General features: G+C 34.2%; 50 protein-coding genes, 1 tRNA gene and 1 riboswitch (2 of these 52 running past the window's edge). Of the genes, 18 read left to right on the forward strand and 33 right to left on the reverse strand.

What is annotated here, in order from left to right; translation table 11 throughout:
- The 6 genes from tpiA to B8977_RS09340 form a co-directional block, all read right to left on the reverse strand.
- Window positions 1–668 carry the 5' portion of a triose-phosphate isomerase gene (gene tpiA, locus B8977_RS09315; protein ID WP_084017436.1) on the reverse strand. The gene continues 91 nt to the left of window position 1, outside the view, so only the first 668 of its 759 coding nucleotides appear in the window; the start codon lies at window positions 666–668; its stop codon lies beyond the left edge, outside the window.
- Between the two features lie 136 nt (window positions 669–804).
- A complete protein-coding gene (locus B8977_RS09320) occupies window positions 805–2,247 on the reverse strand; it encodes a serine hydrolase (protein ID WP_084017437.1) in 1,443 nt (480 codons plus the stop codon).
- 107 nt (window positions 2,248–2,354) lie between these two features.
- Window positions 2,355–3,431, reverse strand: a complete 1,077-nt coding sequence (locus B8977_RS09325; RefSeq protein ID WP_084017438.1) for an ABC transporter permease — start codon at window positions 3,429–3,431, stop codon at window positions 2,355–2,357.
- A gap of 28 nt (window positions 3,432–3,459) precedes the next feature.
- Window positions 3,460–4,581: a BT_3928 family protein gene (locus tag B8977_RS09330; RefSeq protein ID WP_084017439.1), complete on the reverse strand. Its 1,122-nt coding sequence runs from the start codon at window positions 4,579–4,581 to the stop codon at window positions 3,460–3,462.
- A 5-nt stretch (window positions 4,582–4,586) separates the two neighbouring features.
- A complete protein-coding gene (locus B8977_RS09335; RefSeq protein ID WP_084017440.1) occupies window positions 4,587–5,189 on the reverse strand; it encodes a hypothetical protein in 603 nt (200 codons plus the stop codon).
- Window positions 5,186–5,731, reverse strand: a complete 546-nt coding sequence (locus tag B8977_RS09340) for a DUF1599 domain-containing protein (protein ID WP_084017441.1) — start codon at window positions 5,729–5,731, stop codon at window positions 5,186–5,188. Before B8977_RS09340 ends, B8977_RS09335 begins: the two co-directional genes overlap by 4 nt.
- Window positions 5,732–5,784: 53 nt before the next feature.
- Between B8977_RS09340 and folP the strand changes: the two genes are divergently transcribed.
- From folP to B8977_RS09365, 5 genes are all read left to right on the forward strand, one after another.
- Window positions 5,785–6,606, forward strand: a complete 822-nt coding sequence (folP, locus tag B8977_RS09345) for a dihydropteroate synthase (protein WP_084017442.1) — start codon at window positions 5,785–5,787, stop codon at window positions 6,604–6,606.
- Window positions 6,607–6,678: 72 nt separating this feature from the next.
- Window positions 6,679–6,790, forward strand: a riboswitch (SAM riboswitch).
- Window positions 6,791–6,913: 123 nt separating this feature from the next.
- Entirely contained in the window at window positions 6,914–7,921 is a 1,008-nt protein-coding gene (locus B8977_RS09350; protein WP_084017443.1) for a homocysteine S-methyltransferase family protein, read from the forward strand.
- A gap of 1 nt (window position 7,922) precedes the next feature.
- Window positions 7,923–10,613, forward strand: coding sequence for a methionine synthase (metH, locus tag B8977_RS09355; protein ID WP_084017444.1), 2,691 nt, complete (start codon window positions 7,923–7,925; stop codon window positions 10,611–10,613).
- 26 nt (window positions 10,614–10,639) lie between these two features.
- Window positions 10,640–11,596: a methylenetetrahydrofolate reductase [NAD(P)H] gene (gene metF, locus B8977_RS09360; RefSeq protein WP_084017445.1), complete on the forward strand. Its 957-nt coding sequence runs from the start codon at window positions 10,640–10,642 to the stop codon at window positions 11,594–11,596.
- Between the two features lie 201 nt (window positions 11,597–11,797).
- Window positions 11,798–13,045: a hypothetical protein gene (locus tag B8977_RS09365; RefSeq protein WP_084017446.1), complete on the forward strand. Its 1,248-nt coding sequence runs from the start codon at window positions 11,798–11,800 to the stop codon at window positions 13,043–13,045.
- A gap of 39 nt (window positions 13,046–13,084) precedes the next feature.
- On the opposite strand, the gene B8977_RS09370 is transcribed toward B8977_RS09365, so the two are convergent.
- Window positions 13,085–14,257 carry an MFS transporter gene (locus tag B8977_RS09370; RefSeq protein WP_084017447.1) on the reverse strand — a complete coding sequence of 391 codons (1,173 nt, stop codon included), beginning with the start codon at window positions 14,255–14,257 and terminating at the stop codon, window positions 13,085–13,087.
- A 109-nt stretch (window positions 14,258–14,366) separates the two neighbouring features.
- Between B8977_RS09370 and B8977_RS09375 the strand changes: the two genes are divergently transcribed.
- Entirely contained in the window at window positions 14,367–16,646 is a 2,280-nt protein-coding gene (locus B8977_RS09375; protein WP_084017448.1) for a GH92 family glycosyl hydrolase, read from the forward strand.
- A gap of 91 nt (window positions 16,647–16,737) precedes the next feature.
- Here B8977_RS09375 and B8977_RS09380 read toward each other — a convergent pair whose 3' ends face one another.
- The 14 genes from B8977_RS09380 to B8977_RS09445 form a co-directional block, all read right to left on the reverse strand.
- Entirely contained in the window at window positions 16,738–17,106 is a 369-nt protein-coding gene (locus tag B8977_RS09380; RefSeq protein WP_084017449.1) for a VOC family protein, read from the reverse strand.
- Window positions 17,107–17,192: 86 nt separating this feature from the next.
- Complete coding sequence (locus tag B8977_RS09385; RefSeq protein ID WP_084017450.1) at window positions 17,193–17,924, reverse strand: hypothetical protein; 732 nt, start codon at window positions 17,922–17,924, stop codon at window positions 17,193–17,195.
- Window positions 17,925–18,031: 107 nt separating this feature from the next.
- Window positions 18,032–19,093: an NAD(P)-dependent alcohol dehydrogenase gene (locus B8977_RS09390; RefSeq protein WP_084017451.1), complete on the reverse strand. Its 1,062-nt coding sequence runs from the start codon at window positions 19,091–19,093 to the stop codon at window positions 18,032–18,034.
- 75 nt (window positions 19,094–19,168) lie between these two features.
- Complete coding sequence (locus B8977_RS09395; protein ID WP_084017452.1) at window positions 19,169–19,597, reverse strand: nuclear transport factor 2 family protein; 429 nt, start codon at window positions 19,595–19,597, stop codon at window positions 19,169–19,171.
- A 3-nt stretch (window positions 19,598–19,600) separates the two neighbouring features.
- The gene (gene prmC / locus B8977_RS09400; protein ID WP_084017453.1) at window positions 19,601–20,464 is read right to left on the reverse strand and encodes a peptide chain release factor N(5)-glutamine methyltransferase; all 864 of its coding nucleotides are present in this window, start codon (window positions 20,462–20,464) and stop codon (window positions 19,601–19,603) included.
- 73 nt (window positions 20,465–20,537) lie between these two features.
- Entirely contained in the window at window positions 20,538–21,734 is a 1,197-nt protein-coding gene (locus tag B8977_RS09405) for a C1 family peptidase (protein WP_084017454.1), read from the reverse strand.
- Window positions 21,735–21,809: 75 nt separating this feature from the next.
- On the reverse strand, window positions 21,810–22,157 hold the full coding sequence (locus B8977_RS09410) for a protease inhibitor I42 family protein (RefSeq protein WP_084017455.1): 348 nt from the start codon (window positions 22,155–22,157) through the stop codon (window positions 21,810–21,812).
- Window positions 22,154–23,071, reverse strand: a complete 918-nt coding sequence (locus B8977_RS09415; RefSeq protein ID WP_084017456.1) for a hypothetical protein — start codon at window positions 23,069–23,071, stop codon at window positions 22,154–22,156. The genes B8977_RS09410 and B8977_RS09415 overlap by 4 nt, the downstream gene beginning before the upstream one ends.
- 93 nt (window positions 23,072–23,164) lie before the next feature.
- On the reverse strand, window positions 23,165–23,713 hold the full coding sequence (locus tag B8977_RS09420; RefSeq protein WP_084017457.1) for an FHA domain-containing protein: 549 nt from the start codon (window positions 23,711–23,713) through the stop codon (window positions 23,165–23,167).
- Between the two features lie 26 nt (window positions 23,714–23,739).
- Entirely contained in the window at window positions 23,740–24,399 is a 660-nt protein-coding gene (locus B8977_RS09425; protein ID WP_084017458.1) for an FHA domain-containing protein, read from the reverse strand.
- A 12-nt stretch (window positions 24,400–24,411) separates the two neighbouring features.
- Entirely contained in the window at window positions 24,412–25,065 is a 654-nt protein-coding gene (locus B8977_RS09430) for a LytTR family DNA-binding domain-containing protein (RefSeq protein ID WP_084017459.1), read from the reverse strand.
- 3 nt (window positions 25,066–25,068) lie between these two features.
- On the reverse strand, window positions 25,069–26,091 hold the full coding sequence (locus tag B8977_RS09435) for an SEL1-like repeat protein (protein ID WP_084017460.1): 1,023 nt from the start codon (window positions 26,089–26,091) through the stop codon (window positions 25,069–25,071).
- A 28-nt stretch (window positions 26,092–26,119) separates the two neighbouring features.
- On the reverse strand, window positions 26,120–28,402 hold the full coding sequence (locus B8977_RS09440) for a serine/threonine protein kinase (protein WP_084017461.1): 2,283 nt from the start codon (window positions 28,400–28,402) through the stop codon (window positions 26,120–26,122).
- Between the two features lie 29 nt (window positions 28,403–28,431).
- Window positions 28,432–29,148: a PP2C family protein-serine/threonine phosphatase gene (locus B8977_RS09445; protein ID WP_084017462.1), complete on the reverse strand. Its 717-nt coding sequence runs from the start codon at window positions 29,146–29,148 to the stop codon at window positions 28,432–28,434.
- 284 nt (window positions 29,149–29,432) lie between these two features.
- Between B8977_RS09445 and B8977_RS09450 the strand changes: the two genes are divergently transcribed.
- The gene (locus B8977_RS09450; RefSeq protein ID WP_084017463.1) at window positions 29,433–29,669 is read left to right on the forward strand and encodes a hypothetical protein; all 237 of its coding nucleotides are present in this window, start codon (window positions 29,433–29,435) and stop codon (window positions 29,667–29,669) included.
- A gap of 1,611 nt (window positions 29,670–31,280) precedes the next feature.
- Entirely contained in the window at window positions 31,281–32,876 is a 1,596-nt protein-coding gene (locus B8977_RS09460) for a T9SS type A sorting domain-containing protein (RefSeq protein ID WP_084017465.1), read from the forward strand.
- Here the strand turns inward: B8977_RS09460 and B8977_RS15005 are convergent.
- The 4 genes from B8977_RS15005 to B8977_RS09475 form a co-directional block, all read right to left on the reverse strand.
- Complete coding sequence (locus tag B8977_RS15005) at window positions 32,832–33,074, reverse strand: hypothetical protein (protein ID WP_143736424.1); 243 nt, start codon at window positions 33,072–33,074, stop codon at window positions 32,832–32,834. The genes B8977_RS09460 and B8977_RS15005 overlap by 45 nt on opposite strands.
- Window positions 33,075–33,083: 9 nt before the next feature.
- A complete protein-coding gene (locus tag B8977_RS09465; RefSeq protein ID WP_084017466.1) occupies window positions 33,084–33,551 on the reverse strand; it encodes an OsmC family protein in 468 nt (155 codons plus the stop codon).
- Window positions 33,552–34,036: 485 nt separating this feature from the next.
- Window positions 34,037–34,735, reverse strand: coding sequence for a hypothetical protein (locus B8977_RS09470; RefSeq protein ID WP_084017467.1), 699 nt, complete (start codon window positions 34,733–34,735; stop codon window positions 34,037–34,039).
- 241 nt (window positions 34,736–34,976) lie between these two features.
- Window positions 34,977–35,216 carry a hypothetical protein gene (locus tag B8977_RS09475; RefSeq protein WP_143736426.1) on the reverse strand — a complete coding sequence of 80 codons (240 nt, stop codon included), beginning with the start codon at window positions 35,214–35,216 and terminating at the stop codon, window positions 34,977–34,979.
- 264 nt (window positions 35,217–35,480) lie between these two features.
- Here B8977_RS09475 and B8977_RS09480 point away from each other — a divergent pair, with 264 nt between their 5' ends.
- Window positions 35,481–37,226, forward strand: a complete 1,746-nt coding sequence (locus tag B8977_RS09480; protein WP_084017469.1) for a helix-turn-helix domain-containing protein — start codon at window positions 35,481–35,483, stop codon at window positions 37,224–37,226.
- Window positions 37,227–37,724: 498 nt separating this feature from the next.
- Here B8977_RS09480 and B8977_RS09485 read toward each other — a convergent pair.
- The 5 genes from B8977_RS09485 to B8977_RS09505 form a co-directional block, all read right to left on the reverse strand.
- Window positions 37,725–37,798: transfer RNA gene (locus tag B8977_RS09485), tRNA-Arg, on the reverse strand.
- 144 nt (window positions 37,799–37,942) lie between these two features.
- Window positions 37,943–40,228, reverse strand: a complete 2,286-nt coding sequence (locus B8977_RS09490) for a hypothetical protein (protein ID WP_084017470.1) — start codon at window positions 40,226–40,228, stop codon at window positions 37,943–37,945.
- 26 nt (window positions 40,229–40,254) lie between these two features.
- On the reverse strand, window positions 40,255–41,283 hold the full coding sequence (locus B8977_RS09495; RefSeq protein WP_084017471.1) for a WD40/YVTN/BNR-like repeat-containing protein: 1,029 nt from the start codon (window positions 41,281–41,283) through the stop codon (window positions 40,255–40,257).
- A 195-nt stretch (window positions 41,284–41,478) separates the two neighbouring features.
- Window positions 41,479–42,021 carry a hypothetical protein gene (locus B8977_RS09500; RefSeq protein WP_084017472.1) on the reverse strand — a complete coding sequence of 181 codons (543 nt, stop codon included), beginning with the start codon at window positions 42,019–42,021 and terminating at the stop codon, window positions 41,479–41,481.
- An 89-nt stretch (window positions 42,022–42,110) separates the two neighbouring features.
- The gene (locus B8977_RS09505; RefSeq protein WP_084017473.1) at window positions 42,111–43,523 is read right to left on the reverse strand and encodes an alkaline phosphatase; all 1,413 of its coding nucleotides are present in this window, start codon (window positions 43,521–43,523) and stop codon (window positions 42,111–42,113) included.
- Between the two features lie 120 nt (window positions 43,524–43,643).
- On the opposite strand from B8977_RS09505, the gene B8977_RS09510 reads away from it, so the two are divergent.
- Both B8977_RS09510 and B8977_RS09515 read left to right on the forward strand, forming a co-directional pair.
- Window positions 43,644–44,873 carry a metallophosphoesterase gene (locus tag B8977_RS09510; protein ID WP_084017474.1) on the forward strand — a complete coding sequence of 410 codons (1,230 nt, stop codon included), beginning with the start codon at window positions 43,644–43,646 and terminating at the stop codon, window positions 44,871–44,873.
- A gap of 9 nt (window positions 44,874–44,882) precedes the next feature.
- Window positions 44,883–45,536, forward strand: coding sequence for a metal-dependent transcriptional regulator (locus tag B8977_RS09515; RefSeq protein ID WP_084017475.1), 654 nt, complete (start codon window positions 44,883–44,885; stop codon window positions 45,534–45,536).
- Between the two features lie 4 nt (window positions 45,537–45,540).
- Here B8977_RS09515 and ccoG read toward each other — a convergent pair whose 3' ends face one another.
- Complete coding sequence (gene ccoG / locus B8977_RS09520; protein ID WP_084017495.1) at window positions 45,541–46,986, reverse strand: cytochrome c oxidase accessory protein CcoG; 1,446 nt, start codon at window positions 46,984–46,986, stop codon at window positions 45,541–45,543.
- A gap of 117 nt (window positions 46,987–47,103) precedes the next feature.
- Window positions 47,104–47,991 (reverse strand): AraC family transcriptional regulator, encoded by an 888-nt coding sequence (locus B8977_RS09525; RefSeq protein ID WP_084017476.1) that lies wholly within the window; start codon window positions 47,989–47,991, stop codon window positions 47,104–47,106.
- A 72-nt stretch (window positions 47,992–48,063) separates the two neighbouring features.
- On the opposite strand from B8977_RS09525, the gene mnmE reads away from it, so the two are divergent.
- The 7 genes from mnmE (at window position 48,064) to B8977_RS09560 (ending at window position 55,365) form a co-directional block, all read left to right on the forward strand.
- A complete protein-coding gene (gene mnmE / locus B8977_RS09530; RefSeq protein WP_084017477.1) occupies window positions 48,064–49,452 on the forward strand; it encodes a tRNA uridine-5-carboxymethylaminomethyl(34) synthesis GTPase MnmE in 1,389 nt (462 codons plus the stop codon).
- Window positions 49,453–49,821: 369 nt separating this feature from the next.
- Window positions 49,822–50,079, forward strand: a complete 258-nt coding sequence (locus tag B8977_RS09535) for a MerR family transcriptional regulator (RefSeq protein ID WP_143736430.1) — start codon at window positions 49,822–49,824, stop codon at window positions 50,077–50,079.
- Entirely contained in the window at window positions 50,076–51,152 is a 1,077-nt protein-coding gene (locus tag B8977_RS09540; protein WP_084017479.1) for a tyrosine-type recombinase/integrase, read from the forward strand. Before B8977_RS09535 ends, B8977_RS09540 begins: the two co-directional genes overlap by 4 nt.
- Before the next feature lie 87 nt (window positions 51,153–51,239).
- Window positions 51,240–51,638: an energy transducer TonB gene (locus B8977_RS09545; protein ID WP_143736431.1), complete on the forward strand. Its 399-nt coding sequence runs from the start codon at window positions 51,240–51,242 to the stop codon at window positions 51,636–51,638.
- Between the two features lie 127 nt (window positions 51,639–51,765).
- The gene (locus tag B8977_RS09550) at window positions 51,766–52,959 is read left to right on the forward strand and encodes an ImmA/IrrE family metallo-endopeptidase (protein ID WP_084017481.1); all 1,194 of its coding nucleotides are present in this window, start codon (window positions 51,766–51,768) and stop codon (window positions 52,957–52,959) included.
- Window positions 52,960–52,970: 11 nt separating this feature from the next.
- A complete protein-coding gene (locus B8977_RS09555) occupies window positions 52,971–53,519 on the forward strand; it encodes a hypothetical protein (protein WP_084017482.1) in 549 nt (182 codons plus the stop codon).
- A gap of 22 nt (window positions 53,520–53,541) precedes the next feature.
- The gene (locus tag B8977_RS09560) at window positions 53,542–55,365 is read left to right on the forward strand and encodes a P-loop NTPase fold protein (RefSeq protein WP_084017483.1); all 1,824 of its coding nucleotides are present in this window, start codon (window positions 53,542–53,544) and stop codon (window positions 55,363–55,365) included.
- Between the two features lie 436 nt (window positions 55,366–55,801).
- Here the strand turns inward: B8977_RS09560 and B8977_RS09565 are convergent, their stop codons facing one another.
- Window positions 55,802–57,671, reverse strand: partial view of a T9SS type A sorting domain-containing protein gene (locus B8977_RS09565; protein ID WP_084017484.1) — the 3' portion only. 788 nt of this gene lie beyond the right edge of the window; the window shows 1,870 of its 2,658 coding nt (coding positions 789–2,658); its start codon lies off the right edge, out of view; its stop codon occupies window positions 55,802–55,804.

The raw sequence follows: 57,671 nt of genomic DNA on the forward strand, positions 1-57,671 counted from the left end.
AGATCGCGAGCATTTCCTGCATTCACACTCCCTCCATAAAGGATGCTCGTGGTGTTAGCAATAGAAATTCCATGTTCTGCACCGATGGTTTTACGGATGAAATCATGCATTTCCTGCGCTTGGTCAGGCGTGGCAGTTTTTCCCGTTCCGATTGCCCAAACAGGTTCGTAAGCAACAATCAAATCTTTCAGTTTATCAGGATCCTGGCGTTCCAAAGCCACTGTAACTTGCTCTTTTACTACGTCAAAATGTTTTCCAGCCTCTCTGTCTTCCAATTTTTCCCCGATACAAAGAATCGGAGTCATCCCATGCTCGTAAAGATGCGTGATTTTTTTACCGATGTATTTGTCCTGTTCGTTGTGGTATTGTCTGCGTTCAGAATGACCCACAATGCTGCAATTAATACCTATTGATTGAAGCTGTTCAGTTGAAACATCTCCGGTATAAGCTCCGTTTTCCATCGCAGAAACATTTTGTGAAGCTACACGGATTTTACTGTTTTTCAAATCTTTTCCGATTTGATCCAAGTACAAATGCGTAGGTGCAATGATGATTTCGACAGATGGTTTATTGGCGTGAACCCACGTATTTAAACGAAGTGCCAACTCTTTTGCTTGTGGAAATGTAAGGTTCATTTTCCAGTTTCCGGCAACGATTTTTCTTCTCATAAAATTGTATAATTTTTAGGTTTAACTATCTAATTTGAACAGTCTAAATTTAGATGAATTTTATATGTTAAAAAAATCTAAATTGTAAATTTTTCAAAAGAAATGATAAAAATCTCTTTGTTAGTTACGGGCATCATTATTCTATTTTTAATGTCAAATTATTATCCGGTGTTTGGTCGTTGTTCAATGCGTGTTTTGGTGATGTTATCCATCTAGAATTGTTGATTACAAATTTGAACTGGTATTCTTTATTTTTTTCAAATTGTGATTTTGGCAATTCAAGTTCAAATAAATTATTGCCTTTCACTACCATTTGAAATTTACTGTTTTCAGGATTCCAATCATTGAATGAACCTGCAACTGAAATATGATTTATCAAATCTGCATTTGCTTTTTGGTTATGTTGATATGTGAAAATTACTTTGTCATTTGTTAATCTATAACCATAAACATTTTTTCTACTATTATTATTAGTTAGTAAATCATTAGCGATATGAAAAGTTGAATTGCTAAGAATTCTGTGTGTTTCCGGTCCGCTGATGTTCACCACTATACAAACTCCCAGATTTTGCTCCGGAAATACAGAAAACATAACCTGATTGCCATAAGCTCCTCCGTGTTTGTAAGCATATTTACCTAACTCGGAAATATAAATATTGTCCCAAAAATAACCAAACCAATTTTGTTTGCTGTTTTTAACGTTTCGTTGTGTTTCTTGTACCGTTTTATTTTGACTTTCCAATTCAAATTGCAGAAATTGCATCAAATCACCCAAAGTTGATTTTGTTTGTAAACCTGATGAACCCCACAAATTACTAACAAAATGAGGCATTAAAATGTGATTGCTGTTATAACCATTAGCTAACTGCTCATTGGCATTTAAAGCAAATTTTGTATGGTTCATTTTTAGTTTTGACCAAAGATTTTCCCTTAGTAATTCTTCAAAAGGTTTTTCGTAAATATTTTCCAATATCAATCCCGTCAACTCAAGACTAGGATTACTATAAAGATACTTTGTTCCGGGAAGTGAGTCTAATTTTATTTTTTTAAGGTCTCTCAAAAAGTCAGGCTTAGTATAGTTTTTAGTTAATTCCACAAGTTTGAATGTTGTGCTATCATCAAAAGTTTTCATAATTTCTCTGTCATCCGGTAAAACGCTTGGAATTGCAGATTCATAAGAAATTAAATCATTGATGTGTATTGATTTTTCGTTAAATTCTAAATTCCTATAATCTCCTTTCAAATATTTCCTAATATCATCATTCAGATTGACCTTCTTTTCCAGAACAGCTTTTGCCAGTAAATACCCTGTCATAACTTTTGTGACTGAGGCTATTTCAAAGTAAGTATCATTATTGGCTTTGTTGGCTTTTCCTTTGTCAATTTCGCCATAATGTTTGGTGTAAATTTTCCCATTTTTTACGATACCAATAGAAACCGAATATGCTTTTGATTCTAGAAGCAATGTTTCTGCATTTCCATCAATGATCGAATATATATCCTTATCTAGGTGTTTATTATTTTGACTAAAAGTTGCTGTACTTATTAAAACCAAAAAGAAAAGGATTGTTTTACTCATTTTGTTCTGGTTTAATTTTTAGGTTGTTTTTCTATGCTTACTGTTAGTGCAAAGATAACCGCAAAATGCAAAATTGACAGTACAAAGTTTGTGTTCGTAGTATAAAATCAGTTCAACCTTACTTTCGGATCCAGAATCCCATACAATATATCCACCAATATATTAATGAATATAAAAACAGTAGCAATCACCAAAACCGCACCCATCACAACAGGTAGATCCAAAGTATTCAATGCGTTGACGATTTCTTTGCCCAATCCGTTCCAACCAAAAATAAACTCAATGAAAACCGCTCCGGCAAGCATTGACGCAAACCATCCTGAAGTCGCAGTAATCACAGGATTCAAGGAATTTTTCAAAGCATGTTTCCAAATTACTTTCCTCGAACTCAAACCTTTTGCATAAGCCGTTCTGATGTAATCCTGATTCAAGACTTCCAATAAAGAATTTCGCGTCAACTGCGTAATTACCGCCAGTGGACGAATCCCTAAAGTAAAAGCGGGCAGCACCAGATTTTTCAAAGTCAAATGTTTTCCTGCGCCTAAATCATCGATTTCATATAGACTTCCCGTCATCGAAAACCCGGTTATATCATGCAGCAAATACGCAAAGATATAAGCCACTATGATTGCCGAAAAAAACGAAGGAATACTCATCCCAAAACTCGTGATTACCAAAAGACTTCTGTCAATCCAACTGTCCTTCACCAACGCAGACCAAATCCCTAAAAGGATTCCGATGATAATCGCAAACGTAATCGCCGAAACTGCCAAAAGAATCGTATTGGGCAAAGTTTCTTTGATTATATCTGTAACCGTTTTTCCTTGTTTCTGAAATGAAGTCCGCATGTATGGATATTTCAACAAAACGGTTGCTTTTCCAACACTGAATAAATTTGCACCTTCATATTTTTCCGATTCAATCGATGTATAAGAATTTTCCGATTTGGAATGAATCGAAACAGGCGAGAGGTCATTTAGATAAAATAAATATTGTTTCCAAAGAGGTTGGTCGAGTCCCAGACTTTTTCGGATTTGTGCCAATTGTTCAGGGTCTTCTTTCTGGTCGAGCATCATACGTGCAGGATCGCCGGGAAGCACTGTGAACAGGAAAAAGATAATCGTTATCACACCAAAAAGTGTAATCAATCCATAAAAAATTTTATTGGTGAGGTAACGTAACACTTATTTATTTTGAATTAAGAATGATAAATTAAAACGAACTCAAAATCTCTTCCGAGCTTGGAATCGGATTGTCATGGAATTTTTTTACAACCGTTCCTTTTTTCACAGTCATAATTCCCGGATTGTTTCTGATAATTGTTTTCAACTGCGTTTGATCTACATAACAATAAGCAAATCCTGCATTTTCAATGTCTGAATTGGTTAAAACCGCAACATTTGCTTTTCCTTCCAATTCCTTATATAATTTATTCAAAATATTGATTTCTTCAGCAGTCAATTTTTCTGCAAATGGAATCAGGAAAAACACAACTTTCTGCTCATTTAAGTAAAATTCCGTTTTGTCTTCGCCGTCACAATCCAAAATAAAATCGTGAATTGGCGGCTCATAACCGGCAGAAATTTGTTTACTTTCGGTTTTTTCTGAGTCCATTTCCCAAGGCGTTCCTTCCTCGTACCATTTCACGTTGTCGGTATATTCAGTATCCGTAATTTGAACTACTTCTCCTGTTTTTTTATTTTTCATCGTATAAAGCACTTGGTATTTGGGTGGATCCAATCCCAATTCCTCCGCAGATTTCATCCCTTCCGTGATATTTTTTCCTTCTGCATAAGCTCTGAAATCGATGATAGGCAAATATTTAATTCCCGTAAATGCAAGCCATCCACACAAAAACAAAACCACCGCACTGATGGCAAAACTGACTTTAGATTTTTCAATCAGAGGTTTGATGTGTTTCTGTCCGATGAAAATAATGATAATTAAAATTAACAAGAAAATGTCTTTCCAGAAGGATTGCCAAGGTGTCAATTTCATTGCATCTCCGAAACATCCGCAATCGGTAACTTTGTTGAAATAAGCCGAGTAAAACGTTAGGAAGGTGAAGAATACAATTAAAATCAACAAACTCCAATTCGTGAATTTCTTGAAAATTCCCAACAATAAAAATACCCCCAAAATGATTTCAAAAATGCTGAAAAACGTAGCCTGAGGCAAAGCTAGATCATGTAAAAACTGAATGTTGAAAACGTCTGGCGCGAAATATTCTTCCAGTTTATAACTAAATCCAATCGGATCAATTGCCTTTACAAATCCGGAAAGGATGAATATAATTCCGACAATTACTCTGCAAATCTGTACGATGTATTTCATTTTTATTATTTAATGTGAAGTGTATCCTTTCTAATTGTTTCTGGATTAACTTTTACGTTAGGATAGATTTTTTTTAATTCTTCAATATCTCTTTCAAAATTGTTTCTATAAGCAACCCCATATTCATCTTTACCTGAATATTCATCAATTATTAAATTTCCAATATAGGTGATTTTTCCTTCTTCAGCTTCAAAAGGAATAGAAAAACCACTGTAAACAGAGGAGAAGGAAGTGTAAGCACCTTGACCAAATAAATTAATATGGTAAATCTCATAAGATCCTTTTGGTCTTTTAAAAACTACCAAATATGTTAAACCGTTATCCAGTTCACCTTTGTGTTTTGGTTTCCAAAGTAAATTGGGAACTAATGTGATTGTAGTACTATTACGTTCAACAATATCAGCATTAGTACTCATATTCGTAATTTCTACTTTATAATTTCCAAATCTTGCTCTTTCATTGAGAAATGTAATTGTTCCCACAATCAATCCAGATTGATTATTTTCAGAGAATGTCATGGGATTAGGTTGTACAATAATAGGTTGATTAGATGATGCACAGCTTTGAATCAAGAAAACAAGAATTAATAATGTGCTGATGATTTTCATTTTCTTATTTTTTTAAGTAATATCAACGCAAAAACCCCATAATTAACCATGTCTAAATAATTGGCATCCAGTCCTTCAGAAACGATTGTTTTACCTTTGTTATCTTCAATTTGTTTGATGCGCAAAACTTTCTGCAAAATCAAATCCGTAATGGAACTCACACGCATTTCGCGCCAGGCTTCGCCGTAATCGTGGTTCTTGTTTTGCATTAATTGAATCGCTATATTTACTTGTTTATCAAATTCTTGCAATGATTTTTCTACATTGAAATCAATCTGATTGGCAATGCCACATTCTAATTGAATCAATGCAATCAAGGAATAATTGATGATGCCGATGAATTCACTTTCTTCGCCTTCATCTATTTTTCGTTCAGAATTTTCTTGTAAACTTCTTATTCTGTTGGCTTTTATGTAAATTTGGTCGGTCAGAGAACTCATCCTCAAAATCCGCCATGCAGCACCATAATCCTGTAATTTCTTCTCAAACAATGTTCTGCATTCAGAAATAACAGATTGATATTGCTCTAATGTTTTTTCCATAACTTCGTTTCCGAACCAAAAATAGGGCTTACGTTTTAAATTACCATAAGATTATGCAAATTAACTGCAAAGGAAAACTCGTAGATTTATCACAACCCAAAGTGATGGGAATTCTCAATATAACTCCTGATTCTTTCTATGATGGCGGAAAAAATATTGAAATCCAAAATGCTTTGAACCAAGTTGAAACTATGTTAAATCAAAGTGCAGATTTTGTAGATATTGGAGGAATTTCTACACGTCCCGGTTCAACTGAAGTTTCTGAAAATGAAGAATTGAACAGAGTCATTCCCATCGTTGAATCAATTTTAAAAGAATTTCCGGAAATTTTGATTTCCGTTGATACATATCGCTCCAAAGTTGCCAAAGAATCCATTCAAGCCGGAGCTGCAATTATTAATGATATTTCAGCCGGAAATCTGGATGAACATTTATTACAAACCGTTGTAGAATTGAAAGTTCCATACGTTTTGATGCACATGCAGGGAAAGCCGAAAACGATGCAGCAGAATCCGATATATGAAAATGTTGCGATTGAAGTCAATCAATTTTTTTCTGAGAAAATCAATGAATTGAAACAATTGGGAATCAACGACATCATTCTAGATCCCGGATTTGGATTTGGAAAAACGGTGGAACACAATTATGAATTGATGAAAAATTTAGATTTAATTGGATTCGATGAATTTCCTTTACTGGTTGGTGTTTCAAGAAAATCTATGGTCACCAGATTACTGGATTTAAAACCCTCAGAAGCACTCAACGGAACGAGTTTGTTGAATTTTTACGCCCTTCAAAAAGGTGCAAAAATCCTGCGTGTTCATGATGTGAAAGAAGCAAAAGAAGCTATCAAAATTTGGGAAATGTTGCAGTAATTCAAAAAAAACTTGCATTTTCTATTATTCTTAACCGATATTTGCAACTGAAAAGTTCAATGACTTACTGATATGTTATCAAGAAAGGTGGAGGGAATAGACCCTGTGAAACCTTAGCAACCCTTTGCCAGTCAGAGAAGGTGCTAAATTCTACTCTTAATTTTTAAGTTGAGATAGATAGCGAAAAATAATTTTCCATGCGGAGAATTTCCAATTTTCTTTTTAATATTTTGATTAAACCTCTGTGCACTTTGTATAAAACTTCGTGTCCATTGTGGTGAAGTTTTATTGATTTAATTAATTGAAAATGAAGAAACCAAATATTGAATCCGAATTAGAAAAAAGGATTTTGATTCTCGACGGTGCGATGGGAACCATGTTACAACGTTATAATTTTTCCGAAGAAGATTTCCGTGGAGAACGCTTTGCAGATTATCATTTATTCCTAAAAGGAAATAACGATTTGCTGTCCCTGACGCAGCCACAAGCGATAGCGGAAGTTCATCGAGCTTACCTCGAAGCCGGAGCAGACATTCTCGAAACCAATACTTTTTCCGGAACGACAATCGCTATGGCGGATTATGATATGCAGGATTTGGTATATGAATTGAATTTTGAATCGGCAAAAATTGCTAAAAAAGTAGCAGACGAATTTACTCAGTTAAATCCATCCAAACCCAGATTCATAGCTGGAAGCATTGGACCGACCAATAAAACTGCAAGTTTATCGCCCGATGTAAATCGTCCAGAATTCCGAGGGGTTACTTTTGATGAATTGAGAATTGCTTACAAACAACAAACGGAAGCTTTGATTGACGGTGGAATAGACATCATTTTGGTGGAAACGATTTTCGATACACTCAATGCCAAAGCAGCTTTGTTTGCGATTGATGAAGTTTTTGAAGAAAGAAATATCCAACTTCCAATCATGGTTTCAGGAACAATTACAGATGCCTCCGGACGTACACTTTCCGGACAAACGGTAGAAGCATTTTTGATTTCAATTTCGCACATTCCATTATTGAGCGTCGGTTTCAACTGCGCTTTAGGTGCGGATCAGTTAAAACCTTATTTGAAAAGATTATCTGAAAATACAGAGTTTTTTGTTTCCGCTTATCCAAATGCAGGTTTGCCCAACGCTTTTGGAGAATATGACCAGACTGCAAAAGAAATGCAGGAATTGGTAAAAGAATATTTGGAAGAAGGATTAATCAACATTATCGGAGGTTGTTGTGGGACAACTCCGGAACACATAAAATTCATGGCTGAAGTCGCTGAACAATTTCAACCACGAATTAAAAATCTCACCATTTAAAATGCAAAATAAACCCAATAGATATTTAAAACTTTCCGGTTTAGAACCTTTGGTTTTTACGCCCGATAAAAATTTCATCAATGTCGGTGAACGAACCAACGTTACCGGTTCACGCAAGTTTTTGAGATTAATTCGTGAAGAACAATACGAAGAAGCGCTAGAGATTGCGCGTGGACAAGTAGAGGGTGGTGCGCAAATCATCGACATCAATATGGATGAAGGGATGCTCGACGGTGTTCACTCCATGGTTACTTTTCTGAATTTAATTGTTTCAGAACCCGACATTTCCCGCGTTCCGATCATGATTGACAGTTCCAAATGGGAAATTATCGAGGCAGGATTACAAGTTGTTCAGGGGAAATGCGTTGTGAATTCCATCAGTTTAAAAGGTGGCGAAAAAGAATTTATTCACCAGGCAAAATTGGTCAGACGATATGGTGCAGCAGTGATTGTCATGGCATTTGATGAAGACGGACAGGCCGATACTTACCAAAGAAGAATTGAAATTTGTAAACGTTCCTATGACATCTTGGTCGATGTGGTAAAATTTCCACCTGAAGACATTATTTTCGATCCGAATATATTTCCCGTTGCGACCGGAATGGAGGAGCACCGCCGAAATGCGCTTGATTTTTTCGAAGCAACCAAATGGATTAGGGAAAATTTACCTTATGCAAATATTTCGGGAGGTGTGAGCAACGTATCTTTTTCTTTTCGGGGAAATGATGTAGTGCGCGAATCCATTAATTCTGCATTTCTTTATCATGCGATTCAGCATGGAATGACAATGGGGATTGTAAATCCTGAAATGCTGGAAGTTTATGATGACATTCCCAAAGACCTTTTGGGTTACATCGAAGATGTTTTATTCGACAGAAATGACGATGCTACTGAAAAATTATTGGAACATGCCGAAAGCATCAAAGACCAGAAAAAAGAAGGTGCTTCAGAAAATGAACTGTTGGCTTGGCGCCAATTGCCGCTTCAGGAAAGAATTACACATGCTTTGGTAAAAGGAGTTGACAGTTTTATCATAGAAGATACAGAAGAAGCACGTTTAGAAGCAACGAAACCGATAGAAGTCATCGAAGGAAATTTAATGACAGGAATGGGAGTAGTCGGAGATTTATTCGGAAGCGGAAAAATGTTTCTTCCGCAAGTCGTAAAATCTGCACGTGTTATGAAAAAAGCCGTTGCTTATCTGCAGCCTTTCATTGAAGCGGAAAAGAGTGGAAAGAAAGAATTTGCTGGGAAAGTCTTGATGGCAACCGTAAAAGGTGACGTACATGACATCGGTAAAAACATTGTCAGCGTAGTTTTGGGTTGTAATAATTATGAGATTGTGGATTTAGGTGTGATGGTTCCACCGGAAAAGATCATCGCAGCAGCAAAAGAGCACAATGTCGATATCATCGGTTTGAGCGGATTGATTACACCTTCATTAGATGAAATGGTAACGCTTTCCAAAGAATTAGAAAAAAACAACATCCATGTTCCTTTGTTGATTGGTGGTGCGACTACTTCCAAAGCACATACTGCAGTGAAAATTGCTCCGAATTACCATTCTGTTGTTCATATTAATGATGCCTCCAAAGCGGTAACCGTTGTAGGAGATTTATTGAATGGAAATAACCAAACCTTCAAAGCACAAATCCGTGAGGAATATGAAAAACTTCGCGAACAGTTCCTCAAACGTGGTAAACAAAAAGATTATGTATCCATCGAAGATGCCAGGACTAACAAAACTCAAATTGATTGGAACAATTCAAAAATTACCAAACCCAATCATTTAGGAATTCAAATCATTGAAGATTTTGACATTACTCAATTGGAAGAATACATCGACTGGTCGCCATTTTTCAGAAGCTGGGACTTGCATGGAAGGTATCCTGATATTTTAAATGATGAATTGGTAGGTGAGAATGCAAGAGAATTATTCAAAGATGCACAGACCTTATTAAAGAAAATTTTCGATGAAAAATTATTGCAAGCCAAAGCCATTTACGGTTTATTTCCTGCGAATTCAATCAATGATGATGACATTGAAATTTATGACGAATCCGGAAAAATTTTAACCAAATTTCTGACATTGCGCCAGCAATCTAAAAAAGCAAAAGAAGGAATTCCCAACATTGCGCTTGCAGATTTCATTGCACCCAAAGCCACCGGAATCTCTGATTATATAGGCTGTTTCTGTGTTTGTACAGGATTCGGAACTGAAGAACTTGCCAAAGCTTACGAAGCCGCACACGACGATTACAATTCTATTATGATCAAAGCACTTTCAGATCGTTTGGCGGAAGCATTTGCAGAATATTTACATAAAAAAATCCGTAAAGAAGATTGGGGTTACGATTCAGATGAAAATTTATCGAACGAAGATTTGATTTCCGAAAGCTACAAAGGAATTCGTCCTGCGCCCGGTTATCCGGCTTGTCCTGATCATTTGGAAAAGAAAACCATTTGGAAATTATTAAAAGTTGAAGAAAACATAGGGGTTCAGCTTACAGAAAGTCTTGCCATGTGGCCTGCATCCAGCGTCAGCGGATATTATTTCGGAAATGAAGAAGCCAAATATTTCGGACTCGGAAAAATTACTTTTGACCAATTAAAAGATTACGCAAAACGAAGAAATATAAGCGAACAGGAAGCCGAAAAATGGCTAGCACCCAACTTAGCAGATAACTTATAACACAAAGTGTATAACGCTCAACGCAAATGAAAGTAACAGAACATATAAAAAACGCAAACGGTAAAACTCAATTTTCATTTGAAATTTTACCTCCATTGAAAGGACAAAACATCCAGTCAATTTTCGATCATATTGATCCTTTGATGGAATTCAATCCGCCGTTCATTGACGTTACTTATCACCGTGAAGAATACATTTACAAAGAACAGGAAAATGGATTACTTAAAAAACACATCGTTAAAAAACGCCCGGGTACAGTTGGGATTTGTGCTGCAATTCAAAATAAATACAAGGTAGATGCCATTCCGCACATACTTTGTGGCGGATTTACAAAAGAAGATACTGAGAATTTTCTGATTGATTTAGACTTTTTAGGGATTGAAAACGTTATGGCACTCCGTGGAGATGCCGTCAAAAATGAAACTTATTTCCGTCCCGAAAAAGAAGGAAATGCTTACGCAGGTGATTTGGTGGCACAAATTCAAAGTATGAATCAAGGAATTTACCTCGATGACGAAATGCAAAATCCATGTCCAACCAATTTTTGCATCGGTGTGGCAGGTTATCCCGAAAAACATATGGAAGCACCCAATCTTGACAATGATTTACATTTCCTCAAAAAGAAAATCCAAAACGGAGCAACTTACATCGTTACACAAATGTTTTTTGATAATCAGAAATTCTTTGATTTTGTTGAAAAATGCCGCAAAGAAGGCATCGAAGTACCTATCATTCCGGGGCTTAAACCCATTACAACCAAATCACAAATCAATATGATTCCACATCGTTTTCACATCGATTTGCCCGATGAATTACTCATAGAAGTTATCAAATGCAAAGACAACAAAGCGGTTCAAGAAGTAGGAGTTGAGTGGGCTATTCAGCAATCTAAAGAATTACAACAAGCAGGAATTCCCGTTTTGCATTATTATTCCATGGGTAAAAGCGAAGCTGTTAAAGCTATTGCAAAAGAGATTTTTTAGATAAAAGATTTCTTCTTACAAAGAAGCATTTGAACTTTCAGTTTCGGATATGAATGAAAATCTTTATTTTAAATTTATCTAATTCTTTTGAATAAAGATGATTTTAGCAAATGGGTAATTAATAATCAATACTAGCTGATTCAAAATCATAATATTATTACGTTTTTTTTGTTTAAATTAGAGCGTCTCTAAAAATAATTTATGAAAACCTTGACAACTATTTGTTTACTATTAGTATTCAATATCTTCGCTTATAGTCAATATTCTGAATTTAAAGTTTATGACAATGGTTTAATATATAGCCAACAGGCTATGAATAAGCTTGGAAGCATTGTAGATTCCTTGAATTTAAAATTTAAGAGCTGCGACCTCGATAAGAAGTTCTATTCGCAACAACAAACTATAGGATATATAATAAAGTTGGATAGTGGCAATATAAAACAGGCAAAAAAAGACATTGATAATAAGATTTCAATTGAGGAATTCATAGATAAGTATCCCCAGGCCTCTGTTGAAAAAAACAATTTAATCATCAAGCGCAATATCGAAAATTATGAAGGTAAAAAAGCTGTTGAATTTGAGCATTTTGATTTGAAAAATAATTATGGATTTAGCATAGAGATAAGTGACTTATCTGCTTATAAAAATGATAGGATGAATTGGTGGCTTTATCAATATTATGAACAAAGAGATTATATGGACGAGTCACTGGAAGCTTTTTATTTCCCAAATAAATTTGTTTCCATAGAATTGCCTCAAACCTATGGTATGATGGTTGGGTACAGCGATTGTTTAATTGATACCACTACAACTAAATTTAAAGAAAATGCTAAACAAGGCTGGGTCGATTTACCTAAAAACTGGACAAAATTATCTGATAAAAAGAAAACTAAACTTCTTGATGAATTTAGGACAACACAAGTTATCGGTGGATGCAGCCAAGACACAAGTCCGAGAGATCATGCTATAAATATAGCATTGCTTTCTGCGGAGACTTACAATTGGGGAATATTTTTGAAAGCACACCTGGATATCATGAATGATCGTTTTGACAGAGTTTCTGATGGAAGCTACGCTTGGGGAAAACGAAATACTTATATAAAAGAATTAGAGGAGTTAGATATCAATGTACAGGATTTAATTTTAGGAATTTCATTCAGAATTGAAAATCCGGTAAAAAATCATTATTACGGAAGCATTGGCAGGCTTGGCAGGGCATTGTCAGAAACTAGAAATAATGAGGAAATAGAACAAACGATTCTATCAATAATTTCAGATAATAAATTAGATGATTATAACCGCTTGTTATTTTTCTTTTTATTTAAGAATTACAATTATTATCTCGAAGATGAAATCATTAAGGAAAATAATTACCAAAGATTGCTAACAGCCATAAATGATTTCCCTGAGCACTACAGAGAAAAGTTAAGTTTTCAATACCAAAAATAGAATAACAATTGCGATGTAATATTATATCCAGTAAAATTTTTACTTCAACCGATTTCTCTCATAAACCCCTTTCGAATTGAACCAATAAATAAAAAGTGCAACCAGACATGCTCCTGCAGTTATTAAATACATCATCGAAAACCCATAATGGTCAGCCAAATAAGCACCCAACAGCATCCCGATTCCGATTCCCAAATCAAATCCCGTCAAGTAAGTTGAATTCGCAGTTCCGCGTTTTGAACTCGGTGCCATATTGATGTAAATCGTTTGCAAGGCAGGAAAAAGGGTTCCGTAACCAATCCCGATTAAAAATGCTGAAACGCAAAATGCATAAATGCTGTGCAGAATTGCAAACCCAAGAAACCCAATCGAAATAACAAGCAAAGCAGTCGCCATTACTTTATGGATATGACCTCTGTCCACAAATTTTCCCGAAGTCACTCGCGACAAAACAATTCCTCCCGCTAAAAACAAAAAGAAAATTCCCGCATTGTGGATTCCTGTTTGTTTTCCATACAACACTGCGAATGCAACCAAAGTTCCCCATCCAAATGAGATGAACAATTGATTGAAAAATATCGGCAATCCTTTCAATAATAAAAATCGGTCAAGCGACATCGTCGGGATTTTATCCAGTTTTTGCCTCACAGGAACTTTAATAAAACAAACCGCAATAATTGCCAAAAATCCCATGACCAATGCACAATTGATTAAAACCTGAAATCCATAAGAATCATAAATATTGACCGCGACAAAAGGCGCAATTGCCATCGCAATATTGGTGTTTACTCCGAAATATCCGATTCCTTCTGCGCGTCTGGATGCCGGAATAATGTCAATCGCAACCGTATTGGCAGAAACTGTTGCCAAACCCCAAAACAAACCGTGTACAAATCGAAGTACAACAAAAAACATTACTGTCGTCGCAAAATAGTAGCCGAAAAAAGCAGAAATGAAAAGTGAAATTCCTAATAAAAACAAAGGCTTTCTTGCATATACGTCCACTACAAAACCACAAAATGGTCTGATAATCAGTAATGCAACCGCATAAGAAGAAAGTACAATCCCGATTTGTGAAGGCTCAATTCCCAATTCATCGGCAAGGTAAATCGGGATAGTAGGCATCAGCAAATTGAACGAACAGGCAACCAGAAAGTTCCCAATACAGGCAATTACAAAATTTTTATTCCAGATTTTTTCTTTCTGTGGCATTTCTCTAATTCGAAGTAAATTTAACAAGTTTCGGACAGATGAAAATCATTTGAAGTCCTTAATTTGAAGATATAATTTTTTAGCTAAATTCGTACCATAGTACACTTCTATGAGAAAATTATTTTTGATACTAATTCCTTTCACTTTTATGAATTTGTCTGCACAGCAAAAAGATTTATTACCATACGTAAATACACTCATCGGAACCGAAAAAATGGGACATACTTATCCCGGCGCGACCGCACCTTTCGGATCGGTCCAACTCAGCCCCGATACTGATACGATTTCCTACGAATTAAATGGAAAGTATAACAAAGACGTTTATAAATATTGTGCTGGATACCGTTACGAAGACAAAACCATTGTCGGTTTCAGCCATACGCATTTCAGCGGAACGGGACATTCCGATTTGGGAGACTTTCTCGTGATGCCGACCGTCGGGGAGTTGAAAATGAATCCCGGGACAGCTCAAAACCCAGATAGTGGATTTCGTTCCAGATTTTCTCATGATGAAGAAATTGCGCAAGCCGGATATTACAGCGTGAATTTAAAAGATTATAAAATTAAAGCAGAATTAACCGCCACCACCCGAACCGGATTTCATCAATATACTTTTCCAAAATCAAATAACGCGCATATTATTTTAGATTTGATGTCTGGAATTTACAATTATGACGACAAAACAGTTTGGACGTATGTGAGGGTTGTAAATGATTCTTTGATTACAGGTTACAGACAAACAAACGGATGGGCTAGAACCAGAACGGTTTATTTTGCGATGAGTTTTTCCAAGCCTTTTAAAAATTATGGTCGAAAAGATTTTGATGCGACACAAGTTTACCGTGGATTCTGGAGAAAATTTAACCAAAATGAAAATTTCCCTGAAATTGCAGGTAAAAAAATCAGAATGCACTTCGATTTCGATACCGAAGAAGGCGAAAAAATTCAAATCAAATTCGCTCTATCGCCTGTAAGCCAAAACAATGCTTTAGAAAATATGCAGAGTGAAATTCAGGGTTGGGATTTTGAAGCCGTGAAAAATCAAACACAAGCCGATTGGAACAAAGAATTAAACAAAATTCAAATCGAAGCTTCTGAAAATGACAAAACAAATTTCTATACTTCACTTTACCATTCGTTCATCAATCCAACTACTTATATGGATGTAAATGGTGAATACAAAGGGCTTGACCAAGAAATCCACAAAGCAGATGGATTTACTCATTACACCACATTCTCACTTTGGGATACTTATCGTGCTTTGCATCCGTTTTTCAACATCGTTCAGCCTTCGCGCAACAACGACATGGTCAAATCGATGATGAAACATTACGAACAAAATTCACTCAAAATGTTACCGATTTGGTCGCATTATGCGAACGATAATTGGTGTATGAGCGGTTACCATAGTGTAACAGTCGTTGCAGACGCAATCATCAAAGGAACTTTTGACGGAGATGCAAATATAGCTTTAGATGCTTGTATTGTGACCGCTAACAAAAGAAACTATGAAGGAATCGGCGATTATATCGATTTAGGATTTATACCTGATGAACGAAACGGAACTTCGGTTTCCAATACTTTGGAATATGCTTATGACGACTGGGCGATTGCACAGGCTGCAATGAAATTAGGACGGATGGATGTTTATAATGAATTCATCAAACGTTCACAAAATTGGAGAAATAATTTTGATGAATCCATCACCATGATGCTTCCCAAAAAACTCGATGGAACTTTCAGAAAAGAATTTGACATCAATGACACGCACGGACAGGGCTTCATCGAAGGAAACAGCTGGAATTACAGCTTTTTCGTACCTCATGATCCTGAAAATTTAGCAAAAGCAATGGGTGGTAAAAAGAAATTTACTCAAAAATTAAATACACTTTTTACGATGCATTTGCCGGATGAATTTTTTGCAGATACCGAAGACATCACACGTGAAGGCATCATCGGCGGTTATGTACACGGAAACGAACCGGCGCACCATGTGGCTTATTTGTACAATTGGTCTTCCGAACCATGGAAAACACAGGAAACAGTAAGACACATTTTGGAAATGCAATACAAACCTACGCCTGACGGACTCGGCGGAAACGACGATTGCGGACAGATGAGCGCTTGGTATATGTTTTCGGCGATGGGTTTTTATCCGGTTGCACCGGGAAGTGATTGGTATTCGCTGGGAAGTCCTTTGGTAGATAAAGCATCCATCAATTTAGAAAATGGAAAAACTTTTACGGTAGAATCAATCAACCAAAGCAAAGAAAATGTTTACGTCAAAAAAGTGGAATTAAACGGAAAGGAAATCAAAGATTATAAATTGAAACATTCAGATATTGTAAATGGTGGGAAATTGGTTTTTTACATGTCTAAATCTAAATAATTATATGTTGTCATGCCGACAAACGAGGAATCTGTTTAATCATGAATGAAATCATAAATAATTCTCGAGTTCGCTTGAATTGACTAGGAGATTAAACCGAAGTAATCCACCAAATATTTCCAAACGGATCTTTGATTCCGGCTGAACGGCCATACTCTTTGTCTTCTATTTCCATAATGGATTCTGCACCATTGTCTAAAGCATATTGATAAACTTTGTCCGTGTTTTCAACATAGATAAACATTCCGGCGTTGTTGACATTCCAGATTTCATTGGCACCGCCCATCATTATGGTTGAATTTCCAATTTTAATTTCTGCATGCATGACGCGGTGGTCTTCGTCCAAATGTTCTTCTAAAATCTGCGCATCAAAAACATTCAATGCAAATTTGATGAAACCTCTCACATCTTTCAAGATGAGGTAAGGCATAATTGTTTGGTGATTTTTTGGAATTTCCATAATTGAGATTTTAGATATTAGACATAAGAAACAAGAATTCTAAATTTAATTAATTCCAACTAAGAACCATTAACCAACAAGCAGATTTACTTTGCTTTTGTCATTTCAATTGTGTTGTAGCCTCCGGTTGTAGTAGTGAAAATCAATTTAGAATTGTCGCCAACCACTGTATAAATTGTATTTTCAGAAGCATCAATATTCAACTGAAATTTATCATCTAAAAACCAAGAACCTTCGCTTATCGTTGCACTTTCTCCGCCTGTGTATTCAGATTTTTGATAAGTATTATCCGCATTGAACACGTACCAAGTTTCTTCTTTTTGTTCGTCCGGTGTTTTTTCTGTGATGTCACCATCGTATCTTTTCAAATTGACCATCCATTTTCCTGAAGTCAAAATGGCTTCCGTTTGTTCGTTCGATTTTATTTTCGGGATAAAGACATAATGGATAAGTCCGATTTTAAATCCGCCGTTGTCCGCATAATTCAACAAAAGTCCAATGTCACTGATTTCCTCAACGATAGCTTTGTAAGTGGAACCTCTTTCGGTAAAAGTGATAGCATTCGTTTCAGGATTATATCTCCATTTTCCTTTATTTCGCCCCGTCATTTTATCAGGTGTTTCAAAACTGCCGTCGGCATTAAATTTCACCCAATTGCTTTGTATTGTTTCTTCTGCTTCCTCAGTGCGTTCACCTGCTTCGCTTATTTTGTAGGCAATGTTCCAAGTGTCGGCGGTGAGAAATTCTTCAACAGTTTGCGCTGATGCAACAATAGAAATAAATATAAATAGAATGAATGAAATAATCTTTTTTGTCATAAATCAAAGGTATGGAATTTTGTTTTTGAGTTAGATGAATTTAAATTTAAACAAAAACCTTGTCTGAATTGAAATTCATAACAAGGCTTTAGAATATTAATTTGGATTTAATTTTTCAAACTCTGCATATCAATCACAAAACGATATTTTACATCGCTTTTGAGCATACGTTCGTAAGCTGCATTGATGTCTTGCATATTTATCATTTCGATATCCGAAACGATGTTATTTTTTCCACAGAAATCAAGCATCTCCTGAGTTTCAGCAATACCGCCTATTACAGAACCCGCCACAGATTTACGTCCCAAAATCATAGGAACGGTATGCAGCATCGGCTCCAACGGTCCTAAATATCCCACCAAAACCAAAGTTCCATTGATATTCAAAGTTGAAACATAAGGATTTACATCATGCACATACGGAACGGTATCAATAATCAAGTCAAATTTCCCTTGTACTGATTTCATCTGTGCTGAATCGGTGGATATTATAATTTCATCTGTACCCAAAGCTTTTGCATCTTCCATTTTGCCGGGAGTACGTGAGAAAAGTGTAACGGAAGCGCCCAAACCTTTTGCTAATTTAATCGCCATGTGTCCTAATCCTCCTAATCCCACAACTGCAACTTTACTTCCTTCTTTTACGTTCCAGTAACGAAGCGGAGACCATGTTGTAATTCCTGCACAAAGCAATGGCGCAGCTGCTGCTGCATCTAAATTTTCAGGAATTCTAAGCACAAACTCATCTCTTACCACAACTTTTTCCGAATAGCCGCCAAATGTGTGTCCACCCAAATGTGTGTCAGCACCATTGTAAGTTCCGGTGAAACCGTTGAGGCAATATTGTTCCAAATCCTGTGCGCAGCTGCTACAAGTTTTGCAAGAATCAACGATACAACCCACACCGACCAGGTCGCCTGATTTGAATTTATTTACCTGACTTCCTACTGATGTTACGCGTCCCACGATTTCGTGTCCGGGAACGGATGGGTATTTGGTCCCGCCCCAGTCGTTTCTTGCGGTGTGAAGGTCAGAATGACAAACGCCACAATAAAGGATTTCAATCTCTACATCGTTGGGTGTAATGGTTCTTCGGTCAATTTGAATTTGTTCTAAATCTGCATCAGGAGCAGAAGTTCCAAATGCTTTTACTGGTATGATGCTGTTCATTTTTTGATAATTTTGTTTAAAGGTAAGGAAAATTGCAAATCCCTTTTGCTAAGTTTAAGTTAGGATTTATGAGCATTAATTCTTGTTGATTTGCAGACTCTGTCTGCCTAATAATTGCCAGCGATTTTCTTCCCAAATCCAAACTTCCATCAGCCTCAAATCTATACTGAAATCATAAATATCATAAATTCCTGAAACCTTGATGAAACGATAAACGATGTAAGAATTATCATCAATTTTCACAAATTCAGAATCATTTTTTTGTTCGATTTTAGCGTATTTGATAAATGATGAAGCCGTATTTTCTATTATTTTGGATTTGTCTTCCGTGAATCCGTTGGAATGTGTGACAGAAACATTTTCGTGTAAAATTAAATAGAGTTTAGCTGTATGTTTTTCTAGGAGTGATTCATCTAATTGCAGAATTTTATAAGATAATTCATCCAAAGATTGCGCATTTAAACTGAATGAAAATAGAAAAATTAAATAAAAAAATGGTTTCATAAATTATTGGTTAAAAGCTTTCAACATTCGGTAATTTCCTGAAATGTCCTTTTTTAATTCGACGAAATTAAAATGATTTTGAAATAATTCTTCGGTTTTTTGGGCTAAATTCTGATTTATTTCGACATAAATTTTTCCGTTTGGATTTAATTTTCCCTGAGCAAATTCGATAATTTTTTCATAAAAAATCAAATCATTTTCATCGGGAACAAACAGGGCAGAAGCAGGTTCGAATTCAAGCACATTTTTAGCCATCGAATTTCTTTCAGAATCTGCGATATAAGGTGGATTACTGACGATAATATCAAATTTTGGCAAAGCTGAAGAATCCATTTTGAGAAAATCTGAATGGATGAATTCGATTTTTGTTTGATGAAATCCTGCGTTATTTTTTGCTACTTCCAATGCTCTTTCAGAAAAATCTAAAGCTGATATTTCAGCACCAGGAAGATTTTTTTTCAAAGTAATTGGAATGCAGCCGCTTCCGGTGCCGATGTCGATAATCTTCTGCCCTTCGAAAAGTTCAGGGTGACGGTAATCGTTGATGATCCATTCGACCAATTCTTCGGTTTCTGGGCGAGGAATGAGGACATTTTCATTGACGAAAAATTTCAAACCATAAAATTCAGTTTCACCCAAAACATATTGAAAAGGTTTGTGCGTTTTGAGTTCCATCAATTGAAAAATGAAACGGTTTTTGTTTTGTTCGAATTCCGTCCATTCCTCATTCAAAGCAAGTTTCAGAATGGAAGCGGGTTTGTCCACAATTTTTTCTGCGAGCCAAAAGAAAATCATATCGATTTCTGATTCGCTGTAAATTGAATTTAATTCTTTCTGGAATAAATTTTTGAGTTCGAGCAATTTCATCGTACCAAAATTAAGTATATAAAATGAAAAAGGCCGTCACACGGACGACCTTTGAAATAAATTATGGAAACAATTATTTCAGTTTCAAATTGAATACATTGTCTTTGAAAACTTTGTCGTATTCGATAGTAAAACTTTTATTTTTATCTACTTCGATATCACCTTTTAAAACTCCGAAAATCATCGCATTTTTACCGTTTTTCTCCACGACACTTTTAGTGATGATCTGGATATTGTGTTTTCCTTTTGACATCGGAACGTAGTTATGGTATTCTTTATTCTTTTCATTCATGTAAAAACGATAAGGTTCACCATCATCTACTTTTACATAAATTTCCTGATAGTTTTGCGTTTTTCCCAATTGGTCGATGAAATTAACCACCACTTTATCCGGGGAGATAGGTACCGGAATGATTTTGCTATCTTTCGAAGAAATGTCCACCCAAGAAGCCAATCCGATGTTGCAGGCATCATAACCCACCCAGCCGTAGCCTTTTTCACCCCAAAGCTCCCCCCAAGAATTTTTGATCAACCAAGCCTGAACGCTATCGTCCCACCCAACAATCGTGATGGCATGGTCCACTCCATATTCATTATTGCCACGAATGACACCTGTTTTGTAATCCAAAAAGTCATTGTTTCCTGAGAAAACTGCAGCGGAAACCGCACCGTATTTGATTATGGCAGCTTTTATGTCTTCGATTTTGTTTTTTGAACTCAACCAATCTTCCGTTTCCAAAACGCCGTAGTTGATAACTTTCAATTCTAAAGGTTTGGCATCGGGCGCACAAGCGTCCTGATTAATGTAAGGAGAATTTGTTTCATCTGTCAAAAACGCTGAACTGTCGTCGAGCAACCATGCAAAAACGGTTGAATACCAACCTCCGTTGGCACAATTTCCACCGCCTGAACAACCTAAAATCGATTGCTCAGAAAGGTCAATGTATTCGCCGTGCTTCAATGCGTAATTCGATTCCATCGCAGCAACTGCACTGAAAGCCCAGCATGAACCACAAGTTCCCTGGTCGCGGACAGGAGTAACGCCTCCAATCTCTCTTAAATCTAATTTAGATTGGCTTACGTCTGCATAGTTTTTGAGTGTAGTTTCGTATAGTTTTTCTCCGGCTCCTATGAATTCAGATTTGAGCTTTTTGGTGGTTGCAACTTCCTTTTCGGTCGGCTTGTCAAATCCTGTTCCTTTGAGTTTGAAATCCTGGCTGAAAGCGATAGAGAAACTCAAAGCAAGAACTAAAGTGATTATATTTTTCATGTGCTTATTTTTTAATTGTTAATTTTTTGCCACATGGAATTCCGCATTAATGCTTCATTTCATGCTAAATAAGTTTTATTTGATTCTGATTTTTTTTAAATAATAATTTTCTGATGGTACCAATGAGTCTGGTTCGAAGCTTCTTTTTTTGATGAATTGCAATTCAGTTGAACCCTCTTTGATTGCTTTTAATTCAAAAATTTTGTTTCGTTCGTTGAGTTGGGTTGTATCGTTGAAATAAGTTTCTTCGTATTCGTTGATGATGGTTACAAGCGAATCAGGCTTCATTTTCCAGACATAACCCCCCATTCCGTCTTTGTCCAATGAAACTTTAAATTCTTGATTTAATTTATAAGTTTCATACGCTGAACTGCATCCCGAACTTAGAATTGAGACTAATAAAATTGTTAAAAAATTTCTCATATGTTGTCGGGTATATCGTTGAGGTCGATGTCATCAAAGTCTTCATCATCTTCCCAATCTTCGGTTTCTTCCAATAATTCTCCGTCGTTTTCGAGTTCATAACCTGAATCGTCATCGATAAAAATTTCTTCGTCTGAATCGATGTATTCATTATTGATGATAATTTCTTCGGCAGAATCTTCATTCAAATCAATTAAAATATCGCCCGAATTGAGGTAAGCCATCATTTCTTCGTCGATTTCCAATTCTTCTTCTGAAATTGTAACTTCTTCAATCAAATTATCATCGATTCCCTGTTCGTTAAGGGTTTCTGCAGTTTCAGAAATTTCTTCCTCAAAAATTAAATTTTCCGAATCTTCTACAAATTCATCATTGATGATAATTTCTTCAGCAGAGTCGTCATTTAAATCAGAAAGAAATTCGTCGGAATTGAGATATTCCTGCATTTCTTCATCGATTACCATATTGGTTTCTTCCGAAGTAATTTCTTCAATTAAATTTTCATCAATTCCTTTTTCCTCTAAAATTTCTTCCGCTTTTCCTGTGTTGTCAATGATTTCCAATTCCTCTTTTTCTTCAGAAACAGCAGAATTTTCATTGATGATTTCAGGAGCTTCGGATTCGTTGATGATAATTTCCGGAACAGGAAGACATTCCTCGACATCGATATTTTCCTGTAAAAAACCACCGAGCAATTTTTCCAATTCATCCGGAAGGAGATTTTTCCATTCTTCTTCGGAAATATCAATAACATTTTGGTAGGTTTCGTATGCGACATAAGCGCCGCCAAAAGCCGCCAAAGCTTTGAAAATGTTGTTGCGGTATTCATTCAGGACTTTAAGCTGTGGGACAGTGAGGCCTGTGAGCTTGAATTTTTTCTTGCCTTCTACGGGCATTAATACTGTATTGTCCATCTTGTTTTAGTATTGTGAAACGAATTTATGATGATTTGAATTGGTTTTATAATATTGTGTATCAAACTTTTAATTTGTTGTATGTAATGTGTTTTAACATATTTCTAAAATAGTTTGTCCGATCTTAATTGATTTTCCGATTTTTAAAATTAATTCATCATCGGGATTGATTTCTTTGTCTTCGATGTAAGTTTTGTTTAAACTTCCCAAATCCTGAATCGTGACTTTTTGTGTTTTTGGATTTAATTTTAATTTGCAATGTTTTGATGAAACGAATTTGTCGGGAATGTTGATCCTTTGAAATTTCTTTTGATCTTCGTCCAAGAAAACTTCGCTTATCAATTCATTTCCGCGCCCGATGATGATGATCTCTTCATCCAATTTGATGAGGCGTTTAAGCTCTTCTTTGACATTTACTTTTAAATATAATTCATTGATAGAAGGTGCTTTGCTAGAAACCAATTCGGTTGCCGTCTTGAAATTATTATAAATGTCTTCTCTTATTTTCAGTACATTGAGTTGAATTTTGTTGCCGCATTTTGTACAAACATGAATTTTTTTCTCTTCATTTCCCCTGAACCAATCGGGAGAAATGCTGTTGATGGTTTCACATTTTTTACATTTATAATTGAAATTTTTCATTTTCTTATTTTAATAATTTGATGAAATTATTTATTCCAACTGCAATTGCATTTCGGACATCCGCCGCGTTCTTTCCAAAATCCCCAGCTTTTGTTGATGAGTTCGTGTTCACATTTCGGGCAGAGAATTATTTTTGAATATTGTGCATGGAGAATTTCCAATTGGTTTTTCAGTTTCGTATCATTGGTTGTAAATGTCGCCAATATACCACCTAAAATTCCCGTCACAACCATCAAAGTCGAACGCAAAGTACCGTCAATAATTCCGTCAGGAAGGAAAAAAATTACCGCAATCATTCCCAATGTAATTCCGGCACGAATGAGAATTGGTTTTAATTTGTAGGTGTTTTTGAGTTTGGAAGATTTGGCATTGAATTCGTCGTAATATTCTTTAATTACATTAAATTCCTGTGTGAAATCAAGTTGGTTATTTCTTTTGAATTCTTTGATTTTTTGGTTCAATTCATTTGTGTCAATCAGGAATTTTCCCAATAAAATTTTGTCCGATAAATTGATTTTTTTACTAACAATTTCGGTGTCGTTTACAGTTATTCCATTTGCGGAATCCATATCCTGAATCGTCCAAATTCCCTGTTCGTCAATTTCAATCTGTGCATGAAAATTACTGACTGTCGGGTCGTCAATCACGTAATTATTGTTCTCGTTTCTTCCTATTTTGAATACCATAATTATTTCAATTTAATACCACATAACTGCTTTTTTCAGCCTTTTGATATACAATGGACTGATGATTAATTCCAATTCATTTTTGGAATTTAGGTTAACTGAACTGCCTTTAATTTTGGAAACTTTATCGATGTTGATGATAAATGATTTTCCAATGCGTTGAAAATTGGGAGCCAAACATAATTTTTTTTCCAAAGCATTGAGCTGAAATGTGATTGTTTTTTTGAGTCCGGTGGAAAGAAAAATTGTGGTGTAATTTCCTTCGCCGATGCAATAACAAATGTCTTTGATTTCGATGATGTCAACGCCTCCTTTGAAGTTGATTTTCAATTTTTTAGGTAATTCCTTATATTCGTGTTTGTACATCAATCTGTCCTGAAACAAAGTGAAATTCGGGTACAATTCCATTTTGGGTAAATGCAGAAAATGAAGTAAATTAGCCTGCCAAGCCAATTTAGAAATTTCTATATTTTCAGAAACCAAAACAACGTTGAGCGGTAAATGTAATTGTGTGATTTTTCTTAGCAACAGACGGTTCTGTGCTGTATCGTTTTCGAGATAAATAAATGCCAATTCGTTAGCTACATATTTTTCTAAATTAATTAATTCATTTTTAATGATTTGGGTAAGTTGTTGGTTGGCGAAATTATAAAAACTATTTTCCATAGTTTAGCGATTTAACAAAGCTAAATTGTCACACCCTGTTTGACTTCCGGCATCGCAGCCCTTTTTGTACCAAGATTTTGCTTTGGACACATCTCTTTCGACACCTTCGCCCACGTCGTACATATAACCCAAGTTTGTCATTGCGTCTCCGTTTCCAACGTCAGCCCCTTTTCTATACCAATAAAGCGCTTCCGCAAAATTTTGTTTTGTGCCGTAACCATGTTGATACAAATAGCCTAAATTAGTTAATGCAACTGCATTATTGAGCTTTGCAGCTTCTTCGTACCAGTACTTTGCTTTTTCATAATCCTGACTGATTCCCTGACCATATTGATACATATATGCGATGCTTGCCATTGCATTGGCGTTATTTTCATTGGCTTCAATGGCTTTAATATGCCATTCCAATGCTGTTATATAATCTTGGGTAACTCCCAAACCATTGCTGTATGCATACCCTAAATTGCTCATCGCGATGTCGTCACCCATATTGGCCGCCGTTTCATACATGTAAAGGGATTGTTCATAATTTTGACGAACCCCTAATCCATTCTGATACATATAACCTAAGTTTGTGAAGGCTGATGAAACTCCTTTTTGAGAGGCTTTGCTGTACCAATTGAATGCTTCTTTGTAATCTTGCGTAACACCTAAGCCGTATTGGTAAAGATAACCCAGCGAAAACATATTTTCCGGACGGCTGTTGGTGTCGTATTTCAGAAATTCAATAGCTTGTTTACTCAATTCATTTGACAATGTGAATTTGTTTAAGAGTGCACTAAAAAGTGCTTGTGTATAAAGGTCTAAACTCTTTTTGGACAAAGTTTGCGGGGTGATTTTATCTTTCTGGATCGCCACTGAAAAGTAGGTCAAGTTTGAAGTAAACCCTTTCTGGTCTCCTGTATTTGCGGCATTTAATGCATTATTTAGGAAATCGATGTAATCATCTTCCTGTGCTGAAATCGAGAGTGGTAAGCTGATCAAGCAAATGAAGATTAATAATTTTTTGAATTGAAACGTTTTCATTTTTAAATTGTTTTTAGAAGAATATTAATTATTGCACACAGTTTAGAAGATTTTTAGCTTCCGTTCCATTTGGATTGTATTTCAACGCATTTTTCAATTTCGCTGAAACCTGAGACTGACAAGTTGAATTCGCTTTACAGCCTTCGCAGCCGTCAACGCTTACCATATTTTTTGCCCAATTCAGATCCTTGTTGTACTGAGCCATGTCGGCATCGCTGATTTTATTTTTGTTGTCTTCTTTTTTCGTATCCTTTTTAAAATCAGCGATTTTGTTTCTCGCATCTGAAACGTATTTACCGCCTGGATATTTGTTGATATAGTTTTGGTAAGACTTTTCTGTATTGGTTTTCTTTGCAGTATTCCAATCAGTTGTTTCTTTTTCGGAAGAAATCGTTTTGTTAAGTCCGTCGATGCGTTTTTTGATTTTAGTTCTTTCTGAAGCAGCATCAGCAGGAATTGTGCTCAATAAAGATTTGTATTGAGTAATTGACTGCGCAGCCGATTGTGCATCTTCATTGTTTAAAATATCATCAAATTTATCATTGAATTCAGATTTCCAATCCACGCTTGGATTTGTTGAATTCAAAGCTACAGTAGAATCAGCAGTTACTTCAATCGGCATTTCAGCGATTATTTCCGAATTGTCAGCAATTGTATCATTTGCAATATGATTGTTATTTAAAACTTCGTTCTGATTTCCGGAGAAAATACCCATCGCGTACAAAATTCCTCCAATCGCGACCAAACCAACAACGGCAGCGACAATGACTCCATTTTTTGACTTTTTCTTCGGAATCATTGCAGAAATCTCCTCTTGTTTTTGGGTTTCCACTTTCGGAGTTCCTACTTTTACGGGTTCTTCCCTTTTTACTTCCGGATTTTTTGGTGTTTCTAAAAGTTGCGTCGCTTCCGGCATACCGATGACTTCCGGTTTGGGTGCCGGAGGGATTGGCGTTGAAAGTAATTCTGTTTCGCCTTTTTCATCGATTAAACTTTGCGTGGCAGCAGCTTCCGCTTGTCTTTTTTCTTCTAATTTTAAATTAATTTTTTCCTGACAAAATTTAATTTTTTCATCAACTTCAGTTTTCTCAGGAAATAATTCTTTGGCACTTGAAAAATAATCAATCGCCATTTCAAATTCCTCTGCCGAAGCCATATCTGAGCCTTTTTTGAAGAGGATATTGTATTCCTTATTTTTTCTTTCTAATTCAACTTCTTTTTTCAAATCGTCTTCCAATTTTAGTAAAGTTGAAGTTTTCAAAAATTCCTGCTGTGCAGATTTTATCTTATTAAACGCTTCGTGAACATTTTTATCAGCAATTAATTGATTGATTTTTGAAATTTGGATTTGATAATCATTTTCCTTCTTTAAATCTTTTTCAAATTCCTCCGCTGATGAATACCTTTCATTGTAAAAAGGCGCAATGGATTTGATGACAACCGCATCCAGATAATCGGTAACCGAAGCATCTTTTTTGAATTCCGAGGGAGGAATGATTTTTTCGCGGCCTGTGCTGACCATACTGCTCAAAGGCGGTTTTTCACCCGTCAATAAATGGAACAAAGTCGCGCCCACAGCGTAAGTATCAAAAGTCGCATCGAAGGACTTAAGATTATCAATGTCGCCTTGTTCGTTAGGTGAATAATGCTTTTTTCTTCCGGTTACGATTTGACTCGTTGTGGATGTGATATTATTTTGAACATTGTCGTAAGAAAGCGCCGAACCGAAATCGATTAAAATCGCATTGTCATTGCTTTTGTCAATCAAAACGTTGCTTGGGCTAATATCCAAATGGAGAATTTTTTTGTCAATTTTGGTATGGATGTAATCTACCGCATCTAAAATCTGAAAGATATATTTCAGCGCAGTTTCTTTGTCTAGAAATCCTTTTTCTTTGAGCATTTCTTCCAAATCGGTGCTATCGATGTAGTCCATCACCATGTAAGCTGTTTCGTTTTCATGAAAAATGTCGCGTGTACGGACTATATTTCGATGCTTTAGACCACGGATAGTTTTCCCTTCGTCGATTTGATTTTTTACAAGTTTCTGAAATTCAGTTTTTTTATCTACATTGGAAATGCTGATCAATCCCGTTTGCTCGTCACGATTGCAATAATCGTTGTAATATAATTCTTTTATGACAACCGTTTCGGGATTTCTTGCTTCTACAAATTCTTCCCCAAATCCTGATTGTTTAAAATAACCAATTTCTTCTGCCAGATAGGTAATTCCAAATCCACCTTGTGCAATGAATTTTGTTATTTTATACTGGTTTCGGTTGAGAATTGTTCCGTCTTTTAAAATGCTCATTTTTGTTGTTTTTTAGTTTTGGCAGAATTTTATTGTGAAATTTTAATTACGATTGCTGTGAAATTATCGCTTGATTTTTCCCGGCAATTATTTAGAATTAATTCCTGTAAATTTTCGATTGAATTATTTTCTAAGAAATTATTTTGGATGAACCCATCATCGATTCCTTCCAAAATTCCATCTGAACAAAGCATGAAATAATCGTTTGTTTCTACAGAATCGATTTCATTTACATCTATATATGTATTGTTTTCAGAACCTTGAATCGCTCTTGTAATCTGATTTCTTTTAGGATGCGTCAGGGCTTCTTCAGGTGTTAAAAATCCACTCGCAACCAATTCATTTACAAAGCTATGGTCATTGGTTTGAAATAAAATTTCTCCGTTTCTGACATGGTAGACGCGGCTGTCACCGATGTGCCCTATAACTGCTTTTCCCGAAAATAGTTTTAATAAGGTTAGGGTAGTAGCCATACCTTTTGCGTCAGGATTTTGCATAGTGTATTCATCAAATTTTGATTCACATTGAATTAAAGTTTTTTCAATTCCTGTCAAAGAAAAATCGGATGTTGCAGATAAATATTCGGAAAAATATTCACATGCTTTACTGCTTGCTACTTCGCCTTTGTTACTTCCGCCTACGCCATCACAAACGAGGAATAACCCCGATTCTTGATCTGTGTAAAAAGAGTCTTCATTGTAAGGTCTTTTTCCGTCTTCTGAGATTGTAAAGTAGTTCGTTTTCATAGATGTGGGTTAAAATTAGTGAAATTTAAAAATGCTTTGTTAAAAATTCTATGAAAAGATGGTTTTACTGTACATAATACTATTTTGGTCAAAAGTCCGTAATTTTTGAATGAAATAAAATACGACAAATGGCGTATTTTTTTGATTAGGAAATTAAATGTTTTGCGTGAATTAATTCAAGATTAAAATATAGAATTTTAACAATTAAAATGAATTTACAAATACAAATTGGTACATTTTTAGATTTAGGAAGAATTGTTTAATTCACTCAAAATTTATGCGCTATGAATTTATTTGTCATTCAATCTGAAAAATTCTCTGATAATCATTTTTTTATAGTAGATGAAAACAATTTTCAAGAAAAAATTGTGAATAATAGTGTTCAGTACAGACGGCTTCAAACAGAAGAAGAATTAACAACACTTGAAATTTATCAAAATGGCGGAAACGAGAAATTTGAAATTATCAAGGGAAAGTCTTATGATTTTTTCATAGCATTGATCAAAAAAACATTTCGTTAATTTTTAATGTGAAAAAGAAATAAAAAAGCCGCTTAACTGCGGCTTCTTATTTGTTGTGAATCCTGATTCAATATAGAACTGAACTAATTTCATACAAATCTGTAGAGTCAGAATTTGTCCAGCCGTATTGAGTGATTTCATTTTCATCGAAAGCAAAAAGTTTATTTTGGTAAATGATTAAATCTTTATAATTCTTATTGATAGAATGTACCAAAACGGGTTCTTCCGGATTTTCAATTGAGAATATTTTTAAGTCATCATCACAAACCAATAAATAATTACTGTGCGTTTTTGGCTCTCAATTCCAAATCAGCGTCAGATCTGAATTCTTTTGCCAGTTTTAAATTGTGTTAAAAATAAAATTTTGAAGAATCCAATTCATTTTGAGTCAAATAATGATTGCCCAGTTTTGAATGAATGAATTGTAATGATTTAATGAAACAGCTTAGAAATCAGATTTTATTTGAAATTAAGTTTTGCTGTATTTCTTTTTTCTCCAAAAAATCAATGCGATTCCGAGAATCCAGAATCCGATGAACGGCACCAATAAATTAGTCATTCGCAAAGAAGATTTTTCGAGTTTAACTTTGGTTTCGTTCAGACTTGGAATTTCTAATTTCCGGTTTTTTAAATTTAGGAAATCCTATCGGAACTTGGCAATAAGATTTGCGATCAAAAAAAGCAATTCGTCCCATGACTGCATTTCAAATAACAAACATGGATACCGGAGCAAGATATGATGGGAGACTTACCATAGTGGATGTTCATACAAAGGGATTTTGGAAATCCGATCCTGTGCAGGAATTTTACGGAATAAGGGAATTTAATTAATAGTAACTCCCCATAAACACGGTTGCGGCAAACAGATTCTGTTAAGATGATAGCTCTGTTGAACGGCACGATCTTTAAACTCCTTACTGTAAAAAATTTTCTTCATTTTCCTAAGTTAATTTTTTACAGCTTTATCATGAATTATTCTGTCCGAATAAAGGTAGCAAGATCATAATCTTTTGTGTTTAAAATGTTATACAATCCTGTTACGCTTTCCTTTCTCCTTTCTCTGCTGTGGTTTGTTACGCTTCCCCTCGCAAGACATTTTTCAAAAGAAAAAAAGGAAAAAAAGAAAGCAGAGGAATAGTGGGGTTACGAGGCGATGGGCGTGCTATAAGTCCCAAAAGGGTGGCAGCGCAGTAGACTTTTTAATCCTATAAGGGGGTATTCACCTTATGAGAACTAAATAATTAAGTCGGCAGAACAATCCGTTTCCTAAGAAGTTTCAATTCTTTTGTTAACTGTTCCGTATGTCAACCAATTTCGATTAATGTGTAAATTTGAAGGAATTATCTAAACATAATATCAAAACACATAGCCATTTGTCATTTTCTTTCTCATAAACATCTGTAATCCATTTGTCAACTTCTATTCTTTGTCCTTTTCAGGTTACGGTATTTTGTCCATGACTAGTATAAGGCAATGTCACCATAGACTTTAACCCGCTATTTTTAAAAATAGCTTGTTTGATAAGTTTTAAAGTTAAGCAAGTTTAGACAGATAAACAGAATGAGTTAAATTAATAATTGGTTAACTTTGTAGTATTAAAATACTTAGGTTATGAAAACAACGCTACGCTTTCTTTTTATATTCACCCTTACTTTTCTTACGCTTTTTAATCGGTCAAATGCACAGGTTTTACAGTGGTCGAATGTTTTTGATGTGCATTCAGCTGGGGGACTCGCGGGACTTACCCCAAATAGCCTAAGTGATAATATTGGGAAGATCTCTACCGTAGTGATTGAAAATGATACACTCAAACTATACCAAACCTCGGCAAGCGGAACAGTCACAAATAGCTATATCACAAACAAAAAGACCGAGGATAATTACACTCCACTCGTAAGAGTAGCAGGTGATCAACAGGCATTAGTGTTTAAAGATAATCAGCTCCCCGCTTCTTTTTGGCTGCTTCAAACGGATGCTGATCTGAATGTGATAAGAGAGGATATACTTGAATTTCCTTCAGGAATGCCATTTATAGATGTTCAAGATCTTATTGAATATAATGGGGAGTTGTATCTTTCCTTTTTTTCACAACCGCTTCATTATCTGTGCAAAATAAATGATGATAATACGCTGTCAGTTATTTATAGCGGAAATTATGAAATAGCTTTTGGAGTGGATCATATAATCCTTGATAACGGGAATATTGTCTTTTCGTATAAAATTGGTAATGGCCATATCATCAGATGTGTATCAGTTGATAGCGGAGTGCTGGTCTGGGAACAAACCATAAAAACAGATCACGGATTTTTATTAGATTACAAGATTGTCAGAAATGAGAATATATTATATACTGTAGGTAGAGAAAGAGCCTGGGTTAATGGAGAGGGCAATGATAAGGTAATAATTTCATTTATTGACGTCTTTTCAGGAGCAATTTTGTTTCAGGAACCATTGGATCTTCCACCTTGCAATAACTGTGGCGCTGAACTTAATGATTTTTTATATAACACTGCAAATAACCGTTTGTATCTAAGCTATGAGAGCGAAGTTCCTCAAGCTGCTATGTTCTTAATTGAGCTTGATGATCAATCAGCACAAATAATAAGTGCAAAAAATTTTCCTTTTGAAAGGGAAATAGAACCTTTTCAGCTTGATAAGCGTTCGGTTACTCATGTAAAACCTGATGGCAGTTTGGTTTTTATGTATAGATCGTATAAAAATGCCACGGAGCAAATGAATTTATACATTACCCGGTTAAATTCCGAATTAGAGAGCCTTGGTACTTTTGAATTTCATGTAGAGGAACTGGAAAGTACGGAGCATCCCACAGATGTTTTAAGTTATGATGCCTCAAGGATATTGATTACGGGAGTTATACCGAACAAAGATCCAAGTATTTCGATAGAACGGGTCGGGTATTTTATGGCGATGATCGATCTGGGTGAGCTTCTTTCTACAGAAGATCCGGCAGGAACTTCTCAGGGAGTAGTGATCTATCCAAATCCTGCAAATAATAAAGTGAATTTTGTCGTTCCCGATGGTGTATATGAGCTCACAATTTTTGATAGTTTAGGCAAAATAACTCACAAAGAGAAAGTTACACAAAAGACGTTCGATATAGATGTCAGTTCCTATCAATCGGGGATCTACTTTGTCAATTTCTCAGGACAGCAAGGTGGATTCAATAAAAAACTGATCATAAGGTAACCTGCATTTGCTTTCATAGTTTTCATAACCGATTGCATCTATTATTTCATTTAATATCCCTGCATTTCTGTTGTGCAACTCCTGCATTTCTTCATTATATCCATTGCTAAGTTGTCTGCTCTGTATAAGTTTGTCCAGCAGCGCTAAGTCTGTATTTTTCAGGTCAATTATTTTTTCAGCAATGCTACTATAATTCATTTTCTGATGTTATCTTATTTTTACTTGCGGGTTGTGGTTTACCGGAAAATTCACTGAATTTGCTATAAAACAATATTCACGTGCTTTTTTATGCAGTTCAATGGCTTTCTCAATCATTGCCTCATTACTTACCGTTACGACCGGATTCAATGTTACTTCTTTAAAATAACCGTTACCGTTCTGTTCTTCGACCATCACAGCATGGGCATTATCAGTATAGCTTTCTACTATCACATTATTTACCGAACAAAAATGCAGATACCACAGCATATGACAGGACGAAAGCGCAGAAACCAATAATTCTTCTGGATTATGTTTTGTTTTATCCCCCCGAAAAGCAGGGTCGGAAGAACCTTCAATCAAAGGTTTGTTCTCAACAATAATATTATGACTCCTTTCATAGTTTTTAAAATTATCTGTTCCTGAACCTTTGTTTCCTGTCCATTCGATTTTTGAGTGATAATTATGCTCCATCATTATTCTATAGGTATTTTTTAGACGACTTAGGTTGAAGAATTTCCTAGCTTAAAAATACAAAAATATAAAGAACTATCGGATGATTTCATCCATTTTTCCCATCCTGTTCCTCGGCAGCCCGATCTCATGTGCCTGCGGATAGGGCTTTCGTTGGGTCATACTCACGTCTTCCCTGATCTGCCGGTGTGTATCGTATTCGTGTTGCTTGTCATGGGAATAGTGGAGATAATTTATTTCTCTCTACATTAAGATCAGGGAAACTATTGACTCGAAGCCCGTGTCATTCTTCACAAAAAAATAAACCAAGAAACTATAAAAACACATCCTAATATGAGTATCAGGAATTGTACAAACCGCTGAATAATTTTAAAATTATCAATTAATGATTTAAAGTTGCAGACGCGGGACATTTCTGCCCCGCTTCTGTAACCTTGGGATTGGGTTGATTAAGGTTAGTCCGCGTTAAAATTCTTTAAAGCTCAAGATTATATTTTATAAATGTTAAGAGATACTTTACTACTTGTCAATAAGCTAAGATTCACTCCCCCTGTTTCTACGGCAAAAGTTATCGTATCCCCCTCATTAAGCTGGACAAGTGTATTAATGGTAGATGATGTAACAGGAACAGCAGCCAAGGTAACGGTTAGTACTTGTACCCGTACCGCATCAAAAAGTTTTTCTTCTATAACAGCATTGTTCTTTAGGATACCTAATTTCTTGCCGCCCAATAGTCCTAAGTCGATTCCTCCCGCAAGCTGAAATTCATAGCTTATAGAATAAATTCCTGTTTCCGGAACCGTATACACTCCCGTATTAAAAAGGTCCGGATCTCCTAATTTGGTATCTTCGTCCCCATTCAGATTTATTTTGCTCCAATTGGTTCCGGAAATCCCAAGGTTCAGGAGGTTCCAGCTTCCATTTTTAGCCGCCGCATATGCAGAACTGTTTTGAAGCAGGTCGTTTACTTTTATCCCTTTAATTTCATGATCTCCTGATAGATTTTCTTCTCTGACCAGAATTGAATAATCGGTTGTATTCAATTCCGATACTGTTTGAACATTTCTGATTTTTATATTTCCGTTTATATCCAGCATGGCCTGTGGGTCCTCGGTGTTGATTCCGACCTGGCCAAATGAAAAAGAAGAAATAATGAAAATCTTGAGTAAATAATAAGCTTTTTTCATATGTCGTATTTTAATTAGTTTAGTTTAGATCGAATTAGTCAATTAAGATTTATTTTATACTTATCTCAGGCAGCTATTTTCTACCGTTGGTAAAGAATTCTTCCAGTATGTTTTTTCTACAGTGCAAAAAGTTACAGATGCGGGATAGAGTTTCCAATCATTTGGTTAGCTTTTAATCTATCCCGCTTTCTGTAATTTGATGGTTGATTAAAGTAGCGACATGAGTTTCTTTATTTTTTTATTAATATTTCCAATGATCTCCATTTTTCACAGGGGGATCACCTTCTTTAGATGAAGGCATATTTATATCTCCTTCATTAATTATTAAGTTAGCATTTCTAATTTCTTCATCATCAGATGCTGTTTTCTCAAATAATTCAGCCTTGGTTTTAAAACCGTCAACAAGTGTTAAATTGTCATCTTCCTGACAAGAAATCAATGACACTAGAATTGTTACTAAGAATGGGACAAACTTTCTCATAATTAATTTAGTTTTTTTAGTTTTTAATTATTTGTTGTTTATCCCGGTACCGGGTTGTATGTTCTTAAGATTCGTCGAAATTAAACGTTAAGAGATGAATTTTAAAATACAATTTGGAGCTATTTATAAATCAAGACGTCTTGATTTATAAATAAAGACAACAATAAAAACCTAGCAAACAGCCAACTATAAATGCAATAAGATTATTTGGTTTGAACCTTGGATTTTAATTAAATTTGAGAAATAGTCACGTCCTTTTTAGCAATGAAAATCCTAGAAAACATACTGTTTTATCTTTTTTTACTTGTGGGGAACATTCTGTTTGCCCAAAACCCGAAAATTCCGGTAAAAAATACATTTAAGGAGTTAAGAAGCCATTACGAAAATATGGAGGAAAACAACCAAAGGGCTCTACCTTTTGTAAATGCTTATCTGGAAAAAGCGAAAAAAGAGAATAATTATGACAAAATTATTCAGGGATACCGGGATTTCATTTTTTTTTCCCCTAAAAGAGAGGATAAGCTTGTATATGCAGATAGTTGTATTAGCTATGCATTAAATTCTAAAAATAATGAATTGATTAGTAAAGCCTATTTAGGAAAAGGAATTTTATATTATTTTTTTTATAAAAAGTACCAACCTGCTTTGGATAATTATTTAAAAGCATATCAATATTCAGAAAACATCGAAGACAAATATTTAAAAAATAGTATAATATATCATATAGGCGTTGTAAAAAGTTACCTTGGGTATTATGATGAAGCTTTGATGCTATTTAATGAATGTATCACTTATTTTGAACCGTTAACTATTGCCGATATCCATCCTAATCTTGTCTTTAACAATCAAAAAGGTTATTTTAATAGCTTACACCAAAAGATAATCTGTTATCAGCAGTTGGGTAACCACGTCAAAAGTGATTCCCTTATTCAAATTGGACTATCCACTCTACCACACTCTCAAGAGTTTGCTTTGGAAAAAAGTTATTTTCTAAAATCCAAAGCTGTTTCGAACTATTATAAAAATGATTTTAATTTAGCTATCATCTATTTCAATAATGCCTTACCAGAATTGAAAAAAATAAATGATTTTACCTGGTTTTCAGTTAGTTATTTTTATTTGGGGAAATGTTATCTGAAAACTCATAGAAAAAATCTTGCTATTCCCTACTTTATGAAAGTAGATTCTATTTTTCAGAAAAATAAATTTATCCTTCCGCAAATTCGGGAAAATTATGAAATTCTGATACATCACTTCCATTCCGTAGAAAATCATGAGCAAGAGTTACATTACACCAGGCAACTGCTGAAAGTAGATAGTGTCCTGAACAAAGATTTCAAATATCTATCTTCTAAAATGCATAAAGAATATAGTACAAAAGCGTTATTGAAGAAGCAAGAACAGTTAGAAAACCGCAATTCTATTGGATTCAATCTTTTAATTGCTGCTTCAGTCTTGACTTTCGTTTTGTTAATCAATCTCATATATAGAAGTAAGAAAGAAAAAGAAATCCAACAAAAATATATTGAGTTAGAAAAACGAATCATAAAACAAAATAATCAGCGTATGAATACAAATGTATCCATGATTATTAACCCAATCCAAAAAGGCAAAACAGAAAAGCCTGCTTACTTGATTGAAGAAATTTTACAAAAGCTGGAAAAGTTTGAACAAAATAAAGGATTCAGAAAAAAAGGATTGACCCAATCACAATTGGCCAAAAAATTTGAAACCAATACTACTTATCTTTCGCAGGTGATCAACGAGTACAAAATGAAAAACTTCAACACTTATCTAAATAATCTGCGCATGAATTACATCACCCATGAATTATATCACAATCCTAAATACCTTGAATATACAATAGAAGCTCTTGCTGAGGATTGTGGGATATCTTCCCGGCAAAACTTTTCCGATCTTTTCAACGAGGTTAACGGAATTCGTCCTGCAGATTTTATAAGAAAAAGAAGAGAGTTAAGGCAAAAAGAGAGTTCGATTAGCTTAAATTAAAGTTCTCTCTCGATTGGTCTTCATTCAGAAAATGATTTACTACTCCTGAATATTGGGTACTGCCCTAACCGTTTTCCTGAGTAAGTAAAGAAACCGGATTTACGCCTTCTTAATTTTATAGAGAATTTGAAGAGTGATGCTTCTTGAGGGAAGTTGCAGAAAGCTAATCTAGTTATCAGTAACAAATTTTCCACCACAATAAAGAGTTTGTAATTAGGTCAATATCTATACTTTAAGTTGACCGAGATTTAACGATTTTAAAAGTTATTAAATGTCGAACTAAAGCGCTTGCAGGTCAAGTCGTTAATAATTTTAACCTGTTGATATACAGTTTTTTTATATTAAATTGTGTGGTATTTTTTTAAGTGTCACAGATTTGCCACAATAATTTTGAGTATTTTAGCGATAAGCAATAAAAACGAAAACCTGTAATCCTATTAGAATTGCAGGTTTTATACATTTTTAAGCTACTCTTAAGAGTAATTAATCAAGCCATTGTGATCCAATCAGGATTCGAACCTGAGACCTACTGCTTAGAAGGCAGTTGCTCTATCCAGCTGAGCTATTGGACCCTTTTTATACCACCACTATTTGTGGAATGGGAGTGCAAATTTAGGCATTTATAACAATTAAGCAAGCTATTAGCTATATTTTTTATAATATTTATTCGTAAATTAATTCGTGACTAAATAAAATCCCTCATTCGGTTTCAATTATCAGATAATCAACAAAGTCTGTTTCAGTCCTTGTTGTACACAAATCCAAAAGAAATTGAAAAACGAGCGATCTTGGTTTCTATTAACAGGTTTTATCTTTTCCTCATGATATTTTTCACCAGTATTGGATTTCACCAAAAGATTGCCGACAGCCGAGAGCGTTTTTTGTTTTTCGCCGGTTTTCTTGTTGTAAAGTGTAACCTTGAGATTGTCATATTTTATCCCGAAATCTCCCGTTGCATTGACATCGTTTCCCGTAAAGTTGAAACGAATTTCCTTCATATTTCCTTCTGCAGTAGCATGGAGATAAGGCTTGATAAATGGCGTCATTTTATTCGCGTCGAAATTGAAAATACTTCCTTTGATGTTAAATTTTTCTGAACGATTCATAGGATTAAAGGTCCAAATTGCGGTCAATCTTGAATCGTTCATGAAATTGGTTTTGATGTCGGCTTTCACATCCGGAACTGTTGATTTTTTATAACCACTGTAGATATTGTCAATTGAAGCATTGAAGTTGGCAAAGGTCAATTTCCCTGCACCTGTACTATTTTCTGTTTCTTCTTCATATTCGACTTTTGAATTTTTTAAATTCAGTTTTTTAACTTCTAAAATGATGGGTAAATCTCTTAATAATTTGCTGTACAATAATTTCTTTTTGGTATCGTCCGCCGGAATTTTACTTCGGTAAATATTGGCATTTGCAGTATTGATGTCAATTTTTGGGACTTTGAAAAACATATCTTTTCCTTCAAACCCCCAATTCATATTTTGCACATCAATTTTATTGGCAGAAAGTGTATATAAATCTGTTTCTTTTTTGAGTTGTCTTACAAATTGTGTGCGTGAAATTTTAGATTTCATTTCAAAATTACTCAAACTAAAATCTCCATTATTTAATGTGATTTTTTTTGCTTTGATGGAATAGATGTGATTGGGATTATAATCAATCGAAGCTGCCGAAAGCCTTACATTTTGATAAGTAATTGGGATTTGTTCATAAAAAGTTTCAGGAGTCATTTGAATTCCAGCCATTTCGAAATTGATATGATTGACTTTCAGTAAATTTTGATTTTTGTTATGTTTATTTAATTTGTAAGTTCCATTTTCAATTTTCACATTTTTGACTTCGATGAAATCTTTGAAATCCACTTTTTGAGCAACTTTCTTTACTGTTTCTTTTTGAACTACATAAGTTGTAATGGAAGGATTTTTTAACAGAACATTTTCGATAGAAAGTTTTTTATTTTTTTGGTTTAATATTTTATCAATCTGAATGTTAATGTTTTGTGCATTTAATGAATTGCCGATTTTCAATTTAGAATTTCCTACCAAAACTTTTTGAATGTCTAATTTGAATGGAATCAGATAACCCAAAGAATCTTTTTTTCGCTCATTTGTTTCTTTGTCATTTTTGACATTGATGTCAACCGAATCAAATTTCAAAATACTTGCTCTGAAGTAAAATTCATCCGTTTTGTCATATCCCCAATCCAATCCTGTAAAAGTAACATTGGGGGCGGAAATGTCAGGCATCAATCTGTAATTTAATTTTTTTGGATTGAGTTTCGCAATATTTTCTATGGAACTTATTTTGAAATTCTTCAGTAAAAATAAATTGTCATTGACTTTTAGTGAATTGGATTTCAATTCCTGCGAAGGGTTAATTTTATAATAAATGCTGTCACAAGTGAGTTGAAATGAAGTATAAGTAAAGGGAATGTCTTTTTCCAGTGTTCTTTCTGAAAGATTTACACCGCCGATTTGGATATCAATATTATTAATTTCCGCAAGTTTTTCCTGATTTTTATAACTTAATAATTTGAATTTTCCTTCATTAATTTCAAAATTACTGACATTGATGGAATTACCTAATTTTGAATTGTTTGGAGTCGTATCTTTTTTTTCAGGTTGGGTGTAAGTAATGTCCGGTTTGTTGATTTCAATGCTGTAAGCACTCAAATCTTTTTTGGTAAGAAGTTTTATGAAATTTACCCCAACTACACTTATTTCCCCAATATTAGCGCTGATAACCAAAGGTATAGGTTGGTCATGGTCAGCTTTGGGCTTAATGGAAACTTTCTCTATTGAAATACTGCTGTTAAAAATTGAAAATCTTAAATCTTCAAATTCAAAATCATAAGCAGTATCATTTTTCTCTTTGATGATGGCAGGTAATTCTGATTTTATCCATTGATTTATTCCAATATTTAATGCAATTATTAAAATTAAAATTCCTCCTAACCAGTATATTACTTTTTTATAACGTTTGATTTCAAATTTCATAGGCTCAAGTTATGATAAAACTAAACCTATTCAATTAGCATTCCAATCTTTCCATCGGGTCCCGCCATGTAAACTTTATTGCCGTTTTTTGCCCTTTGGCAAACGTTGAAACCTTCGGGCGAAATGTGTTTCCAATTTTTTCCTTTGTCCATTGAAATATCAACACCTGAAATTCCGCAGGCAACTGCTTTTGTTTTATCGATGATTGTTACACTACTTTTGTAGCCTTTCGGAGCAGCTTCAGGATAACTAAAAGTTGGGTTCTTAACACGGTTGTAATCAAATAAAATTAAATTATTTTCAGAAGATTCCGGATTCATATAATCTCCACCTACAATAATACCGTAATTTTCAAAAGAGGAATAATCAATACCGTTGGCACCGGAAGTTTCAGTTGTACCTTTTTTCAAAGATTGTTTAAAAGCAGGCTTTGAGTTTACAATAAAACTAGAAGTATTACCTCCGGATACCATAATAGATGTGGAGTCATTAATCATTTTAACATTGCTTCCACTTGCTGCGAAAAATGCCTCTCCGGCGCCCATGGGCGGATATTTATCTGTAGAAGAAATTTTTTCCCAAAGCTCACCTTTGTTATGAGTAACCAAAATATAAGGAAGGCTGTGTTCCACCGGATCACCTACCAGTATACCAATATTTTCATTTCTTTCATAAAAGTCCATGGCATCAAAAAATACGTTTGCATTTTCATCTTTGAAGACTTCGTACCAAGTATTGCCGCTATCCTTTGTTTTAAGGATGACACCAGGAGAACCCACTGCCATAACAATTGCCGTTTTATAATCCCAAGCATGAATATCTCTGAAATCACGGTTTTCATAGCCTTTTGGATGCACCCATTTGAATGCTTTTCCGCCATTGTAAGACATACCTACAGTACCTTTCGTGCCGCATACCCAAAATACGGAATTATCCAAAACTGATATTCCACGGAATGAAACATCTGATTTTTCTTGGCTTAAGACTTTAATTTGCTGTGCATTTAGAAAAAAACCTAAAGCAATCAGTAACAAACTGAAATTTAATCTAGTCATAAAATATTTTTTCAATCTTTAAATTGTGTTCAAACACTTATTTAAACAGACTTAAGTAACGTTAGGGGAGTTGCTGTTGTCTTTTTTTACAATTTTGGGTCCAGATTGTTTTTTTAGATCAGATAATTTTAGTTTTTATTATATTGAAAGTTTAGTGTTTTATAATTTTTTGTTAAAATTAGCATTTATTTTTGATTATTGCAATGGTTTTATAATTAAAATTCCATTTTCATTAACAGATACAACTTGTATGAGAGTTCCGGTTTTTATATCGTGTTCAAAATCAGTGAGTGCTTCGACTTCTTTTACTGTTCCTTGTACCTTGATTTTCACTTTTCCTACTCTGGTTCTTAGTTTACCGACTTCTATAAAAACTTCTCCTTTAGAATTTAGATCATTTTTATATTCGAGCGTACCGCCTTCTGTCATTTTTTTGACATAATAAAATAAACTTGTCATCACAAACATCATTACAATTCCGCTTATGAATGAAATAATTAGGGTAAAAATCAAATCGAATCCCTGGTATAAACTTGCAATTCCAACCCATCCGAAAATGGTAAAAAAAGCAAGACAATTTTTTAATTTAAAAAACTGAAAACCTGAATTTAAATCCGGGATTGTTTTTATTCTTAGGCGATTCCCGATTAATACAATTAAGAAAACAACAGTGGAGACCACAGCTATTATCCAAAATAATTGTTCAGACCAAGTTAAAGTGTTGAACCACTCTAGCATACATTGATTTTTTTCGCTTTCAGTAGTGCAAGTTAAGAAAATATTTTAATTTCGTTAACATTTTTGTAATGTTTCGTTAACTAATTGTATTAAAATTTATTTTCAACTCCCGCAGACTCAAGCATTAAATAGTGAATATCAGTATTTTTGATGAATGGTTTTAAATTTTCACTTCCAGGTCCAAACATTGCCAATTCGACATAATCTGCCGAGTGATCCATACTGATCCAGCCGACCGAATTATATTTTCTCTGGATTTCAGAATAGGTTTTGAAAGGTAATTTCTTGTAATTATATAAACCTTCTTCGCCTTTTTCCAAACCTGAATAATAAGATTGAATGTGTGTCGCATCTTCGTCTGTTAAAGAAATTCCATTTACCTGTTGGATTAAATCTTTGATTTTACTAGTGCTGTCTTCTGCGTGAATTTGGTTTAATAAATATTCATTGGTATGTGTATAATTCTGGATACTGTCAAAACCATCATTAGCATTTTTCCCATAAATCACACCCGGATTGGCATTCCCGTGGTCAGTTGTGATGATTACCAAAGTGTTTTTGTCTTTTTCTGCAAAATCAATCGCCACTTTTACGGCTTCATCAAATGCAACCTGATCATAAATCAATCCTGAAATATCGTTGGCATGTGCTGCCCAATCTACTTTACCACCTTCAATCTGTAGCACAAATCCTTTTGGATTAGATTTCATGCAGTCTATCGCTTTTTGTGCCATTTCTGCCAAAGTAGGCATTTGTTCCTGTAATTCTTTGGATGAATTTCTGTCGACTGTATAAGGCAAAGCATCATGGTCAAAAACACCTAACAAAGGTTTGTTGTCCGGTGCATTTTGGAGTTGATTTCTTGACTTGACTACTTTGTAACCTTTGTTTTCGTAGTCTTTATAAACGTTTTTTTTGTCTTCTCTTTTTTCTGAATTGAAATATTGGTCTCCACCACCCAAAAGTACATCGAAACCTTGTTTCAAATATTCTTCTGCGATTTCAGGCTGAGAATTTCTGCTGTCGTTACAAACACAAAAACCTGCAGGTGTCGCATGAGTAATGGTAACTGTCGTCACACAACCTGCTTTTTTTCCTGCTTTTTTAAATTTTTGCCAGATGGGCATATTTGGTTTTCCTTCCGGACTTATATTCAACGAACCGTTTTTCACTCTAAATCCACCTCCAAATGCTGAACTTGCAGCAGCAGAATCCGTTACGATTGAACTTGCAGAAGCCGTATCCATCAATGCACGAGAAACTCTGTTGTCCTTGTAAAGCTGCATCCAATTGGAGCCTTTTCCTGTTTTCCTGTTCAGATATAAGTCTGCCATGTTAAGGGTTCCGGTGCTCATTCCGTCACTAATCAGCATGATTATGTTTTTGGCTGTGCCGCCTTTGTTTATAAAATCAACTTCCTTCCCAAAGATTTCAATCGGGGAAAGCATTGTTGCCCCGACTGTTGCAAGGCTTCCGTATTTGAAGAATTTCCTTCTGTCCATCTCAATTTTTGTTTGGCGAAAGGTAAATATTTTGGAAAAAGATAAGCGTTAAATTTTGATTAATAATTAACATTTTCTGTGACTGAATAGTCGTTAAATTTGCAATTCAATTTTTATAGGATGATGCGCTGGTTGTTGTTTTTTTTGTTTGCGGTTATAGTTGAGTGGTATTCTTTTCAGGCAGTCCGGACGGCTTTTGATAATAAATGGATTCAGAGAATTTATTTGCTATTTTCCTTTGTCGCATTGGCTTATATCATTTATTCATTTACAAAATTTGACAGAAACACCGGTCAAAATGCCAACACATTGTTTACTTTGGGATTATTTCTTTTGATTTACATTCCCAAATTGGTGATTTCACTTTTCCTTTTGGGCGAAGACATTTTAAGACTTTTCGTAGGAACTTATCAGCATTTCACGCAATCAAAACCTGCAGAAGCATTTTTACCCGAAAGAAGAAGATTCTTAAGTACACTGGCTTTGGGCATTGCGGCAATTCCTTTTGCATCAATTATTTATGGAATTTTTCAAGGTCGATACAATTATAAAGTTATCAAACAACAAGTATTTTTTGATGATTTGCCGGACGAATTTGATGGATTTACTTTGATGCAATTGTCTGACATTCATAGCGGAAGCTTTGACAATCCTGAAAAAATCAAATATGGGATTGATTTGATCAATGAACAAGATTTTGATTTATTTGTATTTACAGGCGATTTGGTCAATACACATGGCTCTGAAATGGACAATTGGGTGGAATTATTTTCACTTATCAAAAAACCTGAATTTGGTAAATATTCGGTTTTAGGAAACCATGATTACGGCGAATATGTCATTTGGCCGAGTGACAATGATAAAACGCTGAATTTTGAATATATAAAAGGAATTCATCCAAAAATCGGATTCAATTTATTATTAAATCAAAATGTAAAAATTAAAAAAGGAAATTCAAAAATTAGTTTAATCGGTGTTGAAAACTGGGGAAAGGGATTTAAGCAGGCAGGAGATTTGAAGAAAGCTTCAGAAGGTTTAAATAAAGAAGATTTCAAAATATTGCTTTCGCACGATCCGTCACATTGGGATTTGGAAGTGAAAGAGCATCCGTTGAATTATCATTTGACTTTGAGTGGACATACGCATGGAATGCAGTTTGGAATTGAAATTCCGGGCGTTTTCAAGTGGAGCCCGGTGCAGTATGTTTACAGATATTGGGCGGGATTATACGAAAATGCGAGCCGATATATTTATGTAAACCGCGGATTTGGATACCATGCTTATCCGGGGAGGGTAGGAATTTGGCCGGAAATTACTTTGATTGAATTGAAAAAGAAAGTTAATTCGTAATTTTGAAAAATGAATTCATTTACTGAAGAAAACTACCTGAAAGCAATGTTCAATTTGTCCGAAAAATCCGGAGAAATTACTGTCAATGATTTAAGCAAATCTTTGAATATCAAAATGCCGACAGTTAACAGTATGGTAAAGCGTTTATCAGCAAAAGGTTACATAAATTATCAGTCTTACAAACCGATTACTTTGACCGAAGAAGGACGTATGACTGCTTTGCTCATAATCAGGAAGCACCGATTGACAGAAATGTTTTTGGTCGAAAAAATGGGTTTTGGATGGGAGGAAGTGCATGAGGTTGCCGAACAAATTGAACACATTCATTCACCAAAATTCTTTGCGAAAATGGATGAAATGCTTGATTTTCCGACGGTCGATCCGCATGGTTCGCCGATTCCCGACAATTCTGGAAACATTCAGCTAAAAAATTACAATCCTTTGAGCTTTTTTGGTAAAAATGATTTAGTGAAATTAGTTGCTGTCACACATTCCAATGAAGAATTTCTAAAATTTTTGAATTCTAAAAATTTACAATTAGATACGATTATCGAAGTTTTGCATAAAGAAGAATTTGACCAAACGATGACGGTTAAATTTTACAATCAAGAAATTACTTTGAGCGAAAAAGTCACTGAAAAATTGTTGGTAGAAAAACAATAATTCTCTAATAAGGAGCCATAAAACTTGTCGTATAAGTATCGATACTTTTTCCATTTTGGTCTGTGATTTCAAAAACTACTTTTTCCTTGTAGGAATTCAATTCTGTTTGTGGAATACTTACTGAAATTGTTCCTTGTTTCAATTCTCCTTTTGGAAGTTCAATCAATTGACTGTTTCCAATCACATTGATTTTTTCTCCTTTGTGAGATGATAAACCAATCTTAATTAGTTTCAAATCATTGGTTTTATTGAACAAATTGTATTGATAATAATTTTCAACGTTGTTTTCAATCACTTTAAAATTTCTTCCCGGAACCTGTAGAAATTTAGCCTCAACATCATTTCTCACAAAAAGAAACGAAAATATAATTCCCGACAAAGCAATTAGACCTAAGGAAAATAAAACCATTTTGGGCGTAAAAGTGAAGTGTTTTTCTTCCTCTATATTTTCTTCGGAAGTATAACGAATGAGTCCTTTGGGTAAATGAATTTTTTCCATGACTTCATCACAAGCATCAATACAAGCCGTGCAGCCAACACATTCCATTTGCAAACCATTTCTGATGTCAATTCCTGTTGGACAAACAACCACGCATTGCTTACAGTCAATACAATCACCTTTGTTAACTGCTTTTCGATCTTCATTTTTCCTAAAAGTAGCCCTTCCTGCAGACGATTCGCCACGTTTGAAATCATAAGCCACGACGATACTTTTTTTATCAATCAAAACGCCCTGAAGCCTTCCATAAGGACAAACCAAAGTGCAAGCCTGTTCACGAAACCAAGCAAAAACAAAATAAAACAAAGCACTGAAAATCAGAAATGTGATGAATGTTTCGCTATGTCTGAACGGACCTTCGGTGATTTGTTGGATCAATTTATCAGAACCCATCACATAAGAAAATAGAATGTTGGTAATGAAAAATGAAACCAAAGCAAAAGCGAACCATTTAGCAGTTTTTTTGATGATTTTTTCCTGATTCCAAGGCTGATTATCCAGTCTCATTTGCTTTGCGCGGTCTCCTTCGATGGCATATTCAATCTTTCTGAAAACCATTTCCATAAATATAGTTTGAGGACATATCCATCCACAAAATATACGTCCAAAAACGGAAGTGAATACCAATATGAAAACGACCGTCGTGATCATTCCGATTGCCAACAGGAAAAAATCTGAAATGAAAAATGGAAATCCAAACAGGTAAAATTCAGTATTGAGAAAATCAAATTTAAAAATCGGATTGCCATTGGGCAATTTGATAAAAGGAATAATTGTCAGAAATGCCAGTAAGCCCCAACTCACTAAAGTTCTCCATTTGGTAAATTTTCCGGAAGTTTTTTTCGGATAAACCCATTTTCGGGTTCCTTTTCTATCCATAGTCCCGAAGTTATTTCTGAATTCTTCATTTTCTTGTGAATTTTTTTTGGCTTCAATTGTATTGTTTTCCATTCTTTTCATTCCTTTCAAATCATCAAGATTTGTTTACAGGAACAAAATTAAAGACATAATGGTAATTGACTGCGGTAAGGAAAATTGAATCTATGGTACTTTTTATGGATTTGACTTTTATTTGTAAAATTTTTTTCTGAAAACTTCCGGCGTTATTTGGGTTGATTTTTTGAAGAATTTCACAAAGTATGAAGTGTCTTGGAAATTGAGATTATAAGCAATTTCACTCACTGATAAATCAAAATTAATCAACAATCTTTTGGCTTCCAAAATGATTCTGTTTCGGATAAATTCTCCGGCGGAAATGCCCGTTAATTCTTTACAAATAACATTCAGATGATTAGGTGTTATGTGTAATAATTCTGCGTAATATTTTGGTAATCTGATGTTTTTGAAATTTTCTTCAATCAGGTTTTGGAATTTTTTTAGGGTAATAGAATTTTGTTTTTGTTTCTCTGGAATTTCAATTTTTGTCGGGAAATATCTTCCTGTCAAAGCAAAAATTTCAAGCAATTTTAATGCAAGAATCAGATTGGAATAAGTTTTTTCTTCTTTCATTTCATCTAACATTTCTTCAAAAATAGAAGTGATTTTCTCCACTGAAATTTTGTCCAATTGAAAAGTTTGATTTTTTAATTTCGGCGAATTAAAAAATGGAAATTGCTGTAAAATATTGGAATGGATGGAAAGCCAATCAAAAAAAGTATCGGAAAAATTGATCACATAACCCTCGATTTCAGAATCAAAAAACCATTGGTGTACCTGAGAAGGATTCATGAAATAAATGGTTCCATTTTCAATTGGAAAATATTCAAAATCAATGAGGTGATTGCCTTTTCCTTTGGTGAAAAAAGCAACGTGGTAATAATGATGTCCATGTACAGAATTCAGGTGCGGATTGCTGACTAAGTATCCTTCGAAACGGTCAATATTCAACATTTCATTCGGGATTTTATCGGCAATCAAATTGACAATGTCAAAAGTCGGATACGCATGGTCTGTCATTTTGTAAAGTTAGCAAATTGATATAATGGTGAGAAAGAGATTTGTTCTTATAAATTGAACTAATTTTGCAAAATGATTCAAAACGATACGATTTGTGCAACTGCAACCGCTCAGGGAGTCGGAGCTTTAGGGATTATACGTGTTTCGGGGCAAGAGGCGATTTCTATTTCCAATGAAATTTTCAAAGGAAAAGATTTAACAGAAGTTGCCTCGCATACTGTCAATTATGGATTCATTGTGGACTCAAAACTCAAAACTCAAAACTCAGAAACTGTAATAGATGAGGTCATGATTTCCGTTTTTAAAGCACCAAAAACTTTTACAGCAGAGGATTTAGTAGAGATTAGTTGTCATGGCTCGCCTTATATCCAACAACAAATTGTAGAATTATTAATCAAAAATGGTGCAAGGTTGGCTTTGCCAGGAGAATTTACGCAACGTGCATTTTTGAATGGAAGGATTGATCTATCTCAAGCCGAAGCGGTTGCTGATTTGATTGCTGCAGAAAATAAAGCTTCACATGAAATTGCTTTGAATCAAATGCGTGGTGGAATTTCTTCAGAACTGCAAGTTTTACGTGAGCAACTCATTAATTTTACAGCATTAATTGAATTGGAGCTCGACTTTTCGGAAGAAGATGTAGAATTTGCCAATCGTCAGGAATTGAAAGAATTAGTGTCAAGTATCAAGACAAAAGTAACAGGATTACTAACGACGTTTGAATACGGAAATGCCATCAAAAATGGTGTTCCCGTTGCTATTATCGGAAAACCCAATGCAGGGAAATCGACTTTATTGAATTCGCTTTTGAATGAAGAACGCGCAATTGTTTCGGATATTCCCGGAACCACGCGTGATACGATTGAAGAAACGTTGGTCATCGACGGTATTACTTTTAGATTCATCGACACGGCAGGAATTCGTGAAACGGTGGATACGATTGAAGCAATTGGCGTGGGAAAAGCAAAGGAAAAAGTGAATTCTGCGAAAATTGTAATTCATTTGTACGAAGAAGATTTAGATATTTTGAAAGAATTGAAACCGATTTTAGAAGACAAAATAGTATTCAATCTTTTGAGTAAAATTGATAAAAATGATTGGGCAAATGACCGTTATGAAATGAGTTTGTTGAAAAATTATCCTAATTATCATCATTTTGGAATTTCAGTGAAATCAGGGTTTAATTTAGATTTATTGAAACAAAAATTAGTGCAATCCATTAAATCCGGGATTGATGAAAACGCCGTCATAATCACCAATATGCGCCATAAAGAAGCTTTGCAAAATGCTTTTGAATCTTTAGAAAATATAGCATCCGGAATGCGAATCGGATTGACTGGAGATTTGTTGGCATTTCATCTTCGTGAAACTTTAAAACACATAGGCTCTATTACAGGACAAATTGATGTAGACAAGGATATTTTAGGGACTATTTTTGGGAAGTTCTGTATCGGAAAATAATCGATGAAAACAACAGAAAGAATCGGAAACAAAATACAATGAAAATCAGATAGTTGCAAACATTTATTTTGCTGATGTTTTCCCATTTTTGTATTTTGTGTCAAAATTTTTGAATAGATTTAGGCACAAATTCCTTTTTTGTGCCAGTTTGTGCCAAATAATAAGGTTTGTAAATTGAAAGAAAGTGGATTTGTCCGCTTATGTCCATTTAAAGTATGCCTATGTCTGTTTATTATGATTTCAGCCAACAAAACATATCACAAAATTTGTCTGTTTTGCAGAAAGGAATTTGAAGCACAAAAGAGAACGACTAAATTTTGTAGTCATCAATGTGCTTCAAGGGCGTACAAAGTGAAAACCAGACATAAATTGGATTTAGAAGTGAATTTTGAAGATTATGTAAAGAGAGAACTTCAATTACACACCGATTTACTCAATCAAATACAGACAACTTTAAGTGAATTATTATCATACCAAAAAATCGGTTCTCGAAAATTTATAACGCCTGCTGAATATTGTAAATTGAATGGTATCAGCAGAAAAACGTTACATCGTTATATTAAAGAAGATATGGTAATAGCAAAGAAAATAAGTAGTCGTAAATATTTAATTCAATCGGATATATGAAAGTAAAAACGTATTTAAGAACGGCAAAAGACGGTAAAAGTCTTATCTATGTTGATTATTCTGTCAATGGCAAAAGACAAAGAAAGAAAACAGGAATGTTTTTGTATGACCGTCCAAAAAATATTCCCGAAAGAGAGCACAACAAGCAGACTTATGTTTCTCAATTAACGCTAAAAATTCAGAATAACGAATTGGGTATAAAAACGCCTAAGCATAAAATCAAAGACTTTGTAGTTTATTTTGAACATTTGACCCAACAAAGAGAAAACACAGAAAAGAATTACAGCACTTGGAAATCAGCGTTAAAACATTTGAAAGAATTTTATTCTGACGGATTGAAATTTAGCGATTTAGATATTAATTCGTTAGAACAATTTTCACATTATTTAACCGATGTGAAAAAGTTAAAAACGTCTTCTGCCAATAATTATTTCAATGTTGTTTTGCACGGTGTTCACGATGCTTTCAGAGATAGAATGATTGATATTGACTATGCAGAATATGTAAAAGCACCAAAAATAGAGCAAGCTGTAAGAGTTTATCTGACAGAAGATGAGATACTAAAACTCGAAAATGCACATTGCAAAAATCTGTTGTTGAAAAAAACGTTTTTGTTTTCGTGCAGAACAGGAATGTCTTTTACTGATGTGAAAAATTTAGAATGGCAACACTTCAAAAAAGACCACGACGGAAATTATTTTATAGCATTCCACAGAAAGAAAACCAAAGGTCTGCAATACCACCCGATTACAAAAGAAGCAAAAGATTTGTTGGGCGAATCAGGAAAACCCGATGAAAAAATATTCAAAGATTTGCGTTACAATAGTTGGATGAATATAATTTTGAAAGAATGGATGTTTCAGGCAGATATTAAAAAACCGATTACGTTCCATTGTGCAAGACACTCGTATGCAACACTTTTACTGCACAAAGGTGCTGATATAACCGAAGTGAAAGAATTATTGGGTCACGAAGATTTGAAAACAACAATGAGATACGCTCACGTTATGGATTCAGATTTGAGAAAAGCGGCAGAACTGATAAAATTCAATTCCAATCAGACAAACGGGTAAATTTGAGTATAAAATTATCATATAATTAAGTGGATAAAATGACGCAAAGACACGAAACAAAAGGAATGCTGAACGCTTGTTTTATGAGTGAAAAAAGCATACTTTCCTGCATCGATGATTATTTATACAATCAGGCAGATACAAAGCAATTCTGATACTCAAAATGAAAAACCAATAATTTATACAGCGATTGAAAAAGAAGCGGTTTTTAAAGGTGGAGACAGCAAATTAAATCAATACATTTCTCAACATCTCAATATTCCCGAGTCAGCACACAATTTTTCAGGTAAAGTGATTGTAAATTTTGTCGTTAATGAAGACGGTTCTGTGAGTAATATAGAAATTAAACAGACTATTCCTATTGAATTGAAAAATGAGATTGAAAAGTTATTTAAAAATATGCCGAATTGGACACCTGCAAAATCAGAAGGAAAAAATGTAAAAATGAGAAAAATTTTTCCCGTTTTATTTTCGGGAAATGAATGATTTACCTTATTGTAATAGTACGAAATCTTTTCAAATATTATTTAAGAAACAAAATAAAGGGTATTTTCCCTTTTTTATTTGAAAAAGCAATTTAATTCCATATATTTGCAGGGTAAATTCTCTTTTTATGGAAAATGTAGATATAAATAAATTACTGAAATCTATTTTTTCAGAAGAGTCAAATATCAATATTAAAGATGTTTTTGAGCAAAAACTTTTAGAATACAATATAAGTAAAACAAAAGCATTAAAACTTCTCAATATTGATAAAGACGTATTTGAAGAAATTATAAACGGAACTGCAAAGCAACCTAATTTAATTCACGTTGTTAAAATAGCGGAGTTTATAAATTATGATGTCAATGAATTTATAAAGATAGTTCTGAAAAATCAGAGCATAGATAATATTGCTTCTATTGAAAATGCCCGAAAAGCAACTTTTATCGTTAAGAATTTTGATGTAAAAAGGCTAACTAAATTAGGTTTTTTTGATAGTAAAGATGATACAGACGAATTAGTCAATAAAGTTCTTTCGTTTTTTGGATATAAATCTATAAAAGAGTTTGAAGAACAGCTTGACGAGCCATTGTATAGTCGCACAAAAAAGAATTTTTCAGACAAAATGAAAGATTTTTGGATAAAATCGGCTTATCAAACATTCAGAGTTATAAATAATCCTAATGAATACAATAGAGAACGATTAAAAGAGCTTATTGTAAAAATCAAACCATATTCACAAGATGTTAGAGATGGTTTATTTACTGTCTGCAAGGCACTTTACAATATTGGGGTTACTGTAATTTTTCAAAATTATTTATCTACAACACAGATTAGGGGAGCAACCTTTGTTATAAATAATAAGCCCTGTGTGGTAATTACGGATTTTAATAAAAAATATCCAACACTTTGGTTTACTTTATTACACGAGTTACACCACATTTTATTTGATTATGATTTGATAGAAACTAATAGTTTTCATCTAACAGGGGACAATGATTTATTTCTAATTGAAGAAAAAGCAGATTCTTTTGCAAGAGAATTTTTCTTTTCAGAAGATAAGTTTCACTTCATAAGAAGATATGTTAATAACCCTTATATGGTTTCAAAGTTTGCGAAAGAAAATGAAATTCACGAATCTATTGTTTATTCATTTTTTGCGTGGTATCAAGATAAATTATACGGAAAAAATTATCACGCAGCATATAAAGAATTTTATCCTGATTATAACCACGCAATTAAAAAGCTGAATCCTATTACTTGGGATAATGAGAGTATTGCGGTGGCGAGCGAAAAAATAAAGTCTGTTTTAGAAATTAAATAAAAATATACAGAATGGAAGATAAAAATAAAAAAATTAAGAAAGAGCAAGGGGTATCACAAGCTGATATAGAAAGATTAGAACTTTTGCAAAAAGCCAATGAGAAAGTTGGAAAACAATTATCTATTAATTCGGAAACTGGTAATATTGAAGAAATTAATGAGTTAAGAGAATTAATAGGAAAAGAATTTGACAATCCCGAAGAAAAATATAGAATATACTACAATGGGATTAGAAAACTTTTAATGGATTTTCTTCCAAAAGGAAAAGATTTTAAGGAAGTCAGAGATATAATCTATGATGAAAAAAACATCTTTCTAAACTTGGGAAAACGTAAATCTGACAATAATGGTGTAAGAAAGTCTGACGGTAGAATGACTTATCAACCTGTTATGAATGAAATCTTGGATATTATCGTGCAATGGGTGGGAGAATCTCAAAATCCGTTTGACATATATCGAGCATTTTATGAGCTAAATGAAAAGCACGGATACGGACACGAAGAATACGATAAATCTGCTTTAAGCGTAGCAAAAGCTATGTTGAAGTTAAGTGAAAAATAATTAAAAGAATCTTCCCTTTTCTATGAAAAACAATTATATCGAAGATGTTTTCAGTGATTATTTGAAAACAGAAAAAACAAATTATGCTTTGCTTATTAATGGTACTTGGGGAAGTGGTAAAACGTATTATTGGAAAAATATACTTGCAAAACTTGCAGAAGAAGCCAAATTAACGCCTATTTATTTATCGCTTAACGGTATAAGCAAGATAGAAACATTAGATTATCAATTAAAAATTAAGCTAATACCGTTTCTTAACAAATTAGATATAAAAAATAGTGCTTCGATTGGTAAATTGTCAAAAAATGCTCTTTTTCAATGGGTAAAGGGAAAATGGGGTATTGATGCAGAAGAACTAATAAAAGATGTAGATATTGATTTAACTTTATTCTCAAAAAATGTTCTTTGTTTTGATGATTTGGAAAGGTGTAAAATTCCGCTATCAGAAGTTTTGGGATATGTAAATAACTTTGTTGAGCATAAAAATTCCAAAGTCATTTTTTTGTCAGATGAAAGCAAAATACTTGATAAAGATGAAAACTATAATTCAATAAAAGAAAAAGTAGTGGGGCGGATTTTAAATTTTAAAAATAATTTGTCCGATTCTTTTCCATTGCTTTTTGAAAAATATATTGACACTAATCCTGAATTTTATGCTTTCCTGAAAGAAAAAAAAGAATTCATATATAGTCTATTAACAGAATACAAGCAAGAAAATTTAAGAAACATAGCATTCTATCTTGAAAGTCTGAATAAAATATATCCTTTCATAAAAAATCACGCCAATTATTCTGATGAAGTATTATTGTTCACGCTTATTATTACTCTTGAATTTAAAACAGGGAATTTAACATCAAATGACTTTGAAGATTTTAAAGGGTATGACGATATTAATTCTGCTTTTTCGCTGTTTAATTTTTCGCAACTTCTAAATGACAACCATTCTAACAACGAAGCCAAAAAAGAAGAACCTAAATCAGAATTAGAATTATTCCACGAAAAATATCTACAAAATAATATTTCTATTTATTGTTTTTATCCGTCAATATACCAGTATATTTTAACAGGTTATCTTGACACTGATAAATTGTCAAATGAATTAACATCAAGATACCCAATAGAAATACCAAAAGAAACAACTGCATTCAGAAAATTACTCAACTACAATTTTAGACATTTACCAAATGATGAGTTTACCGAACTTTTTAGTGAGGTTTTAGAACACTCAAAGAATGGTAAATATAGTATCTATGATTATTTACAGATTTCTAACTTTTTCAATTATTTTTCCAATAATAAGTTAATTAACCTATCACTTCAAGAAATTCAAGAAGTATTATCTAATGGAATCAATATAGCTAAATTAAGGGAAGAAAGTGATAAAAGACTTTATGATTCTATTTTTCATTTCGGAACGAAAGATTATGACCAAGTTATTGTTGAATTGATAAAAGAAGCCCATAAATCAATTATTGCAAAAAAAGAGAAAATTAAAGTTAATAAACTTATAATTGCTCTTTCAGAAGATAATAGCGAATTGGTTACTGATATATTTAGCGAGTATCAAGTTAGGAAAGAGTTGTTTGAATTGTTAAAGCCCGATGAACTATTTAATGCTTTACAATCTATAAAAAATGAAACACTCTCTGAATTTAATCTATTATTAAGTGATAGGTATAAGTCGGTTAATATTAAAGACTTTTTAAGTTCGGACTTAGCATTTCTTGAAGAATTAAACTCTTTGATAGTGAGAAAATTAAACAACAAGAAAAGTTTTCAGGTTCAAGATTTACTTTTTAAAGAGTTATCTCATACAATAGATGAAATTTGTAAAAAACTAAGGTAGAAATATATAAATTCCATAGATTTTAAAATTTGATAATATCAAATGATACTATCAAGCACTTGATTTATATTATATTTTTACGGAGAATAATTTTTCCGATTTTTGCACATATTTTCGCTTATTTAGCTAAGTTTTGTTACAGATTTGACACAAATACGCTCGTAATGCTGATTAAATCATACTATTGCATATTTTGTATCGGGAAGTAAGAATGTAAAAAAAGCTTTTAAGGCCCTATCAACTGCTTCATAAAGGAAATCGATTGGATGAAAATGGAAAAGAAACTCATCTTCGAGAGTTTGAATGCTTGGGAAGAGAAATTGTTTGTTTAACAACCAAGATAGGATTTCTTTATTTAGCAGAGTATTTAGGGTAATTCATAAAGAAAAACCACTTCTTTGGGAAGTGGCTCTTAATTAGTGATTTATCGGTAAATTTACTTTACCAGGAACTTGAATGATTTAGTTTCTTTGCCGAGTTGTACATTTAATATATAAGCGCCGCTTGGATAAGAGGTGACATTTACTTTCAGATCCGATACGTTTTTGACTGACTTAGTTTCTATCAACTGACCCATTGTATTGTAGATTTGGTAAGATGATGGCTGTTTTGAACTGTTTCCTGTATTGATATTCAAATAATCTTTTACGGGATTTGGATAAATGCTAAATTCAGAAACATTTAAATCATCAGAAGCAAGAAAAGCAGAAGAAGTACATTCTGAAATACTTACACATCCGTAAGCATCTGTAATGATAACTGCATAATAACCTTCCGTCTGTGGTGTAAACGACTGCCCGGTTGCTCCTGCGATTGGTTCATTGTTGTTGTTACAATCAATCCACTGATAGGTTGCACCCGCTCCATTATAATCTGCTGTCATCGCTTCTCCTGACACAGTGATGTTTAAATCAATCGGAATACAAACTGTGATACATGCAGAAGTACTTACACAACCGAATTCATCTGTGATTTGTACGGCATAGGTTCCACTTTGAGAAGCAATAAACGCTTGGTTAGTTGCACCATCAATAGGAGCATTTTCATCATCACAATTTATCCACTGATAAGCAGTTCCTCCAGCATATAAAGCTGTAAGCGTGTTGCCCTGAACCTGAACATTTGTGTTTACACCCAAACAAACCTGAACGCATTCTGAAAAAGTTTCACATCCGAAGGCATCAGATACTCTAACTTTATAATTTCCACTTTCCACAGCAATGAATTGCGGTAAATTAGCGCCTTGTATTTCTTCATTATTGGTACAATTTATCCATTGATAAGAACCGTCATTTCCGCTGTAAGAAGCTGTAAGAGTAGTTCCTTGTTGTGCGACAGAAACTTCTGCAGCGATACAGAAATCAAAACAATCAGATATACTTACACATCCAAATGTGTCTGTAATCTGAACAGAATAGCTTCCGCTTTGAGTTGGATTGAAAGTCTGCGAAGTAGCTCCTGCAATCGGTCCATTTTCATTGGAACAATCCAGCCATTGATAAGTAATTCCTTCTGAGGTATAATCAGCCGTTAAAACGGATTCGTTATTAGTGATATTAACTTCTACCACCAAACAAAAATCTACACATTCTGAAATACTTACACATCCGTTTGTTCTTGTAATTTGAACGGCATAAGTTCCGCTTTGCGTGGGTGTGAAAGTTTGGGAAGTGGCTCCTTCTATAATTGCATTTCCATTGTTACAATCCAGCCACTGATAAGTAGCTCCTTCTTCCGTGAAATTCGCTGAAATTTCCGTTTCTTCCGAAGTAACAGAAGTATCTGTATTACATAAAAGGTATGTATAGGCCGCTCCTATTTGATAGGTAGGTGAACTAAAAGTATCGGTTACATTTGCGCTTTCGGAGTAAGCACCAATTATCGCATATTCACCATTTAAATGAATGCTGCCACTAAATCGAGCATTGGCATGTCTGGCGGATGCTACTATTTTTTGTTGTTCTTCCCAAATCCCATTTACATTTTTGAATAAATAAGCAGCTCCTGCATTGTTAAAAGAATTTTCTCCATTTTGATCTGTTTTTGCATTTATGCTTCCAACAATTAGAAAATCTCCGGAAGCACTTACTACAGAACCAAATCGATTGCTTAATACTCTATCTGATGCTACTATTTTTTGTTGATAGCTCCAGCTACCGTTTTCTTTTTTATAAATATAAGCAGCTCCTGCCTGAGTTATTTCATTCTCTCCATTTACATCCGTGCTATTTAAAAACGCCCCGCTAATCAAATATTCACCATTTAATGTAATTGCTCTACCGGTATAATCTCCAGCCTCCAGTCCT

Origin of the sequence: Moheibacter sediminis (genome assembly GCF_900176425.1) — a bacterium.
Taxonomy (GTDB): Bacteria; Bacteroidota; Bacteroidia; order Flavobacteriales; family Weeksellaceae; genus Moheibacter; species Moheibacter sediminis.

What these genes read in the sequence shown, in the direction of transcription:
- B8977_RS09320 (WP_084017437.1), bottom strand. Translation starts at nt 2,247, where the DNA reads ATGAGTAAAACAATCCTTTTCTTTTTGGTTTTAATAAGTACAGCAACT.
- B8977_RS09330 (WP_084017439.1), bottom strand. Translation starts at nt 4,581, where the DNA reads ATGAAATACATCGTACAGATTTGCAGAGTAATTGTCGGAATTATATTC.
- B8977_RS09335 (WP_084017440.1), bottom strand. Translation starts at nt 5,189, where the DNA reads ATGAAAATCATCAGCACATTATTAATTCTTGTTTTCTTGATTCAAAGC.
- B8977_RS09340 (WP_084017441.1), bottom strand. Translation starts at nt 5,731, where the DNA reads ATGGAAAAAACATTAGAGCAATATCAATCTGTTATTTCTGAATGCAGA.
- folP (WP_084017442.1), top strand. Translation starts at nt 5,785, where the DNA reads ATGCAAATTAACTGCAAAGGAAAACTCGTAGATTTATCACAACCCAAA.
- B8977_RS09350 (WP_084017443.1), top strand. Translation starts at nt 6,914, where the DNA reads ATGAAGAAACCAAATATTGAATCCGAATTAGAAAAAAGGATTTTGATT.
- metH (WP_084017444.1), top strand. Translation starts at nt 7,923, where the DNA reads ATGCAAAATAAACCCAATAGATATTTAAAACTTTCCGGTTTAGAACCT.
- metF (WP_084017445.1), top strand. Translation starts at nt 10,640, where the DNA reads ATGAAAGTAACAGAACATATAAAAAACGCAAACGGTAAAACTCAATTT.
- B8977_RS09365 (WP_084017446.1), top strand. Translation starts at nt 11,798, where the DNA reads ATGAAAACCTTGACAACTATTTGTTTACTATTAGTATTCAATATCTTC.
- B8977_RS09370 (WP_084017447.1), bottom strand. Translation starts at nt 14,257, where the DNA reads ATGCCACAGAAAGAAAAAATCTGGAATAAAAATTTTGTAATTGCCTGT.
- B8977_RS09375 (WP_084017448.1), top strand. Translation starts at nt 14,367, where the DNA reads ATGAGAAAATTATTTTTGATACTAATTCCTTTCACTTTTATGAATTTG.
- B8977_RS09380 (WP_084017449.1), bottom strand. Translation starts at nt 17,106, where the DNA reads ATGGAAATTCCAAAAAATCACCAAACAATTATGCCTTACCTCATCTTG.
- B8977_RS09385 (WP_084017450.1), bottom strand. Translation starts at nt 17,924, where the DNA reads ATGACAAAAAAGATTATTTCATTCATTCTATTTATATTTATTTCTATT.
- B8977_RS09390 (WP_084017451.1), bottom strand. Translation starts at nt 19,093, where the DNA reads ATGAACAGCATCATACCAGTAAAAGCATTTGGAACTTCTGCTCCTGAT.
- B8977_RS09395 (WP_084017452.1), bottom strand. Translation starts at nt 19,597, where the DNA reads ATGAAACCATTTTTTTATTTAATTTTTCTATTTTCATTCAGTTTAAAT.
- prmC (WP_084017453.1), bottom strand. Translation starts at nt 20,464, where the DNA reads ATGAAATTGCTCGAACTCAAAAATTTATTCCAGAAAGAATTAAATTCA.
- B8977_RS09405 (WP_084017454.1), bottom strand. Translation starts at nt 21,734, where the DNA reads ATGAAAAATATAATCACTTTAGTTCTTGCTTTGAGTTTCTCTATCGCT.
- B8977_RS09410 (WP_084017455.1), bottom strand. Translation starts at nt 22,157, where the DNA reads ATGAGAAATTTTTTAACAATTTTATTAGTCTCAATTCTAAGTTCGGGA.
- B8977_RS09415 (WP_084017456.1), bottom strand. Translation starts at nt 23,071, where the DNA reads ATGGACAATACAGTATTAATGCCCGTAGAAGGCAAGAAAAAATTCAAG.
- B8977_RS09420 (WP_084017457.1), bottom strand. Translation starts at nt 23,713, where the DNA reads ATGAAAAATTTCAATTATAAATGTAAAAAATGTGAAACCATCAACAGC.
- B8977_RS09425 (WP_084017458.1), bottom strand. Translation starts at nt 24,399, where the DNA reads ATGGTATTCAAAATAGGAAGAAACGAGAACAATAATTACGTGATTGAC.
- B8977_RS09430 (WP_084017459.1), bottom strand. Translation starts at nt 25,065, where the DNA reads ATGGAAAATAGTTTTTATAATTTCGCCAACCAACAACTTACCCAAATC.
- B8977_RS09435 (WP_084017460.1), bottom strand. Translation starts at nt 26,091, where the DNA reads ATGAAAACGTTTCAATTCAAAAAATTATTAATCTTCATTTGCTTGATC.
- B8977_RS09440 (WP_084017461.1), bottom strand. Translation starts at nt 28,402, where the DNA reads ATGAGCATTTTAAAAGACGGAACAATTCTCAACCGAAACCAGTATAAA.
- B8977_RS09445 (WP_084017462.1), bottom strand. Translation starts at nt 29,148, where the DNA reads ATGAAAACGAACTACTTTACAATCTCAGAAGACGGAAAAAGACCTTAC.
- B8977_RS09450 (WP_084017463.1), top strand. Translation starts at nt 29,433, where the DNA reads ATGAATTTATTTGTCATTCAATCTGAAAAATTCTCTGATAATCATTTT.
- B8977_RS09460 (WP_084017465.1), top strand. Translation starts at nt 31,281, where the DNA reads ATGAAAACAACGCTACGCTTTCTTTTTATATTCACCCTTACTTTTCTT.
- B8977_RS15005 (WP_143736424.1), bottom strand. Translation starts at nt 33,074, where the DNA reads ATGAATTATAGTAGCATTGCTGAAAAAATAATTGACCTGAAAAATACA.
- B8977_RS09465 (WP_084017466.1), bottom strand. Translation starts at nt 33,551, where the DNA reads ATGATGGAGCATAATTATCACTCAAAAATCGAATGGACAGGAAACAAA.
- B8977_RS09470 (WP_084017467.1), bottom strand. Translation starts at nt 34,735, where the DNA reads ATGAAAAAAGCTTATTATTTACTCAAGATTTTCATTATTTCTTCTTTT.
- B8977_RS09475 (WP_143736426.1), bottom strand. Translation starts at nt 35,216, where the DNA reads ATGAGAAAGTTTGTCCCATTCTTAGTAACAATTCTAGTGTCATTGATT.
- B8977_RS09480 (WP_084017469.1), top strand. Translation starts at nt 35,481, where the DNA reads ATGAAAATCCTAGAAAACATACTGTTTTATCTTTTTTTACTTGTGGGG.
- B8977_RS09490 (WP_084017470.1), bottom strand. Translation starts at nt 40,228, where the DNA reads ATGAAATTTGAAATCAAACGTTATAAAAAAGTAATATACTGGTTAGGA.
- B8977_RS09495 (WP_084017471.1), bottom strand. Translation starts at nt 41,283, where the DNA reads ATGACTAGATTAAATTTCAGTTTGTTACTGATTGCTTTAGGTTTTTTT.
- B8977_RS09500 (WP_084017472.1), bottom strand. Translation starts at nt 42,021, where the DNA reads ATGCTAGAGTGGTTCAACACTTTAACTTGGTCTGAACAATTATTTTGG.
- B8977_RS09505 (WP_084017473.1), bottom strand. Translation starts at nt 43,523, where the DNA reads ATGGACAGAAGGAAATTCTTCAAATACGGAAGCCTTGCAACAGTCGGG.
- B8977_RS09510 (WP_084017474.1), top strand. Translation starts at nt 43,644, where the DNA reads ATGATGCGCTGGTTGTTGTTTTTTTTGTTTGCGGTTATAGTTGAGTGG.
- B8977_RS09515 (WP_084017475.1), top strand. Translation starts at nt 44,883, where the DNA reads ATGAATTCATTTACTGAAGAAAACTACCTGAAAGCAATGTTCAATTTG.
- ccoG (WP_084017495.1), bottom strand. Translation starts at nt 46,986, where the DNA reads ATGGAAAACAATACAATTGAAGCCAAAAAAAATTCACAAGAAAATGAA.
- B8977_RS09525 (WP_084017476.1), bottom strand. Translation starts at nt 47,991, where the DNA reads ATGACAGACCATGCGTATCCGACTTTTGACATTGTCAATTTGATTGCC.
- mnmE (WP_084017477.1), top strand. Translation starts at nt 48,064, where the DNA reads ATGATTCAAAACGATACGATTTGTGCAACTGCAACCGCTCAGGGAGTC.
- B8977_RS09540 (WP_084017479.1), top strand. Translation starts at nt 50,076, where the DNA reads ATGAAAGTAAAAACGTATTTAAGAACGGCAAAAGACGGTAAAAGTCTT.
- B8977_RS09550 (WP_084017481.1), top strand. Translation starts at nt 51,766, where the DNA reads ATGGAAAATGTAGATATAAATAAATTACTGAAATCTATTTTTTCAGAA.
- B8977_RS09555 (WP_084017482.1), top strand. Translation starts at nt 52,971, where the DNA reads ATGGAAGATAAAAATAAAAAAATTAAGAAAGAGCAAGGGGTATCACAA.
- B8977_RS09560 (WP_084017483.1), top strand. Translation starts at nt 53,542, where the DNA reads ATGAAAAACAATTATATCGAAGATGTTTTCAGTGATTATTTGAAAACA.